The organism is Vibrio sp. ER1A (genome assembly GCF_000733315.1).
GTDB lineage: Bacteria > Pseudomonadota > Gammaproteobacteria > Enterobacterales > Vibrionaceae > Vibrio > Vibrio mediterranei.
In genome coordinates this window covers 345,201-402,871 of the sequence record NZ_JPJA01000092.1, presented here as the reverse complement: position 1 = coordinate 402,871, position 57,671 = coordinate 345,201, and the positions used below count along the sequence as shown (strand labels likewise).

53 protein-coding genes and 1 pseudogene (1 of these 54 only partly in view) are annotated in these 57,671 nt (G+C 44.4%); 19 read left to right on the top strand and 35 right to left on the bottom strand.

Annotation, left to right across the window (positions count from 1 at the left end; translation table 11 throughout):
• The 6 genes from HW45_RS20270 to HW45_RS20245 form a co-directional block, all read right to left on the bottom strand.
• Nucleotides 1-259 carry the 5' portion of a glutamate-5-semialdehyde dehydrogenase gene (locus tag HW45_RS20270; protein ID WP_038229265.1) on the bottom strand. It extends 992 nt beyond the left edge of the window, so 259 of the gene's 1,251 nt are visible here — the first part of the coding sequence; the start codon lies at nt 257-259; the stop codon falls past the left edge of the window.
• 17 nt (nt 260-276) lie between these two features.
• A complete protein-coding gene (gene proB / locus HW45_RS20265; RefSeq protein ID WP_081875876.1) occupies nt 277-1,413 on the bottom strand; it encodes a glutamate 5-kinase in 1,137 nt (378 codons plus the stop codon).
• Nucleotides 1,414-1,549: 136 nt separating this feature from the next.
• Nucleotides 1,550-1,939: a sigma factor-binding protein Crl gene (gene crl / locus HW45_RS20260; protein WP_038229264.1), complete on the bottom strand. Its 390-nt coding sequence runs from the start codon at nt 1,937-1,939 to the stop codon at nt 1,550-1,552.
• A gap of 129 nt (nt 1,940-2,068) precedes the next feature.
• A complete protein-coding gene (gene frsA, locus HW45_RS20255) occupies nt 2,069-3,316 on the bottom strand; it encodes an esterase FrsA (protein ID WP_031494605.1) in 1,248 nt (415 codons plus the stop codon).
• 91 nt (nt 3,317-3,407) lie between these two features.
• The gene (gene gpt / locus HW45_RS20250) at nt 3,408-3,872 is read right to left on the bottom strand and encodes a xanthine phosphoribosyltransferase (RefSeq protein ID WP_038229262.1); all 465 of its coding nucleotides are present in this window, start codon (nt 3,870-3,872) and stop codon (nt 3,408-3,410) included.
• A gap of 31 nt (nt 3,873-3,903) precedes the next feature.
• Complete coding sequence (locus HW45_RS20245; RefSeq protein WP_031494607.1) at nt 3,904-5,196, bottom strand: NCS2 family permease; 1,293 nt, start codon at nt 5,194-5,196, stop codon at nt 3,904-3,906.
• A gap of 893 nt (nt 5,197-6,089) precedes the next feature.
• On the opposite strand from HW45_RS20245, the pseudogene HW45_RS20240 reads away from it, so the two are divergent.
• The 3 genes and pseudogenes from HW45_RS20240 to HW45_RS20230 all read left to right on the top strand — a co-directional run bounded on the left by HW45_RS20240 (nt 6,090) and on the right by HW45_RS20230 (nt 8,153).
• Nucleotides 6,090-7,606: pseudogene (locus HW45_RS20240) on the top strand (aminoacyl-histidine dipeptidase).
• Between the two features lie 139 nt (nt 7,607-7,745).
• Nucleotides 7,746-7,952, top strand: coding sequence for a YaeP family protein (locus tag HW45_RS20235; RefSeq protein WP_006075713.1), 207 nt, complete (start codon nt 7,746-7,748; stop codon nt 7,950-7,952).
• A 9-nt stretch (nt 7,953-7,961) separates the two neighbouring features.
• Complete coding sequence (locus HW45_RS20230) at nt 7,962-8,153, top strand: DUF4250 domain-containing protein (protein ID WP_038229260.1); 192 nt, start codon at nt 7,962-7,964, stop codon at nt 8,151-8,153.
• A 77-nt stretch (nt 8,154-8,230) separates the two neighbouring features.
• Here HW45_RS20230 and HW45_RS20225 read toward each other — a convergent pair whose 3' ends face one another.
• The 13 genes from HW45_RS20225 to bolA form a co-directional block, all read right to left on the bottom strand.
• Entirely contained in the window at nt 8,231-9,592 is a 1,362-nt protein-coding gene (locus tag HW45_RS20225) for a sodium-dependent transporter (protein ID WP_200874595.1), read from the bottom strand.
• A gap of 259 nt (nt 9,593-9,851) precedes the next feature.
• A complete protein-coding gene (locus HW45_RS20220; RefSeq protein WP_038229255.1) occupies nt 9,852-10,619 on the bottom strand; it encodes a DUF2884 family protein in 768 nt (255 codons plus the stop codon).
• 21 nt (nt 10,620-10,640) lie between these two features.
• Nucleotides 10,641-11,117 carry a GreA/GreB family elongation factor gene (locus tag HW45_RS20215; protein ID WP_038229253.1) on the bottom strand — a complete coding sequence of 159 codons (477 nt, stop codon included), beginning with the start codon at nt 11,115-11,117 and terminating at the stop codon, nt 10,641-10,643.
• A gap of 39 nt (nt 11,118-11,156) precedes the next feature.
• Nucleotides 11,157-12,227, bottom strand: a complete 1,071-nt coding sequence (gene dinB / locus HW45_RS20210; protein WP_038229252.1) for a DNA polymerase IV — start codon at nt 12,225-12,227, stop codon at nt 11,157-11,159.
• A 148-nt stretch (nt 12,228-12,375) separates the two neighbouring features.
• A complete protein-coding gene (nqrM, locus tag HW45_RS20205; protein ID WP_006075179.1) occupies nt 12,376-12,609 on the bottom strand; it encodes a (Na+)-NQR maturation NqrM in 234 nt (77 codons plus the stop codon).
• A 12-nt stretch (nt 12,610-12,621) separates the two neighbouring features.
• Nucleotides 12,622-13,647, bottom strand: coding sequence for an FAD:protein FMN transferase (locus tag HW45_RS20200; protein WP_038229251.1), 1,026 nt, complete (start codon nt 13,645-13,647; stop codon nt 12,622-12,624).
• A gap of 162 nt (nt 13,648-13,809) precedes the next feature.
• Nucleotides 13,810-15,033 carry an NADH:ubiquinone reductase (Na(+)-transporting) subunit F gene (gene nqrF, locus HW45_RS20195; protein ID WP_006075181.1) on the bottom strand — a complete coding sequence of 408 codons (1,224 nt, stop codon included), beginning with the start codon at nt 15,031-15,033 and terminating at the stop codon, nt 13,810-13,812.
• 17 nt (nt 15,034-15,050) lie between these two features.
• Nucleotides 15,051-15,647 carry an NADH:ubiquinone reductase (Na(+)-transporting) subunit E gene (nqrE, locus tag HW45_RS20190; RefSeq protein WP_038229250.1) on the bottom strand — a complete coding sequence of 199 codons (597 nt, stop codon included), beginning with the start codon at nt 15,645-15,647 and terminating at the stop codon, nt 15,051-15,053.
• A 7-nt stretch (nt 15,648-15,654) separates the two neighbouring features.
• Entirely contained in the window at nt 15,655-16,287 is a 633-nt protein-coding gene (locus HW45_RS20185; RefSeq protein WP_038229248.1) for an NADH:ubiquinone reductase (Na(+)-transporting) subunit D, read from the bottom strand.
• Entirely contained in the window at nt 16,287-17,054 is a 768-nt protein-coding gene (locus HW45_RS20180) for a Na(+)-translocating NADH-quinone reductase subunit C (RefSeq protein WP_038229246.1), read from the bottom strand. Before HW45_RS20180 ends, HW45_RS20185 begins: the two co-directional genes overlap by 1 nt.
• Nucleotides 17,044-18,285 carry an NADH:ubiquinone reductase (Na(+)-transporting) subunit B gene (locus tag HW45_RS20175; protein ID WP_006075186.1) on the bottom strand — a complete coding sequence of 414 codons (1,242 nt, stop codon included), beginning with the start codon at nt 18,283-18,285 and terminating at the stop codon, nt 17,044-17,046. Before HW45_RS20175 ends, HW45_RS20180 begins: the two co-directional genes overlap by 11 nt.
• Before the next feature lie 3 nt (nt 18,286-18,288).
• Entirely contained in the window at nt 18,289-19,629 is a 1,341-nt protein-coding gene (locus HW45_RS20170) for a Na(+)-translocating NADH-quinone reductase subunit A (RefSeq protein ID WP_006075187.1), read from the bottom strand.
• Nucleotides 19,630-20,134: 505 nt separating this feature from the next.
• The gene (gene bolA / locus HW45_RS20165; protein WP_006075188.1) at nt 20,135-20,443 is read right to left on the bottom strand and encodes a transcriptional regulator BolA; all 309 of its coding nucleotides are present in this window, start codon (nt 20,441-20,443) and stop codon (nt 20,135-20,137) included.
• A 151-nt stretch (nt 20,444-20,594) separates the two neighbouring features.
• On the opposite strand from bolA, the gene HW45_RS20160 reads away from it, so the two are divergent.
• From HW45_RS20160 to HW45_RS20145, 4 genes are all read left to right on the top strand, one after another.
• Entirely contained in the window at nt 20,595-21,725 is a 1,131-nt protein-coding gene (locus HW45_RS20160) for a methyltransferase (protein ID WP_038229243.1), read from the top strand.
• A 126-nt stretch (nt 21,726-21,851) separates the two neighbouring features.
• Nucleotides 21,852-22,421, top strand: a complete 570-nt coding sequence (locus tag HW45_RS20155) for a YajG family lipoprotein (RefSeq protein ID WP_038229240.1) — start codon at nt 21,852-21,854, stop codon at nt 22,419-22,421.
• Complete coding sequence (locus HW45_RS20150) at nt 22,421-22,966, top strand: peptidylprolyl isomerase (RefSeq protein WP_081875865.1); 546 nt, start codon at nt 22,421-22,423, stop codon at nt 22,964-22,966. The genes HW45_RS20155 and HW45_RS20150 overlap by 1 nt, the downstream gene beginning before the upstream one ends.
• Nucleotides 22,967-23,090: 124 nt before the next feature.
• Nucleotides 23,091-24,458: an AmpG family muropeptide MFS transporter gene (locus HW45_RS20145; RefSeq protein WP_038229659.1), complete on the top strand. Its 1,368-nt coding sequence runs from the start codon at nt 23,091-23,093 to the stop codon at nt 24,456-24,458.
• A gap of 68 nt (nt 24,459-24,526) precedes the next feature.
• Here HW45_RS20145 and HW45_RS20140 read toward each other — a convergent pair whose 3' ends face one another.
• The 3 genes from HW45_RS20140 to HW45_RS20130 all read right to left on the bottom strand — a co-directional run bounded on the left by HW45_RS20140 (nt 24,527) and on the right by HW45_RS20130 (nt 26,475).
• The gene (locus tag HW45_RS20140) at nt 24,527-25,207 is read right to left on the bottom strand and encodes a ChrR family anti-sigma-E factor (protein WP_038229238.1); all 681 of its coding nucleotides are present in this window, start codon (nt 25,205-25,207) and stop codon (nt 24,527-24,529) included.
• Between the two features lies 1 nt (nt 25,208).
• Nucleotides 25,209-25,787 carry an RNA polymerase sigma factor gene (locus tag HW45_RS20135; protein WP_038229236.1) on the bottom strand — a complete coding sequence of 193 codons (579 nt, stop codon included), beginning with the start codon at nt 25,785-25,787 and terminating at the stop codon, nt 25,209-25,211.
• A 91-nt stretch (nt 25,788-25,878) separates the two neighbouring features.
• A complete protein-coding gene (locus tag HW45_RS20130) occupies nt 25,879-26,475 on the bottom strand; it encodes an LON peptidase substrate-binding domain-containing protein (protein WP_038229234.1) in 597 nt (198 codons plus the stop codon).
• Between the two features lie 305 nt (nt 26,476-26,780).
• On the opposite strand from HW45_RS20130, the gene HW45_RS20125 reads away from it, so the two are divergent.
• The 4 genes from HW45_RS20125 to csdA all read left to right on the top strand — a co-directional run bounded on the left by HW45_RS20125 (nt 26,781) and on the right by csdA (nt 30,392).
• Nucleotides 26,781-27,578, top strand: a complete 798-nt coding sequence (locus HW45_RS20125) for an outer membrane protein OmpK (RefSeq protein WP_038229231.1) — start codon at nt 26,781-26,783, stop codon at nt 27,576-27,578.
• Between the two features lie 130 nt (nt 27,579-27,708).
• On the top strand, nt 27,709-28,602 hold the full coding sequence (panE, locus tag HW45_RS20120; protein ID WP_038229229.1) for a 2-dehydropantoate 2-reductase: 894 nt from the start codon (nt 27,709-27,711) through the stop codon (nt 28,600-28,602).
• On the top strand, nt 28,595-29,200 hold the full coding sequence (locus HW45_RS20115) for a DJ-1 family glyoxalase III (RefSeq protein WP_006071112.1): 606 nt from the start codon (nt 28,595-28,597) through the stop codon (nt 29,198-29,200). The genes panE and HW45_RS20115 overlap by 8 nt, the downstream gene beginning before the upstream one ends.
• The gene (gene csdA / locus HW45_RS20110; protein ID WP_038229227.1) at nt 29,193-30,392 is read left to right on the top strand and encodes a cysteine desulfurase CsdA; all 1,200 of its coding nucleotides are present in this window, start codon (nt 29,193-29,195) and stop codon (nt 30,390-30,392) included. The genes HW45_RS20115 and csdA overlap by 8 nt, the downstream gene beginning before the upstream one ends.
• Nucleotides 30,393-30,473: 81 nt before the next feature.
• Here the strand turns inward: csdA and csdE are convergent, their stop codons facing one another.
• The 4 genes from csdE to HW45_RS20090 all read right to left on the bottom strand — a co-directional run bounded on the left by csdE (nt 30,474) and on the right by HW45_RS20090 (nt 33,448).
• The gene (gene csdE, locus HW45_RS20105) at nt 30,474-30,905 is read right to left on the bottom strand and encodes a cysteine desulfurase sulfur acceptor subunit CsdE (protein WP_031494092.1); all 432 of its coding nucleotides are present in this window, start codon (nt 30,903-30,905) and stop codon (nt 30,474-30,476) included.
• Between the two features lie 9 nt (nt 30,906-30,914).
• Nucleotides 30,915-31,727: a tRNA cyclic N6-threonylcarbamoyladenosine(37) synthase TcdA gene (gene tcdA / locus HW45_RS20100; RefSeq protein WP_006071107.1), complete on the bottom strand. Its 813-nt coding sequence runs from the start codon at nt 31,725-31,727 to the stop codon at nt 30,915-30,917.
• A 106-nt stretch (nt 31,728-31,833) separates the two neighbouring features.
• Entirely contained in the window at nt 31,834-32,931 is a 1,098-nt protein-coding gene (gene mltA, locus HW45_RS20095; protein WP_038229658.1) for a murein transglycosylase A, read from the bottom strand.
• Between the two features lie 70 nt (nt 32,932-33,001).
• Entirely contained in the window at nt 33,002-33,448 is a 447-nt protein-coding gene (locus tag HW45_RS20090; protein ID WP_051868243.1) for a DUF2850 domain-containing protein, read from the bottom strand.
• Between the two features lie 146 nt (nt 33,449-33,594).
• Between HW45_RS20090 and argA the strand changes: the two genes are divergently transcribed.
• Nucleotides 33,595-34,932: an amino-acid N-acetyltransferase gene (gene argA, locus HW45_RS20085; protein ID WP_038222242.1), complete on the top strand. Its 1,338-nt coding sequence runs from the start codon at nt 33,595-33,597 to the stop codon at nt 34,930-34,932.
• Between the two features lie 198 nt (nt 34,933-35,130).
• Nucleotides 35,131-35,310, top strand: coding sequence for a hypothetical protein (locus HW45_RS29020; protein ID WP_006071100.1), 180 nt, complete (start codon nt 35,131-35,133; stop codon nt 35,308-35,310).
• A gap of 67 nt (nt 35,311-35,377) precedes the next feature.
• On the opposite strand, the gene recD is transcribed toward HW45_RS29020, so the two are convergent.
• The 4 genes from recD to HW45_RS20065 form a co-directional block, all read right to left on the bottom strand.
• Nucleotides 35,378-37,546, bottom strand: a complete 2,169-nt coding sequence (recD, locus tag HW45_RS20080) for an exodeoxyribonuclease V subunit alpha (RefSeq protein ID WP_038229224.1) — start codon at nt 37,544-37,546, stop codon at nt 35,378-35,380.
• A complete protein-coding gene (gene recB, locus HW45_RS20075; RefSeq protein WP_038229221.1) occupies nt 37,546-41,163 on the bottom strand; it encodes an exodeoxyribonuclease V subunit beta in 3,618 nt (1,205 codons plus the stop codon). The genes recD and recB overlap by 1 nt, the downstream gene beginning before the upstream one ends.
• A gap of 246 nt (nt 41,164-41,409) precedes the next feature.
• The gene (recC, locus tag HW45_RS20070; RefSeq protein WP_038229218.1) at nt 41,410-44,886 is read right to left on the bottom strand and encodes an exodeoxyribonuclease V subunit gamma; all 3,477 of its coding nucleotides are present in this window, start codon (nt 44,884-44,886) and stop codon (nt 41,410-41,412) included.
• 76 nt (nt 44,887-44,962) lie between these two features.
• Nucleotides 44,963-45,937, bottom strand: a complete 975-nt coding sequence (locus tag HW45_RS20065) for a TDT family transporter (protein WP_038229216.1) — start codon at nt 45,935-45,937, stop codon at nt 44,963-44,965.
• Between the two features lie 97 nt (nt 45,938-46,034).
• On the opposite strand from HW45_RS20065, the gene HW45_RS20060 reads away from it, so the two are divergent.
• The 3 genes from HW45_RS20060 (at nt 46,035) to dapD (ending at nt 48,649) form a co-directional block, all read left to right on the top strand.
• Nucleotides 46,035-46,928 (top strand): LysR family transcriptional regulator, encoded by an 894-nt coding sequence (locus HW45_RS20060; RefSeq protein WP_038229212.1) that lies wholly within the window; start codon nt 46,035-46,037, stop codon nt 46,926-46,928.
• Between the two features lie 126 nt (nt 46,929-47,054).
• Nucleotides 47,055-47,351, top strand: coding sequence for a YebG family protein (locus tag HW45_RS20055; RefSeq protein WP_006071091.1), 297 nt, complete (start codon nt 47,055-47,057; stop codon nt 47,349-47,351).
• Nucleotides 47,352-47,617: 266 nt separating this feature from the next.
• Complete coding sequence (gene dapD / locus HW45_RS20050; RefSeq protein WP_038229211.1) at nt 47,618-48,649, top strand: 2,3,4,5-tetrahydropyridine-2,6-dicarboxylate N-succinyltransferase; 1,032 nt, start codon at nt 47,618-47,620, stop codon at nt 48,647-48,649.
• Between the two features lie 56 nt (nt 48,650-48,705).
• Here the strand turns inward: dapD and rfaH are convergent, their stop codons facing one another.
• On the bottom strand, nt 48,706-49,197 hold the full coding sequence (rfaH, locus tag HW45_RS20045; protein WP_038229209.1) for a transcription/translation regulatory transformer protein RfaH: 492 nt from the start codon (nt 49,195-49,197) through the stop codon (nt 48,706-48,708).
• Between the two features lie 303 nt (nt 49,198-49,500).
• Between rfaH and HW45_RS20040 the strand changes: the two genes are divergently transcribed.
• On the top strand, nt 49,501-50,886 hold the full coding sequence (locus HW45_RS20040) for a peptide MFS transporter (protein WP_038229208.1): 1,386 nt from the start codon (nt 49,501-49,503) through the stop codon (nt 50,884-50,886).
• Between the two features lie 73 nt (nt 50,887-50,959).
• Here the strand turns inward: HW45_RS20040 and hemH are convergent, their stop codons facing one another.
• The 3 genes from hemH to htpG form a co-directional block, all read right to left on the bottom strand.
• Nucleotides 50,960-51,919, bottom strand: a complete 960-nt coding sequence (gene hemH / locus HW45_RS20035; protein ID WP_038229207.1) for a ferrochelatase — start codon at nt 51,917-51,919, stop codon at nt 50,960-50,962.
• Nucleotides 51,920-52,037: 118 nt separating this feature from the next.
• Nucleotides 52,038-52,682, bottom strand: a complete 645-nt coding sequence (gene adk, locus HW45_RS20030; protein WP_006071083.1) for an adenylate kinase — start codon at nt 52,680-52,682, stop codon at nt 52,038-52,040.
• 319 nt (nt 52,683-53,001) lie between these two features.
• Nucleotides 53,002-54,906 (bottom strand): molecular chaperone HtpG, encoded by a 1,905-nt coding sequence (gene htpG, locus HW45_RS20025; RefSeq protein WP_038229206.1) that lies wholly within the window; start codon nt 54,904-54,906, stop codon nt 53,002-53,004.
• 261 nt (nt 54,907-55,167) lie between these two features.
• On the opposite strand from htpG, the gene HW45_RS20020 reads away from it, so the two are divergent.
• A complete protein-coding gene (locus HW45_RS20020; protein WP_038229205.1) occupies nt 55,168-55,998 on the top strand; it encodes a winged helix-turn-helix domain-containing protein in 831 nt (276 codons plus the stop codon).
• A gap of 11 nt (nt 55,999-56,009) precedes the next feature.
• The gene (locus HW45_RS20015) at nt 56,010-56,528 is read left to right on the top strand and encodes a regulatory protein ToxS (protein ID WP_038229203.1); all 519 of its coding nucleotides are present in this window, start codon (nt 56,010-56,012) and stop codon (nt 56,526-56,528) included.
• A 123-nt stretch (nt 56,529-56,651) separates the two neighbouring features.
• Here the strand turns inward: HW45_RS20015 and HW45_RS20010 are convergent.
• Nucleotides 56,652-57,671 (bottom strand): flagellin (locus HW45_RS20010; protein WP_038229202.1); only part of this gene is annotated, 1,020 nt, incomplete at its 5' end.

Here is a 57,671-nt window from a genome sequence, read left to right as displayed (position 1 = left end):
AGGTGATCACATTACGCACGTCATCAGCAATGCCTTTCAAGCGCTGCTCGTTTAACAGCAAACGGTCCAAAAGTGCATCGGTAAGCCCTGCTTGACGGCCAAGCTCAATGTCTTTAGCGTTTGCCGCTAGGATTACGTCAGCATTCGCTTCTAGCTCATCAGCAATGATCTGTAGCGCATTGTTTTTTTGAGCAGTCGATGCAGTAGCCAGAGAGAAGCTTGCTTGCTTGGCATTCTGACCGAGTTTAATCATATCCATTACTTATCCCTTTATTCTTAATCTTGAATGACAACCATATCGTCGCGGTGAATGACTTCAGCACCATAGTCATAGCCTAGAGTCTCACCGATTTCTTTACTGTGTTTACCTGCAATTTTCGCTAGGTCAGTATCGGAGTAGCCACAAATTCCTTTTGCAACCAGTGCTCCGTCTTTGGTTGTCACACGCACCACTTCACCTCGAGCGAAGCGGCCTGAAACTTTAACAACACCTTTTGCGAGTAAACTGCTGCCTTTGCCAATCACAGCATTGACTGCCCCCGCATCGATGACAATGTTACCCGTTGCTGCCGGGCCAGCAAGAATCCAACGTTTACGATTCTCTAGTGCTTCTGGAAGTGGTAGGAAACGTGTACCTTGGGGCTCATCTGACAACGAATCAAACACCACGTTCTCAGCACTGCCAGCAGCGATAATAACTTCAATACCAGCACGACGTGCAATATCCGCTGCCTGAAGTTTGGTTGCCATACCGCCTGTACCCAATGTCGTTCCACTGCCGCCAGCAATCTTACGAAGCGTTTCATCAATCGTAGTGACTTCGCGAATAAGTTCCGCATTAGGATCCTTGCGAGGATCGGCGGTAAACAGGCCACGCTGATCGGTTAACAGCAGCAGTTTGTCTGCACCACACAAGATACCCACCAATGCTGACAGGTTATCGTTATCACCTACTTTAATCTCGCTAGTCGCAACCGCATCATTCTCATTTACAACCGGAATAATGTCGTTTTCCACTAGCGCATTGATGGTGTCACGTGCATTCAAGAATCGCTCACGATCCTCAAGATCTGCGCGTGTTAGCAGCATTTGACCGATTTTAAGTCCGTAAATCGCAAATAGCGACTCCCAAACTTGAATCAACTGACTTTGTCCCACAGCCGCTAATAGCTGCTTGCTCGCCATTGAATTGGGAAGTGCGGGGTATCCTAGGTGCTCTCTGCCTGCGGCAATAGCACCAGAAGATACCATAACCACAGAATGACCAAGCCTTTTCAGCTCAGCACATTGTCTAACGAGCTCGACCATATGCGCTTTGTTGAGCGCTAGGGAACCACCTGTAAGAACGCTTGTTCCTAACTTCACCACTACAGTTTTTTTGTCTGTAGCTTGACGATTAATATCAGTTGTCATCTCTGTTTGTTGGACACGAAAGTTAAATAAGGAGTGATGTTTTAGCAATCAAACATCATTTATACAAGTAAAAAGTGAGAGGATTGGAAAAGCAGCAAAAAAAAGCCCCAATCGAGACATTGAGGCTTTGTAAACGTTACACGAACTCTACAGAGTCATCATGTATTGCTACATCCAACGAGAACTTTTCTTTAAGCGCAGAAACCAACTTTTCATGGAAGACTTCTTGTGTTCGAGTAATCTCTTGAGTTGCTGATTCCGGAGCTGACTCTAGGACCCACTCACCTACTTGGTTATAGCGACCAATCTGATACGTTGCTTCAAATTGCTCGTCAATTAGGCTCAAATCAACCCACCAACCCCAAAACTCTCTATCTTCTGGAGACTTAGTATCATCAACACAAACGGAAAGGCAATCAAAGTGATAAAACCCTTCTTTGCATAGAGGCTCTCTAAGATAAGGACCAATCGCTTTTAGCGCAGTGAGCAAACGATAATGCGTAGGGTTTTTAGCCGCTTCTGACATGGGGAAACTCCATTTATAAGTAAAATTAGTTATTGAATTGAAATAGCGTTAAATTTTCCGAGATATTTATTGTTTTATCATATATTTGATTACACGCTTATTTCATATTTAACTAATTTACCACAAATGTCACCTCCAAAGTTCGTCCTCCAACCACTTAATCGCCATTTCGAGTGATTGCTCATATCCTTTAGCAATACCTTTCGCAGGTATTTGTTTTGCCTTGCCATAATCACTGAACATGGCTACTAAGCGGTTGTCTGAATGTGGTGAAACCATATCACCTTCTAGGCTCATTGCTAAGATCGGCACTTTCGTGCGACGAGCACTGAGGAAGCCTTGTATCTTGAGTGACCAAGCCATTAGCTGCCCTGACAAACTATTGATATCAATAGCATCTTTGCCTAATCGAGAGCCTAGCATATCCAAATACATCTTAGGCATGTTCTGGATTTTCTTTGGACTCGTCAACAAGTCATGAATAGGCGCGCCAAGCGATACACAACCTTTAATCTTATTGGGTTCAAGGAAAGACAACCTAACCATCGCGTTGCCACCAAAACGGAAACCTAATAGACCCACTTTGAAATGATCGACCCATGGAATATTTGGTAGCTCGTTTAGCACAGCTTGGTGTAAGCAAGACGTGTCCTCCGTTAGGGGCCAATGAGAGCTGTGACCGATAGAAGGCATATCAACGGTTAACATCGCGATGCCTGCGGGCGCAAGGTAATCGCGGAACAAACGCCACATGTCTGTTTGTAAGGAGTCGAGACCAGCACTCACTATAACAACAGGTTGTGGTTTGTCTGTGCTAACTAGATGCAGATTGGCAATAATACGTTTGTTCTTATAAGGAACCTCAATTTGCTTAATAATGTGACTAGTGCGTTTTGCTGCCTCATTGTAAGCCGTATTCGCCAACACCTGCGCCTGTAACGCAAGATTGTCGTTCTTTAGATGAGGGTAACCTGCAATGCTAAAACAAAGTGAGGCTTTAAATAACTCTTCGGCCGAATCATCACCAGTCACATCATTAGCACGCTTTTGATGCAACATACCAAGCTTCGTCCACTCATAGTTCCAGTTACCACCGTGATAGCCCATTACGGTATCCAGCCACTCGTCAACCGTACGAGAATGTTTTGATGAGGCAATGGTCGCTAACACACTTTCCTGTTCAATCGGATCAATACCCTGCCAAACCCATTGCAACCGTAGTAGGTTTCGGTACCAAGAGGTGGGGTTCTCCGCTCTGCGCTCCTCAAGCAGCTTATCGCTACTCGGCATATATCTAATCAGACGGGAGGTTTCTTTTGCCTGTTTGTTTTTCTCGAACAACGTCTCAGAGATATTCTTGCTGGTTTCTTCAGACATGTCATAACCTTCTAATGGAACTTTGTCCTATATAGTAATAAAAAAAATGACCCAATAAAGGGTCATTTTTCGCAAATACAGATTGATGTATTTATTTTTGTTTACGGTTGATTGGCTCAACGTAAGACAGCACCATATCCCATGGCTGCTCAATCCAACAGTCCTGAGCGATGTCAACGATGTATTCATCAACAAGCTCAACACCCGCAGGTTTCGCACATACTGTTACAAATTTAGCTTTAGGGTACATCTCGCGGATCTTACGAGCAGTGTCGCCACTGTCTACTAGATCATCAACGATTAGATAACCTTCACCATCATGCTCAGGTGCTTTTAGCACTGTCATGTCACGCTGATGATCGTGATCGTAGCTAGAGATACATACCGTATCTACGTAACGAATACCTAGCTCACGAGCCAGAATTGCAGCAGGAACCAGACCACCACGGCTTACGCCTAGAATGCCTTTCCACTGTTCTGCTGGCATTTGACGCTCAGCAAGTTGACGGCAATATGCGTGCATATTGTCCCATGTGATGATGAATTTGTTAGCCATAGTAAAAACCTAATTAAAACGTGTTCGTGCGCTATGCAGCCAAAATGTACTTCATGATAAAGATTGCCGACATTACCCATACACTTAGAGAAACGTCACGTCCTTTACCACTCAATGCTTTGATCGCCGCGTAAGCAATGAAACCTAACGAGATACCTTCTGCAATAGAGAATGTAAAAGGCATCAGCAAGCAAGTTACAACAACCGGCGCAGCTTCTGTAATGTCTCTCCAGTCGATACCAACTAGACCAGACATCATAAGAATTGCTACGTAAAACAGAGCACCTGCAGTTGCGTAAGCTGGGATCATACCCGCCAAAGGCGAGAAGAATAAAGCAAGTACAAACAAAATGCCAACAACAACTGCAGTCAGACCTGTACGACCGCCAGCAGCCACACCTGCTGTACTCTCTACATATGAGGTTGTGTTTGACGTACCCAGTAGTGCACCTACTGATGTCGCTGTTGAATCCGCTAGAAGCGCTTTGTTCAAGCGTGGGATTTTGCCATCTTTGCCGATTAAATCTGCTTTTTGAGCAACGCCAACCAGCGTACCTGCAGTGTCAAACAAGTCGACGAATAAGAAAGCAAATACCACTGAAATCATGCCGATCTCAAACACGGCTGAGAAATCTAATTGCATGAAGGTAGGCGCAATGCTTGGTGGAGCAGACATGATACCGCCCCACTGCACGTCACCAAAGATAAGACCAAGACCGGTTACCGCCAAGATAGCGATCATTACTGCACCTTTTACACCACGGTGTACAAGTGCAATAGTCAGGAAGAAACCAACTGCAGCGAGAGTTGCTGGCAGTGACGTGATATGACCAAGCGAAACCAGTGTTGCTGGGTTATCGACAACAATACCCGCGTTTTTCAGCGCGATAAGTGCCAAAAATAGACCAATACCCGCAGAAATACCGGTTCTAAGCGACATTGGAATGGAGTTAATGATCCACTCACGAATTTTGAAAACACTCAAAAGGATGAACAAGACACCTGAGCAGAATACTGCTGCTAGAGCTACTTGCCATGTGTAACCCATACCTAGCACAACAGCGTAGGTAAAGAACGCATTCAGCCCCATACCAGGAGCCTGTGCGATTGGATAGTTAGCTACGAAGCCCATGATGAAACAGCCAATAGCAGCCGCAAGACAGGTAGCAACGAATACTGCGCCGCGATCCATGCCGGCATCAGCTAGAATTGCTGGGTTAACAAAAATAATGTAAGCCATCGTCAGGAAGGTTGTTAAACCTGCGATGATCTCAGTGCGCACATTGGTGCCATGTTCACTGAGTTTAAACAGCCTTTCGAGCATAATCGAATCCCTAAAATGTAAAAAGTAAACGGTTGCGTAAACGATTGGCGCGAATTATAAGGTTATCAAAACGCAAATTCCACCTAGAATTTTGACTCTAAACCAAATAATTTTAAGTTGATATGAAACCTATTCGGTAACAATAACTAACAATTTGATGTAGTTACTCAATCGCCAATAGAATTCAGTGTAGTCAGGCTATTTACCGTTCGTTCACTATTTGAACGTTTTTTGAGATTGAGACGGTAGTTTGGGGAGATAAAAGACAAAAAAAACGCCACTCAGTTGAGTGGCGGTAGAATAATTTGGTCATCAATTGGGGTATATAACCAACGAAAAATTCTAAATATAGGGGTATAAATCGTTAACTATCTACCAAAGTAGACATTGTACGCGAAGTCTTTTGTGTATACGTTTTGAGTTGTCCAAAACATCGCGCTTGCTAAACCTTTCATAAACATCACCTTCTAACAAAACATCATTGTGCATTAATTGCTTTGAATCTCGGTTCCTTGGAGGCGATAAATCGGGCTCTTTCCGTGAGCAGTATCGTTGAGTATTTCAACTGTTTAAAAGAATACCATATCGGATTTTTATTACAAGCATTAAAGCAATCCAAGTCACAATAATTTTAACGATGACTAATTTATTACTTAAAACTGTAATTAAATTACAAAAATAACACCATTAAATATGCACCTAAACTCATTCAAGTCTGGTAACTAAGCTTTACCACCGTTTCTACAAGATACTTCAGGTTTGACTACTACCTATTTACAACTAATGATATCCTTTGCTTTATCTTAAATAAGCTAGAAAACCAGACGTTCCCTTCAAAATAAGGGGCATCTGAGGAACAACTATCTAGCAAAGCCCGTCAAAAGGAGAGTTCCGTGTCTGAATTCCATTCTGAAATCAGTAAGTTGTCACCAGCGCCTGTCTGGCAATTTTTCGATAAAATCTGCTCTATCCCTCACCCATCTAAGCATGAAGAAGCTCTTGCAGAGTACATTGTCGGCTGGGCAAAGGAGCAAGGTCTTGAAGTAAAACGTGACAAAACTGGCAACGTCTTCATTAAGAAGCCTGCTACCGCAGGAATGGAGCATAAGAAAGGTGTTGTGCTTCAAGCGCACATCGATATGGTACCGCAAAAGAACGAAGATACTGATCATGACTTTACTGTTGACCCAATTCAACCATACATTGATGGCGAATGGGTAACCGCAAAAGGCACAACACTGGGTGCTGATAACGGTATTGGTATGGCAACATGTTTAGCTGGTAACTATTCACCCGCGAGNNTCGCGGGTGAATAGTTACTTTAGCTGTGCTTGCTTCTAATGACATCAAACACGGTCCTCTAGAGGTATTGCTCACTATCGACGAAGAAGCTGGTATGACTGGCGCGTTTGGTCTTGAAGCAGGTTGGCTGGAAGGTGACATACTACTTAACACGGATTCAGAGCAAGAAGGTGAAGTCTACATGGGCTGTGCTGGCGGTATCGACGCAGCAATTACTTTCGAGGTAAATCGTGAAGCAGCTCCTGAAGGTTATGTGGCGCGTCAACTGACATTAAAAGGTCTTAAAGGCGGACACTCCGGATGCGATATCCATACTGGTCGCGGCAATGCTAACAAGCTGCTGGCTCGCTTCCTTGCCGGTCATGCTCAAGAGTTAGACGCACGTCTTATTGAATTCCGTGGCGGTAGCTTACGTAATGCCATCCCACGTGAAGGTTTTGTCACCCTTGCACTGCCAGAAACGAATCTAGCAAAGCTGGACGAATTATACAGCTTCTATACTGAACTGCTGAAATCTGAGCTTGGCGCTATTGAAACCGATATTGTTACCTTTAATGATGCGGCTGACTTAGCTGATGTATTTGCGACAGAATCTCAAACTCGCTTCATTGCAGCACTAAACGCTTGTCCAAATGGCGTGATTCGCATGAGTGATGATATTGAAGGCGTGGTAGAAACCTCGTTAAACGTTGGCGTTATCACCACTCAAACAGATAAAGTAGAAGTACTTTGTTTGATTCGCTCTTTAATTGATTCTGGGCGTTCACAAGTTGAAGGCATGCTAGCCTCAATCGCAGAGCTTGCTGGCGCTACTATCCAATGCTCAGGCGCATATCCTGGTTGGAAGCCTGATCCAGAATCAGAAATCATGGCTATCTTCCGTGACATGTATGAAGGTATCTATGGTCACAAACCAAACATTATGGTCATTCACGCGGGCTTAGAGTGCGGTCTGTTCAAAGAACCATACCCTAGCATGGATATGGTCTCGTTTGGCCCAACGATCAAGTTCCCTCATTCGCCAGATGAGAAAGTGAAAATCGATACCGTTGAACTGTTCTGGAACCAAATGGTTGCGTTATTAGAAGCCATTCCTGCTAAAGCATAATTCGCTGCTTTAGTCGCCATTATCAAGCCGATGTTTAACCATAACATCGGCTTTTTTGTTTCATATCAAATGGCAGTTTTGTTTTTTACGTTGCCTCTGTGTATATTGAGACAAGTTATCATTTACAGAGATCATTGATATGCAAGTTTACGGTTGTTGTGACTTAGTAAGAGAAATCTACGCCCAAATTGGTAGTGGTGACCAAGGTTATATCCCCCAGGCTATTTCTTGTGCAGTACGTGCGTTAAACGACATTGCAGCGGACGAATCCTTACCTTTGGAAACACGTGAAAAGGCAGCCTTTGCCGCCGCCAATTTACTCATTTCCGACTTTGAAGATAAGTAGAGACACATTATGAATCTAGCGAACTTTGAGAGTATGGACCCCATCATGCTGATGAGTATTGTTAATATGAAGCTACGGGACGATTTTGGTGGCGATCTCGACAAACTTGCTAACTTCTTCGATATCAGTAAGTCGGCATTGATTGAGAAACTAGCAGGTGCTGGGTTTGATTTTCTTCCCGAGGCTGGTCAATTTAGATAAGACGTAGACACGACGTTTTCTTCTTAGTAAAAAGCTCTGCAAATGCAGAGCTTTTTACTTATCTCATACTGTTTGTCTTAGCCAAACGATGCCCAAATAACCGTAATCACTAAGATCGGGCAGACAAATTTCACGTAGAAAGGCCATACCTTGCCAAACCAGCCAAGCTGAAAGTCTGGACAGCCTTGTTCAAGCTCATTTATCTTACCAGCTCGGCTCCAGACCCAACCACCAAATAAGCAGAACAACAGGGCAGCGACTGGTTGTAAATATTGTGTCGCTACCATAGCAACCAGGCCAAATAGCTCTGCAAAATTAAACACAATATAGACACTAAATAGAGCGATTAATGCGCCCAATACCCAACTGGTTTTCTTACGGCCAGTCTTGAAGCGTTCATCTACTAACGCTACCGGACATTCAAGCATCGAAATAGAAGACGTTAGCGCTGCAATAGTAAGCAACAAGAAGAAAACAACAGAAAACACTAAACCCAATAAACCAAGAGATTCAAACATCAATGGCAGCACGGTAAAAACAAGCGTGTCGGAGCTCAATAATGAACCGTCTTCAGCATAAATTTGTACCCCTTTCTGCATAGCAACAAACATCGCTGGCATCACCACCAAACCAGCGATAAATGCCACCGCTGTATCTACTAACGTGACGTTCATCGCCATCTTCGGCAGGTTCTCTTTTTTTGAAAGGTAAGAGCCATAAATTAGCATTGAACAGCCACCTATCGTTAATGAGAAAAAGCCCTGCCCCATGGCAGCAAGAATTAATTTCCTGTCCCAAACTTTTTCGAAATCAGGGATTAGGTAATGCTTGAGCCCTTCCATCGCTCCTTGTTGCATCATGATATAAACGAATAACAACGCAAATAGAATGAAGAGTGAAGGCATTAATCGGGTTGACCATTTCTCGATCCCCTGTTTAACACCACCTTGAACGATAAGAACAGTGAGAAGGTAGAAGACAATGGTACCGAACACGTTGCGTTCGACACTAAAACCCTTGAACCAATCGGCAAGACTCGTTAAGCCTGCAATATCTGCTAACGCACCAAACAAGAAGCAAATCAGCCAGCCACCAACAATCGAATAAAATGCTAGTACTGCGCATGGCACAGAAAGGCCAATCCAGCCAACAAGGCCGCCCGCTCGTTTACCTAGAGCATTAGTGGTTAGTGACTTCATACTATCCACTGGGTTAGCTTGACCATGACGACCAATCGCCATTTCCACAACCAACATAGGAAAGGCGACCACCAAAATCATCACCAAATAAACCAACAAAAATGCCCCACCGCCATTACTTGCTGCTTGAGTTGGGAACCCCCAGATGTTGCCGAGACCAACAGCTGCACCAGCTGCAGCCAGTATAAAGCCAAGTCGAGAACCAAAATGCTCCCTTGGAGCGGAAGAAGAGTTAGAAATGTCCACTGCGAATATCATGCCGTACTAGTTTGCTGGTACAGTATGATAAAAATGCGACGAGAGCAATATTAATTAGTTAAATAATCTAATATAAGCTTCAGCATTGATAGTAAGTTTTTCGTTACAGTAAAACAAAAGCAACTTAATTTACAATTACCAAAAAATGCAACACTAAAACCTAACATTCTAATACAAAAAACTCCGCTATTACTTTTTAAGCACTAGCGGAGCTCATAGATAACTAACAGTAATAACAAAGTTAAATAGTAAAGACTTGATAACCCTTTAACTCTGGGATTTTCTTTTGAAGATCTTGCTCTTGTTCAGCAACATCATTGAGAGAATCGCAGTAATCCTCTGCTTGTTGCTTCAACGATTCAGACTGTACCTTCATGGTTTCTGACATACGAGTTTTGAGCTCGTCCATCTGCTTCGATAATTCAGTCAAATTCAAGCCTCCCTCTTCACTCATTTTCTCTTGAAGAGCAGTAAACGCGCTACTAAAGAATTCTTTATTAAAGACTTCTTTCGCTTTAGCGACATCTTGTTCCCAATTGTCCATAAAGGAGCTAAAGGCTTCAGATTGGAGAACAAACTCGCCATTGTTTTCATATCGAGATTCCACATCGGCAAAAAACTCGGCAACGGCTTGTTTTACGTTTTGGAACGCTTCTGAGTTGTCAAAACTCTCTGCAACATCGTCGATAAGTTCATTGGTAAGTTCGAGCCCGTTTTCCGCAAGCTCCTTTGCTTTAGGCACGTACTTATTCATGTTTTCACGATAACTTTCAAGCGCATCTTTTTGCAACTGAGTCAGCTCTATCGCTTTCCCATTGATGAATAAATTATTGTCTTCATCAATAAGTACTTTAGAAGCGGGGGTCTTTACAATTTCTACCTGCTCGCCATCAAGGTGAACTTCATTCTTGATATCGACACCACACTGACCCACAGCCAAAGCATGACCCGAGGCTAGTAAGGTGCTTAATAATAGACTACGACTGAACACTCTATTGTGTATCTTCATAAATTACCCTATAGCATACGCTTAATATAAGTGAATAATAGCATAATGCGTCAGTTTCTCTCCAATACTAACCACAACCTCATCATCAATAGACTTACCAATTAGGGCCTTACCTAAAGGCGAGTGTGGTGTGACTACCTTGATTGTCGCCTCTTCAATGGTCAGGCCGCCAGCACATGGAAGTACGAAAAATCGCGACACCACTTCATCTTCATCTTCTATCTCTACCACGGCGGTAAGTCTAACATTGTCTAATGACGAGAATGGATTCAATACCATTTTTCGAAGTAATGCGATATCGCTTTTTACTTGCTCCAACCTCACGGCTTGCCCGTGAGCAAGATATGACGCTTCTAAAGCCAAGGTATCATATTTATGCTCTGGCACTGTTTCTTCATTGGTAGCGGCGTCAACCGTTTTCTCCATCGCCGAAGTTAACGTCACAACGTTCTGCTCCAGTTGAGCGATCACGTCGTCTAGCAGCACTTGCTTGTCCATTGAGCTCCTTACTACAATTACTAGTTAACAATGTAACGGTTAATCTTCAAACATCGTTAGTTGGCGAGCTTGCTCTAAGGGCTCCAACATAACGCTTAATCCTAACAAACGAATCTCGCGGCCTTGTTGACGCTCTAGCACCTCTCGCAGCAAGTCTTTAAAATATGCTAAATCCAATCTATTGTGGACATGCTCGATGGTCGTTAGTTTAAAGTCAGCAAACTTCACTTTGATGCCTTGCTTGATAACATTACGTTTAGGCTGAGATTTATTAAGTCGCATATCCAGTTCTGGATACAACTTCTCTTCTATTACTTGCCAACATTGTTCAAAGGAGGAAATATTAGTACTAAACGTCCTTTCGACACCAATAGACTTACGCTCTCGCTCAACGACTACTTCCCGCTCATCAATTCCGTGACTCTTTTTCCACAGAGAAGCACCAAGGCGGCCAAACCGTACGATCAGCTCTCGGTAATCACTATTACGAACGTCTAAACAAGTAAAAAGACCTGCTTTATTAAGTTTCTCAAGACTGACTTTTCCCACTCCGGGTATCTTACCAAGTTCGAGATCATCAACAACCTGTTGTACTTTATCGGGTGGAATCACAAACTGACCATTTGGCTTATTCATGTCTGAAGCGATTTTAGCGAGAAACTTTAATGGTGCGACGCCTGCTGAAGCCGTGAGTTGTAATTCATCCCAGATGTCTTTGCGAATCGCTTCCGCAATAAGAGTTGCAGAATTTTGACAGTGTGGAGAGTCGGTAACGTCTAAATAAGCCTCGTCCAGAGACAGTGGCTCAATCAACGAAGTATATCGAGAGAATATCTCTCGAATCTTAATTGAGGTCTCTTTATAGATCTGCATACGTCCAGGGACTAACAACAAATTGGGACAAAGCTTGAGCGCTTTTGCAGTTGGCATGGCTGAACGAACCCCAAACTTTCGAGCTTCATAATTGCACGTGCTTATTACGCCTCTCTGGCGCTCACTGCCACCAACCGCTAGTGCCTTACCGCGATAGTGAGGATTATCTCGCATTTCCACTGCGGCGTAGAAGCAATCCATGTCGACATGGATGAATTTTCGTATTTTGTCAGACACCGCAACTCACAACTGTTTATTTATACAGTTCAATTATACGACGAGTTTTCAGGTAATCAAAACAAAAAGACCAGAGCATTACTCTGGTCTTTCATAAAGTATTAAGGTTGACGCAATTATCAAACCCGCAGCAAACCGGATTGAACGCTTACGCAATACGGTCCTTTTCCCACGCTGCTAGCTTCTCAGCACGCGCTTGCTCCCGTGCTTCACGCTTCTTACGTGCGTCACATGGTTCTGGGCAGTTACAAACTTTGTCAATGCCTACGGCACCTAGTCCACCGCAGCTACCTTTTACCACTTTCTTCTGGATAATATAGCCAATCGACATGGCAGCAATAACCGCTAAGAAAACACCAAACGTAATTAAAAATGTATTCATGTGATTGACCTATTACTTGTTCAGATAAGGTTTAAACGCTTCTGATGCAAACTCTTCAAAACCGTCTTCTGTTTTAACTATGATAAAGGCTGGGATATTGTTTTGATCAGCGATCTCTAGTGCTTTCTCTTCACCCAAAACCATCAGTCCTGTCGCAAGTCCATCCGCTGTCATGGATGACTTATCCAAAATCGTCACCGACACCACTTTATTATGAATCGGCTTACCTGTCGAAGGATCAATGATGTGAGAGTAGCGTATTCCATCCTTCTCAAAGTAGTTGCGATAATCACCTGACGTGGCAATTGCCATATCTCCAGGTTCAATAATCTCTTGTACATTGCGTTCGTCTACGGTTGGTTTTTCAATGGCAATACGCCACTTCACACCTTCACGATTAATGCCTTTTAGACGCATTTCACCGCCGACTTCAACCATGTAATCTTGAACGCCAATACTTTCTAGGTAATCAGCAACTACATCGACACCCCAACCTTTTGCGATAGTAGACAGATCGACATAAAGGCTACGAAGATCTTTTCTTAACGTTGTATCTGTTGCAGACAAATGTTTGATGCCTGTTTGCGCTTTACGAGCAGCAAGTTCTTCATCACTAGGAACTACTTCTGGACGAGCTTCTGGTCCAAAGCCCCACAAATTAACCAATGGACCCACCGTCACGTCTAGCGCGCCTTGCGTCAGTTCATTCAAACGAATGGCTTCATTAACTACGATGGCTGTTTGTCGGGAAACCGGAAATGGTTCCGTACCATAGTAACGGTTGAAGCGACTCAGTTCTGAGTCTTGACGATACGTCGACATCTGGTCGTTTACTTCTTCAAGTAATCGATTTATTTCAGCTTGAATGACTTCCGGTTTAGGGGAGGTATCAGTCACAATGTACTTAACATTGTAGATTGTACCCATCGTTGGTCCACTCAAATGAACCTGTTCACGCTGGTTGCCGCAGCCCGTTAAAATTACAGTCGCAAACAATGCAACCAAAATTAGCTTAAGATGTTTAGCTAGATGAAACATACCTTTACTCACCTACTTTCAAAAGTATTTACGTTTGCCTAAAAAGATTAATGCTTAGACAAACGTAAATAGTTTCAGAAACTTAGAAACAGGAATTGTGTTGTCCTGAAAATACAAATGGCTGACTCACATGAGCCAGCCATGTCGATACTTCAATGAAGATTAACCACCGAAGTCATCTAGAAGAATGTTTTCATCTTCTACACCAAGATCTTTCAGCATGCCGATAACAGCCGCGTTCATCATTGGTGGACCACACATGTAGTATTCACAATCTTCTGGTGCTTCGTGATCTTTGAGGTAGTTCTCATAGATTACGTTGTGGATGAAGCCTGTGTAACCATCCCAGTTATCTTCTGGCATTGGGTCAGATAGAGCAACGTGCCACTGGAAGTTATCGTTCTCAGCCTGTAGACCGTCGAAATCTTCTACATAGAACATTTCACGTACAGAACGAGCACCATACCAGAAAGACATCTTACGCTTAGACTTCAGACGCTTAAGTTGGTCAAAGATGTGCGAGCGCATTGGAGCCATGCCAGCACCACCACCGATGAATACCATTTCGTTGTCTGTTTCTTTCGCGAAGAACTCACCAAACGGTCCTGAAATCGTACACTTATCACCTTCTTTAAGTGACCAGATGAACGAAGACATGATACCCGGTGGTACATCAGGATTATTAGGCGGCGGCGTAGCGATACGCACGTTTAGCATAATAATACCTTCTTCTTCAGGGTAGTTAGCCATTGAGTATGCACGGATGCATTCCTCATTAACCACTGACTCGTAGCGGAACAGGTTAAACTTGTCCCAGTCTTCACGATACTCTTCAGGTACGTCGAAGTCAGAGTACTTAACATGGTGAGCAGGTGCTTCGATCTGGATGTAACCACCAGCACGGAAAGGTACTGATTCGCCATCTGGAATCTGAAGTTTAAGCTCTTTGATGAAGGTTGCTTTGTTATCGTTAGAGATAACACTACATTCCCACTTCTTAACACCGAAGATTTCTTCTGGAAGTTCGATGTCCATGTCCGTCTTCATGTTAACCTGACATGCTAGACGCTCACCTTCACGTGCTTCACCTTTAGTAATATGGTCAAGCTCAGTAGGTAGAATATCGCCACCACCAGTTTTCACTTTCACGCGGCACTGACCACAAGAGCCACCACCACCACAAGCAGAAGATACGAATACGCCAGCACCAGCTAGAGCACCCAGAAGCTTACCGCCTGGTTGAGTTACGATTGCCTTCTCAGGATCGCCGTTTACAGAGATCGTGATGTCGCCTGTTGGTACTAGCTTAGATTTAGCGAACAAAATCACTAAAACTAGGGCTAGAACAATCAGCGTAAACATCACTACACCAAGAATAATGTCCATTGACTATTCCTTATACCTTACAGTTGAACACCAGAGAAAGACATGAAGCCTAGTGCCATCAGACCTACTGTGATGAACGTGATACCAAGACCACGAAGACCAGGAGGTACATCAGAGTACTTCATCTTCTCACGGATACCCGCTAGCGCAACGATAGCTAGCATCCAACCCACACCAGAACCGAAGCCGTATACGACTGATTCAGCAAAATTGTAATCACGCTGTACCATGAATGATACGCCACCAAAAATCGCACAGTTAACCGTGATTAGCGGTAGGAAGATACCTAGTGCGTTATACAAAGGTGGGAAGAAGCGGTCCAGTACCATCTCTAGGATTTGTACTAGTGCTGCGATTACACCGATAAAGGTAATAAAGTTCAAGAAGCTAAGGTCAACACCTGCAACCAGCGCATTTTCTCTTAGTACTAGGTTATATAGTAGGTTGTTCACTGGTACCGCAACGGTAAGAACAACGATAACTGCAACACCTAGACCAAATGATGTCTTAACTTTCTTAGATACCGCAAGGAATGTACACATACCTAAGAAGAAAGAAAGCGCTAAGTTTTCAATGAAAATCGACTTAACTAGTAAGCTAATATAATGTTCCATGACTACCTTACTCCTTCGCTTCTACTTGTTCTGGCTTAAAGATACGAATTGCCCAAATCATAAAGCCGATTAGGAAGAACGCTGAAGGTGCTAGAAGCATCATACCGTTTGGCTGATACCAACCACCGTTACTTACTAGTGGTAGAACTTCCAAACCAAACAGCTTACCAGAACCAAGAAGTTCACGGAAAAACGCAACTGTTAACAATACGAAACCGTAACCTAGGCCGTTACCAATACCATCGATGAATGACGGTAGTGGCTCAGATTTCATTGCAAATGCCTCTGCACGACCCATTACGATACAGTTAGTAATGATCAAGCTTACGAAAACTGAAAGCTGTTTTGAAATATCATAAAGATACGCTTTCAAAACTTGGTCAACCACGATTACCAATGATGCGATAATCGCCATTTGTACGATGATACGCACACTGTTTGGCATGTGGTTACGAATAAGAGAAACGAATAAGTTAGACAGAGCAGTTACAAAAATAACCGCGATCGTCATAACAAATGCTGTCTCTAGTTTGGTGGTCACTGCCAATGCAGAACAAACACCAAGAACCTGTAACGCAATCGGGTTGTTATCCAACACCGGTGCGAGCAAGCTCTTCTTCATTTCTTTAGCATCAGACATTAGTTTAGACCTCCGTCACGAACGTTTGCTAGGAATGGACCAAAGCCCATATTGCCCAACCAGAAGTCGAAAGTACCTTGAACGCCGTTAGCTGTCAGTGTTGCACCAGATAGGCCATCAACACCGTGCTCAGAACCTTCAGGAGCACCACCTTTCACGATCTTAATCGCTGGCTTGAAGTTATCATCATAAAGCTTCTTGCCAACAAACTGAGCGCGCCAAGTTGGGTTTTCAACTTCACCGCCTAATCCTGGGGTTTCACCTTGTTCATAGTAAGTAATACCGTTAACAGTATTACCATCAGTTTGAACTGCTACGAACGCATACATCATAGACCATAGACCATTACCGTGAACTGGTAGAATTACGCTTGTCACTTTGTCGTCTTGCTTAACTAAGTACACAGTACCGATGTTTGCACGACGTAGGATCTTAGCTTTGTCTTCATCAGCAGTTAGACGAATAGACTCAGCTGGGTCTTTAGCTGCACGACGCTGATCGTAAGTTTCTGCGTCACCTTCAACAAATTTACCAGTGTTGAAATCAACCAAACGAGGTTCGATGTACTCATGGTAAAGGTCTGCAACAGAACCTTCAGCTTTGATGCCAGCTACTTCAACAATCTTTGACTGTTTATCTAGCTTAGCGTTAGCAACTTGTTTGTCTTTTAGAAAAACGGCTGCGGTCGATACAACGATTGAGCACACTAAGCTCAACGCGATAACAACAAACAGCGTCTTTTTAATGCTATCGTTATTACTTGCCATAGCGTGCTTCTCTCCGTTTAACGTTCTTCTCGATCACAAAGTGGTCGAATAGCGGTGCGAACAAGTTAGCAAATAGAATTGCTAGCATCATACCTTCTGGGTATGCAGGGTTCACAACACGGATCATGACACACATAGCGCCAATCAAAATACCGTAAGCCCACTTACCTTTATTAGTGAACGAAGCCGATACTGGATCCGTTGCCATAAAGAACATACCGAATGCGAAGCCACCTAGCACTAGGTGCCAATGCCAAGGCATTGCAAACATTGCATTAGTATCTGAGCCAACAACGTTGAATAGCGTCGCCACAGCAACCATACCAACCATAACACCTGCGATAATGCGCCATGAAGCAATGCCCATGTAAACAATCATCGCTGCACCGATCATAAGTGCAAGTGTCGATACTTCACCAATTGAACCAGGGATGTTACCAATGAACGCGTCCATCCAAGTGATCGTTTGACCAGTAATGTTGTTGATAAGTGCGCCTTCGCCGCCTTGTGCCCATTGGCTTAGAGCCGTCGCGCCAGAGAAGCCATCTGCTGCAACCCATACCACGTCACCCGAGATTTGTGCTGGGTACGCAAAGAATAGGAAAGCACGTCCAGCTAGAGCTGGGTTAAGGAAGTTACGGCCTGTACCACCAAAGATCTCTTTTGCTACAACAACACCGAAGGTAATACCTAGGGCTGCTTGCCAAAGAGGGAGAGTTGGTGGAACAATCAGTGCGAACAGAATAGAAGTTACAAAGAAACCTTCGTTAACTTCGTGCTTGCGCACCATACAGAACAAGACTTCCCAGAAACCACCAACAATGAATACTGTCGCGTAGATTGGTAGGAAGTAAGTTGCACCAAGTAGCATCTTACTGCCCCAACCCGCATCAGTCCCTAGCGTTCCGCCAAGACCTTGAGTTAGCCAATAGTGCCAGTTGCCATCGATAACGCCCGCAAGCTCAGCGCCAGCGTAAAGATGGTTAAGTGCCATAATTGCTTGGTTACCCGCATTGTACATACCCCAGAACATTGCTGGGAATACTGCGAACCAAACCATGATCATGATGCGTTTTAGGTCAACGCTATCACGGACATGCGAGCTGCGCTTCGTGACCAGACCTGGCGTGTAGAATAGCGTTGCCGCTGCTTCGTACAGTGCAAACCACTTTTCATGTTTGCCGCCTGGTTCGAAATGATGCTCGATATCCTCGATGAATTTCTTAAGCATGGATTACCCTTCCTTCTCAATATTGTCTAGGCACTCACGGAGGAGTTGACCATATTCGTACTTACCTGGACAAACAAAGGTGCATAGCGCCAAATCTTCTTCATCTAGTTCAAGAGCACCAAGACGCTGAGCGCTGTCCTGATCACCTGCACATAGATCACGAAGTAATAACGTTGGCTCCATATCTAGAGGCATTACTTTCTCGTAGTTGCCGATTGGAACCATTGCACGATCACTACCGTTAGTCGTAGTTGTCATGTTGAACAACTGACCTTTGAATAGGTGACCTAGGAACGAACGAGTAATTGAGAACTTGTTCTTACCTGGTGTTGCCCAACCAAACAGTTCTTTATCACGACCTTCGCGCAATACAGAAACTTGTTGATGGTAACGACCTAGATAAGCGTGTGGACCAGAAGCTTGAGTACCAGACAGTACTGAACCAGAAATGATTCGTACTTCACCAGGCATCAACTCGTTGTTAGTCACATCATCTAGGCTTGCACCTAGTTGAGTTCTGACTAAACGAGGGTTATTAACTACTGGACCAGCAAGTGAAATCACACGATCTGTATAGATTTCGCCAGTGGTGAAGAGCTTACCGAATGCAATCACATCTTGATAATTAATGCTCCAAGCAACGTTATTCACGCTAACTGGATATAGGAAATGCATGTGAGTGCCAACAAGACCAGCAGGGTGTGGACCATTGAAAACATGCTCTTCGACATTGGATTGATTTGAGCGAGGTAGACTCGTTCCTTTTTTGCAGACGTAAACTTTGCCTTCTGTCAATTTAGACAGAATATCAAGACCTGCAACGAACGCTTCTTTTTGCTCATTGATAACCAATTCAGGCTCAGCCGCAAGTGGATTAGTATCCATTGCAGTTACGAAAATCGCTTGAGTCGTTGAATCGATCGCCGGTACCTTGCTAAACGGACGAGTACGCAACGCAGTCCACATACCTGATTCAACCAGTTGAGTTTTGATCACTTCGCGATCAAGACCTGCTAGTTGGTCAGCTGTGTAGCTATCGAAAGTAACTTGCTCGTCACCTGCCACTTCAATCACAACAGATTGTAGGACACGCTTCGCGCCACGGTTAACTTCAATAACCTTACCGCTTGCTGGAGAAGTGAACTTAACACCAGGGTTCTTTTTATCTTCAAAAAGAACCTGACCTTTTTTCACTTCATCACCCACGCGAGCATGCATTGTTGGACGCATACCCACGTACTCTTCGCCAAGCAAGGCGACTTTAGTGATGGACTTACCATCATTAATCACCTGGGATGGAGTTCCTGCGATAGGAAGATCCAAGCCCTTCTTTATTGTAATCATACGCACTTGCACTACTTTTATCGGGAAAAAGATTCTTTAAAATTGCGTAACATATAGACACGACATTGAGTGTCTAACCTTGGTTTTATTAGCACCAAGGCAGCAACATCACTTTAACAATCTCGTCATAGAATCACTGCGAGATTTTTCTGGTGCGGTAGTTTAGCATCATTTGCAAAGGGGATGCCATGATGAATCCCTGCAAAGGGGTCATTATTTCGAAACTTTTGCTATCTCTAGGGTTGCGAATATGTATAACTTTGACCAATCGCACAAAGTCTTATTAACCCTTTTGAAAATAAGCGATTGCCCCATTCATATCCTGAAACATTCCTCACTAACAAAAACACATAACATTATATGTTGACACGCTGTTAATGATTTACCACCAAAGTGGTAGTAAATCCATCAAACACTTACGCAAAAATAACTAAGGTTTATCGTTGACGTGTGTGATTGTTACTGAAGCGCTATGGCCTGCACCAAAACTAGAAAGAGTATAGAGCTATTTACCGCCGCCTGCGCAATTAGGACTGTTTGGGGCTAGTTGATTCTCTTTTGTCCACTCTTCTGGTGTATAAGTATGGATTGCTAAGGCATGAACAGGGCCTGCCAATTCATCTGCTAAGACCGTGTTTATTTTTCGGTGCCTTGCAATAAGACGCTCACCATTAAAGCAATCGCTGACAACAATTACTTTAAAATGACTCTCTGACCCTGGAGGGACATTATGCATATTGCTTTCGTTGCGAACGTCTAAGAATGTGGGGTTGAAAGTCTGATGGAGCTTTTGCTCGATGGTTTGTTGAATCATCTTACTTCCTTGGGCTGTAACTATTTATTTTTATTTAGACGGTAAAGTATATACTTTACTTAATCAAGAATCTTCCCTTAAATCATATTCGCCTTGGCGAAAGTTCCGAGATTTTGTCAAAATACAACCATTGTCACCAAATCACAGCATTATGAAGACTGAATTAAACCTATTTGAGCGCTCATATTCACTATTTCGTTTCCCTAAACTCAACAATGAACAACTTCAAGCTTGGGATGCTGGAGACGAATACCTGATTCAAAATTTTGAAGAGCTAAAACTGCCTACTGGCTCTAACATTCTGATTCTTAACGACAGTTTTGGTGCCCTAAGTTGCTGGTTTTCAGAACAGCATAAGGTGACTACAATCAGTGATTCTTTTATCTCTCATCAGGGCATTAAGCATAATTTAGCGCTTAACCATTGCAAATCCATCGATCTTCGAGCCTCAACCGATGAATGGCCGCAACAGGTAGATATCGTGTTGATGCAGATTCCCCGTAACAATCGTTACTTGGCATGGCAACTCAACCAAATTGCCTTAAAGTACAGAGATAACTGCTCGCTCATTGCCGTGAACAAAGCAAAAGAGATCCATAGTTCTACTCTTAAGATTTTTGAAAAATATGCGGGACACACCACAACTTCACTCGCTTGGAAAAAGCATCGTTTGGTGTTTTCAGATCTGAATAGCGTGCATCAAGAGAGTATTGACCCTTATACAACTTGGCCAGTATCAGTGCATAAATTGGTACTTTCTAACTTACCAAATGTATACTCCGGGGAAAGTCTTGATTTGGGTGCGCGGTTTATCCTAGAACATCTTAAGAGCAACACCAAATATCAAGATATCGTGGATTTGGGGTGCGGTAATGGCGTATTAACACTGAAGCTAAAGCAACTCAATCCTCAAGCAAATATCACAGCTATCGACGAAAGCTTTATGGCGGTGAAGTCAGCTCATCACAACCTAACTTTAAACAACCTCGCTCTCGATGGTTGTGAGTTTGTGGCGAATAATTGTCTAGACGGTTTCCAGGCAAATAGTCAAGATTTGGTAGTTTGCAACCCACCTTTCCATCAACAACAAGCGGTGACCGATCACATTGCGTGGCAAATGTTCTGTGATGCTAAGCAAGTTCTTCGAGATACAGGGGAGTTAATGGTTATCGGCAATCGTCATCTAGGCTACGATAAAAAACTAGCGCGACTCTTTGGCAAACACAATGTAAAACTTGTCGCATCTAACGCCAAATTTGTTATTTTACAGGCAACTAAGTAAAGTTTGAGTCATTGTTGCTGCTAATAGTCATATAGCTTAACAAGAATCGGATAATATTCATCATGAAGTCCAAACGGACTTCATAACTTTACTCGTCATTTTGAAGAGTGTGAAAAGGAATAATCAATGAGAAAGCTCGTTCTGGCTGCTTCAGTCGTTTTACTTGCTGCATGTGCAAGTCCTCAAAAAGAACAGATTAATTTTGCGCCTACCGCGGCAACCAGCGCTGCCAAGATCGTTGAAGGTAAGGCGATGTCCATCTCTAGCCAAGATGTCCGTACTGCGCAATACGTAGCTTTACTGGATAACGGTCGAGCGAACATCACCCCTGTACATACTCGACAAAATGTTCGCATTGGTATCGAGAACGCCCTAGTTAACCAATTCTCTTCAGAAGGTTATCAGGTTACCGTAAACAGTAAGAACACACTAAAAGTTGAAATCCAAGAAGCATTAGTATCGGTCAAGCATACCGTGATGGAGAATGACATGAACGCGACGGTCATTCTTGAGCTGACGGCGGAAAATGAACAAGGTAAATTGGTGAAAACCTACACAGGGACAGCAAAGCGTTCTGGCTTAATGAGTGCTTCTAACGAAGAGATCGAAACCGTACTTAATGACACCGTAAACCTTGTTTTAAAAGAAATTGCTAACGATACTGAGCTACAAGATTACATGAAGGAACGTTTCTAATGATGAAAACACTTGTCGCCTCTCTAGCACTGATCGCTACTAGCGTTTTTGCAGGACCAAAAGTAGAAGTCGAAACAAATTTGGGCTCATTCATCGTAGAGTTGAACCAAGAGAAAGCACCTATCACGGTAGAAAACTTCTTAACCTATGTTGAAGATGGCAGTTACGTAAATAGTCAATTTCACCGCGTAATTCCGGGATTTATGGCACAAGGTGGTGGTTTTGATAGCAAGTTTAACCGCTTACCGGTTAACGCCCCAATCAAAAATGAAGCTTCAAACGGACTGGATAATGACGCGGCAACCATAGCCATGGCTAGAACCCAAGATCCAAACTCTGCAACACGTCAGTTCTTTATTAATTTCGTTGATAATGACTTCTTGAATTACAGCGTGACGAACCCGGGTTATGCTGTGTTTGGTCAAGTTATTGAAGGCTTTGATGTAGTTCAAAAAATGGCGCAGAAACCAACCCGTAGCGTTCGTGGTATGCGAGATGTTCCAATGGAGCCAATCGTCATTACTAAAATGGAAATTATTCAGTAACTTAGCATTAAAAAGTTGATTCAATATTGATAGTCAACTAAACCCATAGCTTGATAGCATAGTTCGTCATTTGAACTGGCTATCAACATTTTGGGATAAAGGGAGCGCAATTGTGGAACAAAAAATGACGTGGTTAAACACGGTCAAAAGCTATTGGGATAAACGACTGCTCTGGGTCTTTATGTTGGGATGCTCAAGTGGCTTTCCATGGGTTCTGATTGGCTCTAATATGTCTGGATGGCTAAAAGATGCAGGTTTAACTCGTGCTGCCATCGGATATTTTGGTTCTGTTTTTGCTGTCTATGCCATCAACTTTTTGTGGGCTCCATTAGTCGATAGGGTAAAATTGCCTGTCCTGCATTCAGCCCTCGGTCAACGTCGTAGTTGGATATTCTTGTGTCAGAGCTTCATTCTGGTTGCTACCTTATTCATTGCAGGTGTTAACCCCGCCAATGATTTGATGTTTACGTCAATGCTCGCTTTGTGTATCGCGATTTCATCAGCGACACAAGATATTGCTATCGATGCATTTCGTATCGACACCTTCCCGAAATCTGAGTCGAACAAGCTACCCCAAGCATCAGCTATGGCTGTGATTGGTTGGTGGACAGGCTACTCGTTACCTGGCTACCTGGCGTTTATCAATGCCGACTCAATGGGATGGAATGGCGTCTACTACGGCATGGCCGGTATCGTTGCTATTTTGATGCTATTTACTCTTCTCGTAGGAGAGCCAACAACCGCAAGGGATAAATTGCAAGCTGAAGCCGAGAAGCGCCATGAGAAAGTGGTTGGCAACCCAGTAATTAGCTGGCTATCAGTTACTGTTATTGAACCTTTTCTCGACTTCTTTCGCCGTAATGGTGTTCAGGTCGCGATTACCCTACTGTTGTTTGTTTTCTTGTTTAAGATCGGCGAAGCCTTCTTAGGCAGAATGTCAATTCCGTTCTACAAAGAGATCGGTTTTAGTAACGAGCAAATTGGCTACTATTCCAAACTCATTGGCTGGGGCGCAACCATATTATTTACACTATTGGGCAGCATGTTCAACGTGCGTTTTGGTATTGTAAAAGGGTTGATGATTGGCGGTATCGCGATGAGTGCCAGTAATTTGATGTTTGCATGGATCGCGAAGGTTGGTCCGAGTGAGCACCTGTTCTTAGCAACCATTTTAGTGGACAACTTTACTACCGCCTTCTCCACTGTTGCCTTCGTTTCGTTCCTTACCGTACTAACGGGACAGGCTTTCTCGGCGACACAATACGCCCTATTGGCCTCTTTGGGTAACTTCGGTAGAACTACCTTGGCTTCATTTAGTGGGGAATTGGTTGATGCGCTAAATGACTGGGCCCTATTCTTTGTCATTACATCGCTAATGGTTATTCCCAGTCTTATTATGCTGTATTCATTAAGGCACTATTTTGCCGACCTCTTGGATAAAGCACGCGAAAGAGACCGACAAGAAATCAAAGAAGATAAGTTAGCTGAATAGTTGAAATAAAAAAGAGCCTCAAATTTACGTTGAGGCTCTTTCCTTTGCGATATGACCCTATCTTGCACCTAGGGATACATCCCCTTCCCAAACATATTAAATACTCTTGCTACGCCTTGGGTAAAGATCATTGGCTCGGTTAGGATCGACAGGCACAAACAATCTTGTCCTTCAACGGTCTGAGGCGCATGTTTAGTTTCTCCGTCTTCACGAATGAAATCACCAACATGATATTCGCCGTTTTCATCTTTAAAACTACCGTGTAATACAAGTGTTGATTCAAACCCTTTGTGGGTGTGCTGGGGCACCTGAACGCCTTGGTTGATGTAGAGTAGACTTACCCTACATTCCTCATCAACATCAATTGTTGACGTAAACACCTTGCCGCCATAACTGCGCCATTCACTCATCCTTTCTACGAGAGGAGCTATCGTCGCCGGAACCATAAACTCTTTGCCATCTACCTGAACCTTGCCGGGTTTTCTCGCCTTGGGTTTAGAATAGTCAGCGTCAAGGGTCATTATATCGTCAAGCATGTTGGAAAAAACCATCTCCAAATCTTTTGAAGATTTTTCTTCCTTCGAACTTAAAAGCATCATAGCTTCGCCTGCTTCTGCTTCAAATTTCATCACTTTGGAGCGACATTCTGAGCAGGTCTCAATGTGAGAGGCGATTGCTGCACCGTGCGCAGAATCTATCTCACCCGTCGCATAAAGCTTTAATAATTCTGAACTAGGGTGATGACTCATATCAATTTGCCTCCATTGAATGTCGAAGTTTCTCCACTGCCAATCTCAACCGCGATTTAACAGTCCCCAACGGAATGTTGAACATTTCAGCAACCTGTTGGTGAGGTAACTCTTCCAAATAAACCGCTTGCACTACTTCCCTCTGAGCTTTGGGTAACTCATCCAAAAACCTAATTATCTGTTCTTTCAAACGATCAGTTTCTGGCGAATAGTGTTCGACAAAATCTGGTGGGCAATAGTCTGTAGGCCAGATGTCGTCAGCATGGACATGCAGCTCTTTACCCTTTTGCTTGCGGAGCATATCGAAACATAAGTTGCGCGCAATGGTGTAAATCCAAGTCGACAACGAACTTTTCGATCCATCAAACAAATGTGCTTTTTGCCAGACCGTCGCCATAGTTTCTTGAACCATTTCAATGGCCACTTGCTCATTGCCCATATGCTTGTAAGTAAATTGCTTCAAGCGAGGAGTGAAATAGTTAAACAGGTTGGCAAAGGCACTTTTGTCCCTCTGCTTAACCCGTTCCATACATTCTGCCCATTCTTGCTTACTAAGGGCTTGGGGACTATCTAATGTCATGCCTTGTATCCCTAGTGTTCCAGATGATCCAAATCTCTTCCTAATAACTACGTCGAATTTACAGCAAAGATCACTGCAGTTTAACAAATATTTAGTGTCGAGTTGCATTATCAGCGTCGTCGCTACGAAACGCTTCCCCCAAAAATGACAACGTAGCCGAGCAGTCCTGCTGTGTTACGAGATGTTCGAAGTGATGACACTCTAGTGGCAGTACTTCCAACCATCTCTGACTGACCCAAGCTGCGTCGTCAAAAAAGCGATGCAGGTACAAGTCGCCAATTTGAGGAAACTTTTCGTAGACGTGCTGGAGACGCTCACCGATGAACTGGTCTTCATCACTCAAATTTGTCGGAGGCCAACTCTCTATCCAACTGACTTGGGCTTGGCGCAAACCATCTTCTTCAGACTCGACATGGTGAATCTGAAATTTGCGTATCCCAGACACGGTGACGCCAAGCATCCCATCATCAAGACTCTCAAAATCGACGATACTGACGTATGTGCCTACAGATGAAACGTTACTGGGGATAGCTCCCGCGGATGCACTGATCAAGCAGACGCCGAAACCTGATTCATTTTTCAGACACTCCGTTACCATGCGCTTGTAACGAGGTTCAAAAATCCTGAGCCTCATTTTTCCCTCAGGCAACACCACTGAGCGCAACGGAAACAACTTTAACTGCGTCATCATAGTTCCTTTCAGTTTTCGATACCCTTTCTACGTTAACTCACTAAATACGATCAGAACCAAAATATGTTAACAACTATCGAAATTTTGTTATCACACAGATCGACAATATTGATTAAATTGTAGGCTATTTATAAAAGTTCCCATCTACCGCTAGTATTTGTGATTACTCTCACAAACTTTAGTAAACGTTTGCGATGTTGCACATTTACTTTGAGATATAAATCGCTATCATGCCCACCCATCGGATGAGTTCGCATGGATTCGCGGCTAATTTCAGTACAACTTAAAGAGTAGTTAACACTATGCGTAAATCACTTTTAGCTCTTGGCGTTGTTGCAGCGGTAGCTTCAGTACCAGCTTCAGCAGAATATCTATACGGTTTTGGTGGCGTTTATCTTGATCATCAGAGCTGGGATCACGGTCCTAACAAAATCGATAACGGTGCAGTGGGTGACCAACGTAACCAATTTGTACTAGGTATTGAAGGTGGCGCTGGCTTCACTTGGGGCGAGATCTACGGCTTCTACGATCGCGAAAGTGTTGAGAAAAGTGCATCAGAGCAAAAGAACTCATTCAAAGGTACTGCGCACATTTACTTAGGTGATACTGGCGTATCGTTATACGGTCAGGTTTACCACCACGATAACCCAGCTCAAAGTGAAACCAACCGCGTTCTGGGTCTTGGTTATACGGCTCTACAAGGTGATAACTGGTTCTTCAAACCGTGGATTGGTGTTCACGACATCACCTCTTGGGACTCTTTCAACAACGTTGATGATGGCATGAGCCAAAACATCAACGGTCGCAATGGCTATATGGCAGGTTGGACTGCACGCTATGGTTTCGAAGCATTCGGTCAAAACTTCTCGTTCGTTAACTGGAACGAAATCGAATTTGACCGCAACGATGAATACGCTAAAGCCCAAGGCGGTAAGACAGGCCTTAATGGTGCATTATTGTTTAACTGGCACGCAACAGAGCACCTAACAGCAGCAATTCAGTATCGTTACTTCCAAAACAAACTTGGTGTTTGGGGTTCAACAGACTACGAACAGCACTACGGTGATGCAATCATCTACCGTCTACAATACAACTTCTAATTCTTCGAAGTTAGATAAAATGGCGCTGCGGCGCCATTTTTTGTATCACCAACTCGCTAACATAGCTTTCGAAAACCACAGCTAAATTTGCTATTCTTCTACCCTCTCTTTCCACGATTACATAGCTATTGTGAATATTACTATTTTAGGCCCCGGCGCCATTGGCTCTTTGTACGCTTATAAGCTTCATCAGGCAGGGCATCGAGCTTCGGTTTGGGGGCGTTCACCTCAAGATACCGTAGTCATCGAGCTAGATGGTGGTAGTGCTATCCACTTACCCAATTGCGATATCACCTCACTTCAAGCGAGTGATCTTGTTATCGTTACATTGAAAGCATGGCAAGTGGAATTGGCTTTAAAGCCACTACTTAAACATTTAAATAGCGATACCATTTTACTCTTTCTTCACAATGGTATGGGCACCGTTGAGCACTTAGAAACCGCCATTAATCACCACCCAGTGTTACTTGGTACTTCTACTCACGGCGCGCTTAAACTATCAAGTTCACAAGTACGCCATACCGGCCTTGGCCAGACCTTTATTGGGGCCTGGAATGACAAAGGTTCACGTTGTTCCTTTATCGCCGACGTTCTCGACCATGCTTTTAAACCAGTAGTTTGGAATTCTGAAATTCAAACTGCACTATGGAGCAAACTTGTTATTAACTGCGCCATAAACCCATTAACAGCTATCAACAACTGTCAAAATGGTGGACTCGCTCATAAAGATTATCAGCAACAGATCGCCATGGTAGTGCGCGAAGCAACTGAGTGTGCAAACAAAGTGGGAGTGACTCTTAAAGCAGAAGAGATGTTGGATACCGTCTACAAAGTCATCCATGCCACTGCGCAAAACTACTCATCCATGCATCAAGACATTTATAATAAAAGACAAAGCGAAATTGATTATATTACCGGCTATGTGGTCTCTATTTCAAAGCGATACGGTATTGCTGTTCCCACCAACCTAGCCCTGTATCATCAAATTAAACAGATCGAATCAAGTTGGAATCAACATGACTAAGAAAATCCTTGTTCCCATAGCGCCAGGCACCGAAGAGATGGAAGCGATTACCATCATCGACATTATGGTGCGTGCAGGTTTCAACGTGACCGTCGCTAGCGCGGCATTTGATGGCGCGCTGACGATGAAAGCGTCACGTGGTGTCACCCTGACTGCGGATTGCAGGCTGGTCGATGTCGCCGATGAAGAGTTCGATGTTATCGCCTTACCAGGCGGTGTAGGCGGCGCCGAAACATTTCGAGACAGCACATTATTAGTCGAAATGGTTCGCCAACACCAATACGACGGCAAACTGGTTGGTGCTATCTGCGCAGCTCCTGCATTGGTGTTGCAACATCACCAGCTTTACCCAAATGCGCTGATGACTGGCCACCCAAGTTTTCAATCACATATCCCAGAAAACCGCTGGCGCAGCAAACGAGTAACAATTGATATCAACCACAACCTGATCACAAGCCAAGGTCCAGGAACCGCCCTCGAATTTGCGATTGAAATTATCATCGCCTTATGTGGTAAAGAAAAAGCCTGGCAAGTGGCTGAGCCAATGATCACAAACCCGACTCTTCACTACCATAAAATGGGTAAATACGATGAGTGAGTTACTCAACATTCGGGCCCAGTTCCCAGCTATTGATGGCGATTTGGTTTATCTGGACAGTGCCGCAACGACACAAAAACCGCAAGCTGTAATCGACTGTATCACGCAGTATTATGGTAACCAAAACGCCAACGTCCATCGCGGTTCCCATTCACTCACCGCGGTTGCAACCGAGCGCTTTGAAGCAGCGAGAGAAACCGTGGCACGCTTTATTAATGCGGCTTCCAGTAAAGAGATCATCTGGACACGAGGGGCAACCGAAGCACTCAATCTTATCGCACAGACTTACGCTCGAAGCACCCTACAACCAGGGGACGAGATTCTGGTTTCTGAGATGGAACATCATGCAAATATTGTCCCGTGGCAAATCGTTGCTGAGCAAACTGGCGCGAAGGTTGTTAAGATTCCAATAACACCAGAATGTCACTTTGATCTTAATGCGTTTGAGGCGCTACTCAGCCCGAGAACGAAAATTGTCGCCACTACGCAAGTCACTAATGTTACTGGAACTGCTCTACCGCTGGATAAGATTGTAACGCTAACCCGGGCTAACACCGATGCCATTATCATAGTCGACGGTGCGCAAGGTATTGTTCATCAGCAAACGGATGTACAAGCGTTGGATGCTGATTTCTACGTCTTTTCAGGACATAAACTGTATGCACCAGCTGGTATTGGGGTGCTGTATGGCAAGCTAGCCCTACTGGAAGCTATGCCGCCTTGGCATGGTGGTGGCAAGATGGTGGAAAAAGTGTCTTTTGAAGGCACCACATTTAGTCAACTACCCGGAAAGTTTGAAGCTGGGACTCCGAATGTGGCAGGAGCCTTAGCACTAGCTTGTGCCATAGATTGGCTATCAAGCTATGACCGTCAACTACTGGAGAGTCACATCAGTGACCTACAACATCAAGCTTTTCAGGGTTTGAGCGCCTTAGAGGATATTCGCATCATTGGTTACCAACCTGGTGCAAGCGTCATCACTTTTGTGATGGATGGCGTTCACCATCAAGATATCGCCACGCTGTTAGATCAACAGAACATTGCATTAAGAGCTGGTCATCACTGTGCTCACCCATTAATGGATGCGCTTGGTGTGAAGGGAACAGTTCGAGCATCTTTTGCTATTTACAACACAAAAGAAGATGTAGAGAGATTTCTTATCGCACTAACTAAAGCGGTGGATATGCTGTAACGATAACGTTTCAAACTTCAACAACATCGCTTCAATAATAAGGTCGACTAACGAATGTGAGTCGACCTTATTTATAATCAATTACTCTGACGCTTTAGACTTAATGACATCAACAATGGCTTTCAAGCCATTACCGCGAGATGGACTAAGATGATTGATGAGGTTTAACTGTGCGAAATACTCATCCAAGTCGAACGCCAATATTTGCTCCGATGTTTTACCATTGAAAGCTGCCAAAACGATAGCGATCAAGCCACGAACGATTCGCGCATCAGAATCTGCCTGAATCTGCCATTTGCCCTCTTGCTGGGTAAGTACTAACCATACTGAGCTTTCGCAGCCAGCAACTAGAACCTGATCCTGCTTGAGAGATTCATCCAATACTGGCAACTTCTTACCCCACTGAATAACCTGTCGATAGCGATCTTCCCAACCTTTCAATTGAGCCATGGCGTCAACAACATCTTGTGCGTTGATTTCCAATCCAAATGGGTTGTTGTTATCTGATGACATAAGCTGCCTCTATTTCTGCGCGTATTTCTGAATAAGCTTTTCAACGATACGAGACACCGCAACAAAGCCAAATGTCGCTGTCACTACCGTAGCCGCGCCAAAACCACTTGCACAATCCATACGTTTTGGCCCTTCCGCCGTGGACTTCACTCCACAGACAGAACCATCAGCTTGAGGGTATTTAAGCTGCTCCGTAGAAAATACGCAGTCAATGCCAAACTTACGTGCAGGGTTCTTACTGAAGTTGTGATGACGACGCAAAGTGTCTTTGAGTTTCTTAGCTAACGGGTCTTGAATCGTTTTTGTCAGATCCGCCACCATAATTTGTGTTGGATCGGTCTGTCCACCAGCTCCACCAGTGGTCACAACTTTGATTTTGTTGCTACGACAGTAGGCCAATAGCGCTGCCTTAGGTTTAATGCTGTCAATGGCATCCAGTACATAGTCAAAGTCTTTACTGATGTATTCCGAGACATTGTCTGCTGTAATAAAGTCATCAATCAAATTAACTTTGCATTCGGGGTTAATCAATTTTACCCGCTCAGCCATAACTTCAATTTTGCTCTGACCAACAGTACCTGACATCGCATGGATTTGGCGGTTAATGTTGGTCACACAAACGTCATCCATATCGATAAGAGTCAGCTCACCCACGCCAGTTCTTGCAAGCGCTTCAACCGCCCATGAACCCACACCACCAATTCCTACCACACAAATATGCGCCGCACGTAAGATCTCGACCTCACTGTTGCCGTATAGTCTGCGCGTGCCGCCAAATCTTTGATTGTAGCTATCAGAAGCTGGTTGGTTAAGTTCTCGCATGGGTTACCTAACTTGTCTCGGAGAAAAAAGAAAGAGTGCGATTTATACGCACTCTTAGTAAAAAGGTCAACTATGTACGAAACACGCTCGTACTATTTTCTCAATGTTACTTTTTCTCAGGTGGCAATGCCCATGGACTCTCTGTCGCCGAGTTTTCTAGGCCAAGCTTCCAAACTCGACCAAAGTGCTTATAGTGACCAGCCTGTGTACCTGCAAAATCACCCATCCCATGATATAGGTCGAAGTGGTTTCCTTTTACCGCCCCACCGGTATCAAGCACAATCAATAGACGTAATTCATGGGCACCGCTCCACGTACCATCCGCATTCAACAGAGGTACTTCTGCGAGGATTGGTGTTCCCATTGGAAATGCTGAGCGATCACCCGCTACCGACGCCATTGGCAATAATGGAATGCCAGCCGTACCCGTCACCGGTGCGGCATCTTGAGGCTGGAAGAACACATACGAGGTATTTTGCTCTAGTAGCTCTTGCACGGTCTGCTCATCTTGCTGCATCACCCAATCTTTGATGGCTTTAAGCGACATCTTTTCTTTTGGTACTTCACCGCGTTCAATAAGCACACGTCCGATACTCACGTATGCCTTGTTGTTTTTGCCGGCGTAGGCGAAATATTCGAGCGTGTCATCATCTTCAAAATGAACAAAGCCACTACCCTGCACTTCCATAATGAATGGATCAATCAAGTTGCTTGCATAGCCAAGCTCTAAACCTTGACCATTAAGCGCACCACCGTAGATTTCAGCTCGAGTTGGGCAGTCTTGCGAACAATCTGGTAAGGCATAGACCGGATAGCGGAAGGTTTCATCTGGCTTGTGACGCAGTTCCATCACTGGCGAAAAATAGCCTGTAAATAACACATTACCTTTGTTATCGCCGCCACCTAATTGGGCCGCTTGCACACCAAAATTTGCCAGTTGCGCTGGATCGCCACTTTGGATAGCCCACGCCTCTAGTTGCTCATACAAAGGCTGATAGATTTTAGCCATCGACGGCGACTTCTTAATCACTTCATCTGCCTGACTTGCAAAAGAGTTGAAGTTTCTAGGTTGGTTCGACTCGATAACTTCGGTCTTGTTAAGCAGTTTGGTAAATTCGCCACCTTGATATTGCTGAGCGCGGTCAGTTTGTGCGCAGCCAAATACGAGCAATACAGAGGCGAGAGGCAGAATACGTTTGATCAAGTTAGTCATCCCTTATTTGTGGTGCATTCAGGATGGCAAACTCTTTAAAAAAGCGCAATAAAACCGAACGTTATAGTAGGTTGTTTTTGTGTTTTCCTGACAAAACAAAGACGGGATTGTAATGAGTCGGTGATAATTGCCTCAATTCCGTTTTAGCTTCATTAAGAATGTGATAACGATACAAGGTAGGACCAACATAGAATGACAATTCATCACGAGTAAGCTCAAAGTCTGTCGCAACTACTCGGTTATCGATAACCACTTTATCAGGAGTAAGCTCGAAGGAATCTCTAGCAAAAGGAGCCGCATCTCTTTCGTACCAAACACCGTACACGGCCTGTTTTGGATTCGCATGAGATTGATAACGGTCATACAAGTCTTGATATAATCCTAATACTGCTAAGCTACCGACTAACGCCAGCACGATTAAGGTTCGTTCCAACCACTTATTGGGTTTTAGTCTCGCTGCCGGTACTGCTTTGATTCCGACTGCACCGCTTTGCTTACCGCTACTCATACCAAGCCTTACCATTTATCGACAGCGCCATATTGTCACTGCAAATCCAATCATGCAACTCATCACCTAAACTGCGCAAATTAAACCTTGCGCAACACTGAATAAAAAGTCATTATTTCAACATAAATAAACCAAGAGTAAGCCGCGTGAAGATTCGTAGTACCGCCTTAGTTAAAGGATTTAGGCAGTCCACACCTTATGTTAATGCACACCGTAACAAGACCATGGTCATTATGTTAGGTGGCGAAGCGTTTTCCGATAAAAACTTCACCAATATCGTCAGCGACATTGCCTTACTGCACAGCCTCGGTGTCAAACTGGTTCTCGTCCACGGCGCGAGACCACAGATAAACCAATTACTGGAGCAAAATGATTGCCATTGTCCTTACCACAAGGGAACACGTGTCACGACGGAAAAATGTCTCGATTACGTGATGCAAGCGACGGGAAGATTGCAACTCGACATCACCGCTCGCCTGTCTATGAGTCTTAATAATACTCCTATGGCAGGCAATCAACTTAACGTCATCAGTGGCAACTTCGTTATCGCGCAACCTCTTGGAGTCGATAATGGCATCGACTACTGTCACAGTGGGCGAGTCCGTCGTATCGATATCCAAGGAATCAACCAAGTACTCGATCAAGGTTCTATTGTACTTCTTGGTCCGGTTGCCGGCTCTGTCACAGGCGAAACTTTTAACCTTCTCTCAGAAGAAGTGGCGACCCAAGTCGCTATAAAATTAAATGCCGATAAATTAATTGGTTTTTGTTCCGAGCAAGGCGTGCTGGATGAAAATGGAAATGCTATTGCAGAACTATTCCCTGCCGAGGTCAATCAACTTATCGAGCAGTTCGAGGATAAAGAACGCGTTAACGAGGGTGAAAGCAGCGGTACGCTACGTTTTTTACGTGGCGCTCAGTCGGCTTGTCGCGCGGGTGTTCCTCGTTGTCACCTTATCAGCTATAAAATTGATGGCGCATTGATACAAGAGCTATTCTCTCTTGACGGTATCGGAACGCAAATAGTCATGGCCAGTGCCGAACAAGTTCGACAGGCCGATATTGATGATATTGGCGGTATTTTTGATTTGATTCGCCCGCTTGAAGAAAAAGGTATTTTAGTTCGTCGTTCGCGCGAGCAACTTGAGCAGGAAATCCATCAGTTTACCATCATAGAAAAAGATGGGTTGATCATTGGCTGTGCGGCACTTTATCCATATCTACATGAAAAGATGGCAGAAATGGCCTGTGTCGCTATTCATCCCGATTATCGTGATGGCAACCGTGGCGTGTTATTACTCAATCACATGAAACAACAATCAAAGATGAAAGGGATAGAGCAGATTTTTGTGCTAACCACTCATAGCTTGCACTGGTTTAGAGAACAAGGATTCTTAGAGATCGGTGTAGAATCCCTGCCGATGGCTAAACAAGATTTGTACAACCTACAGCGCAAATCAAAGATCTTGTCTGTAGCAGTTTAATCACAGCTCGATAGCAGTCGATTTTATGAAATCGATTGCTATCAATAAAATTCACAAATTATTTTACTTCTCAAAGATTACTGTCTAAAATTCGCTCAAATCACAGGCATTTTTGTGATGGGACTCCCAAATACATAGCGCTTTTTGGGGAATGCAAGGATAGCTAGGTGTGCCACGACAACTTTAAGAGTGACATCTATGCGTACAGTTATTTGCAATTCCATTCAGAGCTTCTGGGATATGGCTGAAAACCAGTTCTTAGAAGGACACAATGTCCATTGCGTGTTTCCGGTAACTGACAAGGTAAAGTCTTTAATGAAGATTTACCAACAACAGTATCGAATCAACCAAATCACGTATTCAGAAGTCTTTAACTAAAGGCTTTGGGCATCTACCGCCATGGATGGTGGAAAACCACTCACTGTATCCCTCTCTTTCTTACGTTTTAGTTCACTAATCGCTTCGCTAAACCACTATGTCGTAACGTTTTATGGCGAATACCTCGATTCACGACTCGCTGATCAGCCACCAAAGTGAACTGTTTTTTCGCTCGAGTAATGCCAGTGTAGATAAGCTCTTTAGTCAACAAGGGCGAGAAGTCGGCTGGTAAAATCATAAACGTATGAGAAAACTCACTGCCTTGAGACTTATGAATCGTCATCGCATAAGCCGTCTCATGCTCAGGCATACGGCTCGGCAGCACAGACTTAATACTACCATCAGGCAATTCAAAAAATACTTTCAGCCTTGGTGTCTCAGCGCAATGGTCCCACATACAAATGCCGATATCACCGTTAAATAAGCCAAGACCATGATCGTTCCTTGTCACCATAACAGGGCGACCGATATACCACGCTTCATCGCCTCTTGAAATGAGTCCGCGCTGCTTTAAACGTTTTTCGATTCGCTGGTTAAGCCCCGATACCCCAAAGTCGCCTTCACGCACCGCACACAATAATCGGCTTTGGGCAAAACTGGAGAGCACCTCTCTCGCCAAACGCTGCTGCCAATGTGACAACGTTTCAGCACTTTGCAGTTCTTCTCCGTGCGGATTGGCACGCACCAATAGCGTCAGGTAACCTTTGTAAGTACGTACTAGCTTATCAACTAACTGTTGATAGCTATCCGCGCTTAAGGCTAGCCATTCAATATCATCAAATGCTTTGTTCCAGACCTGATCAAAACCGTAGCTATTTGCCGAGTTAACTTGCTTAGCCAGTTGACCGATGCCAGACCTTGCATCAAAACGATAACTTTTTTGTAGCACACACAAACTATCAACCAATGCTGAGGTGGATTTTGAAGATTCCACTTTGCCAGCTAATCGGCAATCAAACTGCGTTAACGCTTGAATCAAATCATTTTGCTGACTGCTGTAACCAAACTGAGCAAAGTCACAAATGTCCGACAACACTGCTCCGGCTTCCACTGAGGCTAGCTGGTCTTTGTCTCCAAGAAGAATAAGTCGAGCATGTGCCGGTAACGCATCCAATAGACGATGCATCATCGGCAGATCCACCATAGATGCTTCATCGAGAACCAACACATCTAAATGCAATGGGTTAGCGTTGTTATGTCGAAACTCAACGCGACCGGGGATTGCACCGAGCAAGCGATGTAGCGTGCTCGACTCCGTTGGAATTTGCTTCTTAATTTCTGGCTCCACAGTTAACGAGTCTACCGCTTTACCTATGGATTCCGTCAAACGAGCCGCCGCCTTCCCCGTTGGCGCCACCAGCTTAATTGAAGGTGATTCACCGGCTTGATTCGCCTGATGTACCATCGCAGCTAACAACTTAGTTACCGTCGTAGTTTTGCCAGTACCGGGACCACCTGATATCACCGCGAATCGACGTGTAAGCGCAACTGCGGCTGCCACTTTTTGCCAGTTTAAACACAGAGATAATGGAATAGCATCATCCAAACCTTGAAGTGCTTTTACGTTTGTCGCTTGCGTGACTATATCGTCAACATATTGCCAATCGATAGATTCCGGCTTAACCACATCGAGAAAATCGCAGATAACTTGCTGACGCATAACCTGATTATTCTGCTCTGCGGGTAGAGCAGACAAAGCGGAATAAAGATAGTGGTACTCACGCGTGAATAGGCGGTCTAACATCTTTGCGACGCTTTGCAGCCCATCTCTCTCAATGGAAATGGGTTCAGCCATGGCATGGAGGCGAGTAGCAATCGTCTGTTCAAAGTAGTAATAACGCTGTAGATATAATCTATTTTGCTGCCAAACCAATGGCGTAACCGCCGATGTCATGACTTCGTTTGGAGACAAACAGGTAACCGTTGACGCTTCCGTCATTACCTTATGCCAATCAACTTGATTCACCATCCCCTCGAGCGACTCAGCAGCTTCACCGTACAAACCGATCAAGCTTGGCATCGGCAGGGATACTTGCTCATCTGCATCAAGGTTGACGCAAATATGCCCTTGGCCTAATTGGTAACTTGTGACCGCGGCTAACCACATCAACGGATCTCGATGCTGTTGCTCAATGGAAGAGATAAACTTCGCAAACTGAAAATCCAGTGGTCTCAAGACACTTTTTTCCGCAAGATACGTGACCCATTCGGAGAGGTTTTTTAATACCATTGCCATCAGAATCCTAACCCCATTTGCTCATTTGTCTCATCCAATTGCAAAGACTCTCCTGAAATAAGCCCATCTAATGCTTCTATCATGGCTTTGTCTGGTCTAGCACTAAAAATACCGGAGTCATAGTCAGGCCTAACACCGCGTAAAAAGAGATAAAACACGCCGCCAAAGTGCTGGTCATAATCGTAATCAACGATACGGGTTTTCAAGAACCGATGCAGCGCTAATGCATAAATTTGGTATTGGAGATCATAACGATGATCAACCATAGCATTATCGAGTTGATGTTTTTGATAACGCTCCGCTTCATCACCTAAATGGTTAGATTTCCAGTCGAGCACATAGTACTTACCTTGGTGTTCGAACACTAAGTCAATAAAACCTTTAAGCATGCCTTTAACGGTGTAAAAGCCCAGTTCACTCGCCTTAGCGGATAACGCATCGTAGCGTTGTATAACACGGTTCAATGACACAGCATCAAGCACTTCAATCGGCAAAAGAAACTCCATTTCCACCAGACGTTGCGTAGAGTCCTTATCTCTTAAGTACAGCGCTTCACCATCTAGCGCCGTATTCATGACCTGATCGACAAGTTGCTGAATCACCGGTAACCATTCTGCATCGTATTGCTCTCGCTCGAGAAGCTGTCGAATAACCTCGCTATTTTGTGCTGATGTCGCGGGCTCGGTAAATTCGATTTCTTCAAACACGGTATGTAAAAACGTGCCGGGACGCGCCCCTTTAGGAAAATGAAAAATGGTTTTTTCTGGCTCCAATAACACGTCGACTTCGTGCTCTTCGGATGAATCGATATCAAGCCCAGATGCTTCAATAAACACCTCACTATCGTTGCTATGATGGCTCTGTTTTACAAGGGCTGAATAACTGGTGATTCGCCAGTCACGATCAATGGCCATTGATTGAGCTTTAGCGACGAGCTCTTCGCTTGGTTGCAGCAACTCTTGATAACGCTCCTCATCAAGCTCTGGTACCTCAGTGATAGCGATAGCTTGAGAAGCGTTGGCAAGCTGGCTGAGCGCAGAACTTAACTCGCTCACTCCCATTTCTTGACCATTTTGGATTAGATGCCCTATTGCGCTGTGATGAACTCCAGTTGGCTCCTTGGTTGAGCGGCCATTTCTCAGTGGCGCCATCCCAATAAAACAACCATAAACTGCACGAGTTAATGCCACATAGATGAGACGCAAATCTTCGGCAAGCCGCTCTTTATCGGCTTGTGCCATAGAGGCCGACGATTGACGTAGATCGAGTACCGATGATTGGCTCTCGGCATCATAATACTTAGCTTCCATCGTTTCTCGATAACTCACCACAAACGGCAAATAAACCAAGTCGTATTCCAAACCTTTTGACTTATGAATAGTGATAATCTGAACGAGATTACGCTCTGACTCTAAACGCTGAATATGCTCATCACTAGAGCCTAACCCTTGCTTGGCATCCTCTATCGCTTGTCCTAACCAACGGAGTAAGGCACTGTCGCTCTCCATATCTTGTCTTGCTGCTTGCAGCAGTTCGCCCAAGTGGAGGTAGTCGGTAAGTAATCGCTCACCACCATCAGTAGACAACAATCGGTTGGAGATTTCTCGCTTAAACAATACTGAACGCAGCATTGGTAAAATGCCACGCGATATCCATAGTTGGCGATAGTCACGAAATTCAGCAACCACTTGTTCCCAGAGATTTTCGTCATTATTGAGGCTGTCCAGTTGAACGGCAGGCAGAGCAAATAGCTGGGAGGCTAACGCACTTTTTAGCATTCTTTCATCGTCTTGATGCCAAACTGCCAGCATCAAACGCAGTAAGTCATCAGCTATTTCGCTGGTAAAAACGCTATCACGGTTGGAAAGATAAACACTAGCGATACCGCGCTCAGCCAAGGCCTGTTTAATCAACTGACCTTCATTACCGGTTCTCACCAACACGGCGATATTGCCCGCTTCAATCGCTTCGTTGTTGTCACCATTAATCAGCGCTGCTTTACCGGTTTGGGACTGGGTTAACACCTGTTTGATGTGCTGAGCGGTAGCGGCAGCCATCGTTGGTACATACTCACTTTTAGCAACGGGGGATTCCGCGTCTTGGAGCCAAAACTGCATTGCTGCTTGATGTTCACCGTCAAACTGCCACTGCATTTTACTCGCTTTAGGGCTAGCATTGACAGCATGAAACGGAATGTCATCATCGTAGAGAAAAGCAGAATCTGCCTGCTTAAACAGTGCATTAACGCCAGTGACCATACTCTCACTGGAACGCCAATTCGTACCTAACGTATAGTGGTCTTGTACCTGGTTTCGAGCTTGTATATAAGTAAAGATATCAGCTCCACGAAAACCATAGATTGCCTGTTTCGGGTCACCAATCATAAACCAACCACAGTCGGCGTGATTTAAGTACACATGACTAAATATCTGATACTGAAGCGGATCTGTATCTTGGAACTCATCAATCATCGCCACCGGAAATTGTGTTCGGATTTTTTCCGCCAGACTGTCGCCAGATTCGCTGTCCAAAGCCGCTGATAAATGGGTCAGCAAATCATCAAATGAGAGCCATTGCTTTTGTTCCTTAGCTAGAGCCAATCGCTGACGACAATGCTGAATAGCCAATGCCAACAACGAGGTTTTGAGCTCAGGTGGCTGTGCTAAGAAGGCTTCAATCTCAGTAAAGATCGCCATCGTTGGCGCGTCGCCTTTAGGCGTTTTTTCTGTAAGAACGTTTTGAGCGAATTTTTCTAATTGCGTTGGTAGGTAGTAGTCCAATGTTTCTTGTTTAGACCAATCAGTAATCGCCTCAACCCAAGTCGGCAGTGACTTTTTAGTGTAACTGCGTTTGTTTACATCCGATTGACTCACACATCCAACAATGTCGTCAGCGACCGCTAGCCATTCCGACTTAAGGGTTCGGATTCGCTGTAAATTCTGTGCATGAAGCTGGGTAATATCACTACAAGCATCGACATTTGTTAGCGACAGCGCAGGGCCTGTCAAGTAATTGGCAATGACTTTGAGTAGATCATTTGGCGTCGCCCATAGCTTTCGGACTTCACTCGCAAGCTCCAACCCCAGAGGATAAAACTGACTACGCCAAAAATCTGCGACCACTTGAGCTTTTAGTCGGCTTTCGTCGGTGATGAATTCATTATTAAATCGAGATCCAGACTCAAACGCATTTTGTGTCAGCATTCTTTGGCAGAAACCGTGGATAGTGTACACCGCCGCTTCGTCCATTTGGCGTTCTGCCTGAAGCAAAGTATCTACCGCAAAGCGATGATCTGTGATGTCATTTAGAAGAGGTTTAATGACCGGGTCGTCACTGTCACCGCGCGCAAAAGCAATTCGAGCCTGATGAATTCGAGCGCGAATACGATCTCTAAGCTCAGCCGTTGCCGCTTCAGTAAACGTTACGACTAAAATCTGGTCGACAGTTAGTGGCTGTTTATGACGACTTTGATCGCTGCCATGACCGAGAAGTAGGCGCAAATAAAGGCCCGCAATGGTAAATGTTTTACCAGTACCCGCTGACGCTTCTATTAATCTTGCACCGTGCAATGGAAACTGCATGGTGTCTAACGCTATTGGTTCATGGCTCTGTGACATGGTGTTTAAACTCAACTGTGTGATCCAACGCTTAATTCTTTAATTCTATCAATTAGATATAGCTATCATTTATACAGGGTGCGATCGCATTCACGGAATTCATTATCTGCTCCCACTACTATGCGCCCTAGAAACTGGTCCCTCTGACCTACTTGGCCGCACAGCAATCTCCCTACACACTATAAAAATACTGGCGGCCGCCCCCTCTCTTGCTAGCGCAGCCTTCTCATATTCACGAAATTTCCCTTATTCATGAGAGTAGTACTCTTCAGCATCCATACTTAGGGTTCTTGGGGCTTCTAGCACGAGCTGCGAGACTAACTTGAGATCATTGGCAAGCACTTCACTCCATTCAGGCCAGACTCTAGAAATATAGGGATTCTCGCCCTCTCCCGTTTGCATATAACCACCGATAAATCGAGCTTCCATTTTACTCAACATCTTTTCATCGTTCGGAGTCCAGCTGCCTCGACTATAGTTCGCCTCGATACCTGCTAATGCCGATTCAGGGAAATAGGCTAGAGGTTTATCCAAACCACCAAGAAACAACTCAAGTAATTGCTTCATATACTGTTCCGCTTGAACACTATCAAGTTGAGGATAGACACGATGTACTACCCCTTCTTTTTTGTCGTAGGCCAACATATGGGTCGCTGCTGGTTGGCCTGCGAGGGTCAGTGCCAAATGGTCAATCCATGCACTTAAATAGTCACTAGAACGCAAACGCCCACTGCGGTATCTAAGCAAGCCTGAGGCATAAATACCCGTGACCCAACCTTGTAACTTAATGGTGATCGAACCCAAGGTTAATTGCAGGTTTATTTCGGTATCGTCCAATGCTTTATTCGACAGCGGTCTCACGGCCTTAGCGAGTTCTTCGGTTTGCGCCACGTTGGATGCAAATTCCAAATCACCAAAGTGATTGATAGGTAGATAGCCTTGCGCCTTCTGTTCGGATTTAAATGCCATTAGCAAGTCAGTGCCGTCTTCTGATTTAGTAAAGACATCAAGTAGCTCTTTTCGCAATACAAAGCTTTCTAATCCATTAAGCGCAAAAGGTTCATCATCTTCGGTTGTAAACTGCTGTGAATCAAAACTGACTTCAAGCCTGCGGTTGAATAGATATTGAACGGGCAAACGCCAAAAACGCTGCAACTCGGTAAGTTCCAGCTCAACAACACTGCCGACGGCACGTTCAATAGGCTCAAGCGTAAATGGTCCTGAACCGTCAAACCTCACATTACTTAGCTGCTGCAAAGCAGCGGGTAGCCACTCAGAGGCATAACTTTGATAGCTGTGTGCGGACTTAAAATGAGAAGCACTAAACGGCACCATCGCGTATTCCTGAACCAAACTGTTACGAAGTTTGGCTCCAGACTCATCCACGCTTAATTCACTATCTCCTTGCAAGCAGTAGTTTTGCTCACAATATTCCACCAGCTCTGATACTAGTACCGAAGGTACTCGCTCAGTGTTGTCCTGAATAGAGCGTCCAACGTAGCTAATATAAAGCTGTTGCTGTGCCGATAATAAGGCTTCTAAAAATAGATAGCGGTCATCATCTCGACGAGAACGATCTCCCGGTTTGGTGCGACCTGTCATTAAGTCAAAACTTTCAGGTGGAACACTTCTCGGGTAAACACCGTCATTCATACCAAGCAAACACACGGCTTTAAATGGTATCGAGCGCATTGGCATTAAGGTGCAGAAGTTGACTTGCCCAGCAAGGAAGCGCTGACTGACTCGTGATCCCGATAGCTTATCGATAAAATATTGGCGTACAATGCGAGGTGCAAGTCGTTCGCTATAGCAAGCATCTTGAAGCTGTTCTTTGAGACCAGACAGCGTGTCACGAATCGCTTTTACAACCACTTCACCTTCTAGATCAACATCAAAGAAATCATCCAACAAAGCATTAATGTTGGTTTGCCATGTATCTATTGGTGCGGATTTGGCAAGCAATCCACGATACTTGGTAATGGTATCGATAAACTGTGCCAGTTTGCCTGCACTTTCGGCTTGCATACCTTGAGTCTGCTCATAAGGCGCAATGGTGCCATGCTCAAACTCAAACAAGCCAGCTTGTTCACTAATAGCATACCCGGCCAGCATTCGAGAAATACCGAACATCCATGAGTTTTGCTCAAATTCAGGTAAATCGAACTCACTAGCAGTGTGGTTATCCAAACCCCAACGTATCTGAGCCTCTTCGACCCAGAGTTTTAATGTAGCAAATTCACTGTCACTGATATTGAATCGCTGCAAAATGGCAGGTACCTCAAGCAATTCAAGCAACTCACTACTGGAACAACGCAACTCAGGTAACTGCAATAATAGGTTAAAAGCATTCAATAAAGGGCTTTCTTTGTCTGCCGTTCGGTCCGAGATCGAAAATGGAATGTAGCGCTCACCGGAAGCATTACCAAATACCGCCTGAATCGCAGGGCTATAAGCGTTGATGTCGGCTACCATGACAATTACATCACGCGGCTTGAGATCGGGGTTGCGATCAAACATCGCCAGCAAGTTATCATGCAACACTTCCACTTCACGCATTGGACTGTGGCAAACGTGTAAAGATAGTGAATGATCTTGAGGTGAAATGGTTGGCTTATGTTGAGAACTTAGCAACAACTGATCATCTTGGTGTTCTTCTAAGTTCAAAATATCCGCTTGGATATTCTCCAACAACGTCGTTCGCTGTCCATCAACAAATGCTTCTATTTCGTTCGACTCTAGCTGTGAAAGAAGATAGAGATTATCCCTTCCTAACTTACCCATAGACGCTAGTAAGCTGTTACCAACTTCAGAGATATGCAGTTCATCTTCGATATTTTGATCGATAGAGCCTTTAAGCTGCTCCACCATCGACATATCGTCAGAATGTGCCACATCAGCAATTTGTTGTAAGTGCTTACGCTTGTTGGCAGCAAGCTTAGAAAGATATTTTCTGTCCCGCACTTCACCCCAGTAGTAACGACAAGGGTTGGTGAACATCAGATGCACATCAATATGCTGCCCGAGCGCCTTAAGTGCGTCCAAATATCGCGGAGGCAAAGAAGAAATGCCGAAAACAAATAAACGCTTAGGCAGCTTATCTAAACCATGCGACTTCACATCCACATTGTGTGTTAAGGCATCAATAAAGTGTTCATAGAGGTTAGCGCGGTGGTAAGGTGACTGACCTAACGCTACCGTATGATCATACAACGCCTGCCATAGCTTAGGTTGCCAAGGCTGCTGCTCTTCTAGTTCAACGACAGTTTCCCCCGCTTCCCATGCCGCTATCCACTCTGGTCGATAAACCAAATAGCCGTCATAGATATCGGCGATTTTTTCTGCCAATTGATAGCGTTTCGAGGCATCGGCATCATCGGAAAGGTACTGAGCGAGCGGAGCAAAGTCTGGGTCATTGAGATGAAGCGGTAACAGATGCATGATTTTCCATGTCATCGCTTCTTTATTGAATGCACTGCGCTTGGGCACCTCATCCAAGACTTGAACAAATCGGTCCCAAATAAACGTCGCGGGAAGTGGAAAGTCGATATTGGCAGCAATGCCAAATTCTTGTGCCAGCGCCATTTTCAGCCATTGTGACATACCTGGACTTTGCACAAGAATCTGTTCTTTTTCAAATGGATTCTCTAGTGGGTCAATTTTGATTAATTGCACCAGCAGAGATTTCAATACATCGATTTGATTTGAGTGATAAACGGTGAACACGTTGCCGCGCGCCTTTAACTAATTGTCCTCACTCAAGATTAACACATTAACTTCAGTTCTAATATTCACTTGAACTCTACGCTGCTTGATGTGAGGGTTTAGGTAGGTAAGCCATTAGATAACGGACCGCTACGTAGCTCACAACAATCGTTGCCACAATTAACTCAATATTGGCTAGCATTCGAACTTGCTGAATCGCACTCTCTGGTATTCCGTGAGCACCCATCCAAGCCACCAATTTGTACAAGGCTGTAGCACCAATAACCATAGGAAAGGTAAACGCCGCATAGCCTGGGCTAAATGGTAAGCGAAGCAATTTAATGAACGCCAAGTAGATAATCATCGTCATCAGTACCGCGATACCGAACAGTAGTGCAAGTATCACTGGTGAAGGCTCTGCTGCTACAGTTAGGTAGCCAGCAAGTGAGAGACTCGCAGGCGCTGCCATAATTGCTAATGTTGGTTTAGCTGCGTCTGGAATTTCATGAGTGAAAATCAAACGATAAATCATGGTAGGAAGCATCACTGCGTACACACCTAGGCCAAAGTACAAGGCACCGTTTGCTACCCATTGCAGATTTGGATTACCAGAGAACGCCACATCTGCAACCACAATACCAACAGGTGGTACAAACCAGCTTGGTACCATATGGTGTAATTCGAAATCACGACTGCGGTGATAAACAAAGCTTGCTAGGAACACGATATGTAAGCCTACAGCAACTAGCCAGATACCATCGCCAAGTCTAGGTAAAAACTGACCAACTGAGTGAGAAACCACCATAGTGGCCATTGCAAACGTAGGAACAACACTGCCCACAACAGGGTGTGCTAGGTCTTCTCTTAATAGGTGGTTATGAAATAGAAATTTGTAAGCCAAAATCACAAGCAATACACTCGCGATGGCCGCGCCCATCCACTGTGCGCCATGATGCAGTTCCAGTGCATTTTCCCAGCACCAGCCAAGACTCGCGATACCTAGAGCCAATCCTGCCATTGGTGTAGGTGCGCCTTTAACTCTGTAGTGTGCTTTTTTCACGGTCGCAATCATTATTAGCTGCCTCAATTAATGTGTTGCGCTTATTCTAACTCTGTCTTATGTTTAGGTATATCCATTAAAATTCAACCAACGTTCAGATTAACTAAACATGACTCCACATATCTCGCTTAAGCAACTTAAAGTCTTCGTAGCCGTCACCCAGCATCAAACGCTCACTGCTGCGTCGGAAACACTGTTTCTCTCAAAAGCGGCGGTGAGTATGTCGTTAAGTGAACTAGAAAAGCAAATCGGCCATGCTCTTTTTGATCGGGTAAATAACCGTTTGGTGATCAATCAAGAGGGTCAGAAATTACTCCCTCTCGCCGATGAACTGCTTAGTCGAAGTCGCGACATAGAATCTCTATTTAGCGATGAGCAAAGCTATCGCGGGCAATTACGCATTGGCGCTAGTGACACCGTTGGTAATCAATTAGCGCCGTTTTTATTGAGTGATTTTCGCCAGCAGCACCAGCATAAAGCGCAACAGTTGTTTATCTCCAATACCGCGTTGATCTGCCAAAAGCTCATCGATTATGAGTTGGATATCGGCTTGGTTGAAGGTAAAACGCTGCATCCCGAACTTAATAGCACTCAGTTTAGTGAAGACGAAATGTGTATCGTATCTTCGGTCAATCACCCACTAGCAAACGGCGGCATGAATGATTTAACCTTACTTGAAAACAGCGATTGGATATTGAGAGAACCTGGCTCCGGCACTAGAGAGTTTTTCTTAAGAACGGTTGCACCAAGAATAGAGGTATGGCACGAAGCATTCGAGCTGAATACCACAGAAGCGATCATTAACTGCGTATCGGCGGGATTAGGTCTCGCGTGTTTATCTAAACTTGCCGCACAAACCGCGATTAATGACGGTCGTATCAAACAACTTCCTGTTGCGCTAGATATGAAACGACGGTTCTGGGTATTAGTTCATAAAGAGAAATATCAGAGCCCGCTGCTTAAGAACTTTATCGATTTTTGTCAGGTGTGGGATAAAGCCTAGTCTTGCATGAATAGGAAATAGGCAATCAGTTCTCACTTTTGACCCGCCGACTGGACAAGCGGATCTCGCATCTGTATAAACAGACAGTATTACACGTTTCAAAATTAACATATTAGAGGATTAACCATGGCTGTAATCGTCAAGTACGTGGTGGAACGCAACGGAGAAGAAAAGATGACTTTTACCTCTAAAGCTGAAGCTGACGCTTATGACAAAATGTTGGATATGGCAGACGAGTTATTCTCACTGCTAGGCGAAAGTGAGCTCATTGAAGATGAAGCAAAACAGGAAGAGTTGTCCCTTTTCCTTGCTCAACGCAAAGAAGAAGTGCTTTATGCTCTGGGTGCTAAGCGCAAGCCAACACCAAAGAAACCAAAAGTGGTTGAGCCTGTAGAAGAGGACGATAGCGAGGCTGCAGCGTAATTCGCTTACCTTAATTTCTCCCTTCTCATCAAAAAACCAGCACCGACCCAATCAGGTCCTGCTGGTTTTTTTGTCTCTACTAGCGACTATTTCTTATTAGACAAAACTATCGCTAAAAAGACAAAGGGTATCGTTTTACAGACTTTTGCCATTTTTGCCCTTTCATCACATCCTGTCACTCTATAAGATGATTGCCAACAAATTACACCAAGTCGCTGCAGTTTGGCGCGACTTTTGGACAATTCTATACATGGAGAACGAGAGTCATGGCAGCATTTTCAATTGCTTTCGGCAGCGCAACCAAAAACCGCGACGGTAAAATCATCGAAGCGTTTTTCCCACATCCACGTCTAAATCCAAGTGATGCACTGGTCTCAGCCATTGCTGAAGTAGCAGGTTACACAGACGGTAACCAAGCGATTGAAGTGACTGCAGAGCAAAGCGCTGCATTAGCGACAGCATTCGCATCAAACGACGATGCACAAAACGCAGCTTTCGCTGAAAAAGCAGCAAACTCTTCTCAACCATTAGTTATCGTTATTCTTGCCACTGACGAGAAGCCACAATCTGTTGCAGAAGGCTTCCTGAAGCTACAACTGATTTCTAACCGCTTGGTTCAACCACACGGCACTGTGTTAGACGGCATCTTTGGTCTGCTTCATAACATCGCCTGGACTAACCAAGGTGCTATCGACCTTCCAGAGCTGGCTGACCGCCAAATCGAGGCTCGCCTTGCGGGCGAAACACTAACGGTTGATTGCGTCGATAAGTTCCCGAAAATGGTGGACTATGTGGTTCCAACTGGCGTTCGTATTGCCGACACTTCTCGTGTACGTCTTGGCGCACATGTTGGTGAAGGTACAACGGTTATGCATGAAGGCTTCATCAACTTTAACGCAGGCACGACAGGCGTTAGCATGGTTGAAGGCCGAATTTCTGCTGGCGTTGTCGTTGGTAACGGCTCTGATATTGGTGGTGGTGCATCTATCATGGGTACACTATCAGGTGGCGGCACGGTTGTGGTATCTATCGGTGAGAACTCATTACTGGGCGCGAATGCTGGTCTAGGTTTCCCGCTTGGTGATCGCTGTACTGTTGAGTCTGGTCTGTATGTTACAGCGGGTTCTAAAGTACGTATGCTTGATGCTTCTGGTCAAGAAGTAGAAATCGTCAAAGCACGTGACCTTGCAGGTAAGCCAGACCTACTATTCCGTCGCAACTCTGTGACTGGTCAAATCGAATGTCTAACCAATAAGACTGCGGTTGAGCTAAACAGCGAGCTACACAGCAACAACTAGTCGGTAGTAATAGCCCGATGTTAAAGAAGAGCCTCAGCATAGTGCTGAGGCTCTTTTTATATATCCAAATCTTTATTGTCGATACTTACTGGGACTTGTTTGTTAATCAAATTGACTAACATAATAGAACGCGCTTCACCGTCAGCCTCTTGGAAGATGGCTTCAATGCCAGCAAACTGACCACCAATGACTCTAACGCACTCCCCTTTGTCAGGAAGGTCAGCGCAATCTGGCTCATCGCAATGAACAATAGATCTTAATTCAAAAATCAGATCACCATTGATCTCTTTAGGATGAGCGCCAAAACGAATGAAATCAACCACACCTCGTGTCGAGCGAACGGTAGTGAAAGAAGGCCCTACCTCATAATCAAACTTCACGAATACATAGGATGGAAAGAGCGGCTCTTTCACATTCTGTCGTTTGCCACGCAATATTTTTTCTACCGATATCTCTGGGTAGTAGCACTCTAAGCCTTGATTTTCGAGATGCATTTTTGCGCGAGCTTGTTCTCCGCGCTTACAATAAAGCAAATACCAACGTTTCATTTTCACTGCATAATGTTTCTAATTACCTACATCGTATCACTAAATTTGCGGTCTTTCTCTAAAGTTCAATTAATGAATCGAATAGTAAAGAGGAATATTCCTAATAATTGCGAGTTAACAAAAAATGAAATGTTAGTTTGCAGCACATTTTTTTCGTACCATCCCTGAAAAATTTACTTACATTTCATCGTGTTAAACATTTTATTCACAATATCTATTAATTAATGCTATTGCAGTTATTAATTTGGTCATGTATACCAGTTGGCACATTATATTCTTTGATAACTAAAATTAGTAAAACTTATGACAGCACAGCACAACATCCTAGGCCACCCACGAGGCCTGTTTCTATTGTTCGGTACCGAACTATGGGAACGTTTTTCCTATTACGCAATGCGTGCCATCCTAGTTCTGTTCTTAACTGATGCTACTATGAATGGCGGTATGGGCTGGTCCACTAAAGATGCTCTAGATCTCTATGGTATCTATACTGGACTTGTTTACATCACTCCACTTATCGGTGGTTACATTGCCGATAACTTCCTTGGCCAACGCAAATCTATCATCATTGGTGGTGTATTGATGGCGGCAGGTCAATTTACTCTGGCTGCAGCGGCATCAGGCGAGCCTAATGCGCACTTATTTTATGGCGGTTTGGCACTTCTTATCGCTGGTAACGGTATGTTTAAGCCAAACATTTCAACCATGGTTGGTGACCTTTACGAAGAAGGCGACAACCGTCGTGATGGTGCCTTCACTATCTTCTATATGGGTATCAACTTAGGTGCACTACTAGCGGGTATCATAGTGGGCTCAGCAACGGATTCATTCGGTTGGTCAGCAGGTTTTGTGGTTGCTGGTATCGGTATGGTGCTCAGCTTAATCATGCAGCTTACTATGGCGAAATCTTGGTTAGGTGAAATCGGTAACGTGCCTGCGGCTGCTCGTGCAAAAGCACTGAACAACTCAAAAACAAAGGCGCCATTAACTAAAGAAGAGATCGATCGCCTTAAAGTTATCCTTATCATGGGTCTATTTGTTATCGTTTTCTGGGCTGGTTTTGAACAAGCCGGTGGCCTGATGAACATCTACACGCAGCAATATACAGACCGTATGATTGGTGACTTTGAAGTACCAGCAGCTTGGTTCCAATCGCTAAACCCGTTCTTCATTATTACTCTTGCTCCTGTTTTAGCGGCAGTTTGGGTGAAACTTGGTAAGCGTGAACCTAACTCTCCAGTTAAATTTGCTCTAGCACTATTCTTCCTAGCACTTGGCTTCCTTTGTATGGTTGGTGCGGTGATGGAGCAAGGCGGCGACACTGCAGTTAAAACCTCTATGCTTTGGTTAGTGGGTGCGTTCTTCTTCCACACACTAGGTGAGCTTTGCCTATCTCCGATCGGCCTATCACTTGTAACGAAATTAGCACCGCTTCGCCTCGCATCACTTATGATGGGTGCATGGTTCGGTTTCAATGCGATTGCAAACTATGTGGCTGGCCTTATTGGTTCACACGTTGGTGAACTAGGTGCAATGGCTATCTTTGGCGGCATTGCCGCAACGGCCGTCATTTGTGGTGTTATTTTACTCGTATTCTCAAGTACCTTAGTAAAATGGATGCACGGTGCCGAGTCTAACGGCATTAGCAAGGCTCAAGAAGTAGAAGAGCAACAAGCACAACTCGCTTAATAAACCAATAAGCTTAAAAACTAAAAAGGGTCAGACATTCAATGTCTGACCCTTTTTTAATTAAGACAAGCCATTAAGCAGACTGAACCAATTCAACCATCATGTCGATGTGTTCCTGCGAATCGTTAAGACAGCTAATATAATGATAACTTTCGCCACCCGCTTCGATGAAGGTTTCTTTCGCCTCCACCGCGATTTCTTCCAGTGTTTCTAAACAATCCACCGAGAATGCCGGTGTGATAATATCAAGCGATTTAATGCCTTTATCTGGCATTTGCTTTAACGTCTGTTCCGTATACGGTTGTAACCATTCCTCACGACCAAAAATGGACTGATAACTCATTCCTATTTGCGACGAATCTAGGCCTAACTCTTCACCCAGAAGCTTCGTCGTCGCTTCACAATGCAGAGGATAGACGTCACCGTTATCAGCGTAGCGTTTTGGAATGCCATGATATGAGCACAACAAGTAATCCGCGCGCCCGTGCTGCTCCCAATGCGCTCGCACCGAATTGGCTAGCGCTTTGATATATCCAGCGTTGTCATGATAGTCGCGCACCAATGAAATGCTCGGAAGCGTCGAGATAGATTTACAAGCTTTGGCGATACCATCAAATGCAGCGGCAGTCGTCGTCCCAGAGTACTGAGGATAAAGTGGCAGTACCACGACCTTATCAACCCCTTGATCTAGTAGTCTTGAGAGACCATCTTTAAGCGAAGGATTGCCATAGCTCATGCCAAGTTCAACAGGCATATCTAGAGCTTGCGCCAGTTTGTCGGCTTGTTGACGGGAATACACCATTAGAGGAGAGCCCTGCTCCATCCATACTGATTGATATAGTTTAGCGACCTTAGGAGAACGAATAGGCAAGATGACCCCGTGCAAAATAGGGCACCAAAGCCAACGATTCATATCCACAACGCGGTGATCATGCAAGAATTCTTGTAAGAACGCTTTCACTCCTTTTGCTGTAGGTTCATCAGGCGTACCTAAATTAACCAGCAAAACTCCCGTTTTTAGCGAACCGCTCATAGACTTCCTTTTAGTTGTTATTTGATTTCTAAACGGATTATATACTCTAGCTGAGCATCCATGGATCAAAAAAAACGACCTAAGAAGGTCGTTTTTTTACTTGATTCACAATTGTGAATTAAGACAGAGCTTTTTCGATATCTGCGCTTACGTCAGCAACTTGCTTAGTACCGTCAAATTTCAGGTACTTAGTGTTACCCGCTTCAGCTTCTTTACCGTAGTAAGCAATCAGCGGCGCAGTTTGATCGTGGTAAACGCCTAGACGAGCACGTACTGTCTCTTCTTTGTCGTCATCACGAACTACTAGGTCTTCACCTGTTACGTCGTCTTTACCTTCCACTTTAGGTGGGTTGTAAACAACGTGGTATGTACGACCAGATGCTAGGTGAGCACGACGACCCGCCATACGCTCAACAATCACATCATCAGCAACGTCAAACTCGATAACGTAGTCTACGTCTACACCCATCTCTTTCAGGCCATCAGCTTGAGGGATAGTGCGAGGGAAACCATCTAGTAAAAAACCTTTTTCACAGTCGTCTTGAGCAATACGCTCTTTGATTAGACCAAGAATGATATCGTCTGATACTAGTTGACCTGCATCGATAACCGCTTTGGCTTTCTTACCAAGCTCAGTGCCTGCTTTGATTGCTGCACGTAGCATGTCACCAGTAGAGATTTGAGGGATACCGTACTTCTCCATGATGAATTGAGCTTGTGTGCCTTTACCAGCACCTGGAGCACCTAAAAGAATGATGCGCATGATTTGTCCTCTTATACTTAAAAAGATTTTATACCGAAGCTCACAGCGAAAGGCTTCACCTTAGTGGCTGCTTTACGATAAGTTTCGGTATAAAGATGAATTCTGAATGTATAAACATTGCTCAACAAAGATCTGAATGTTTATGCGTGCGGCGCATTCTAACACAGAAATCTTTTGCTTGGCGCGAAATACGACTAAAGAATAGCCAACAAGCATCTAAAGTTCGCTAACTCTGTGTTAAACCACACTTTAAAATGAATGAGCCCAATAGTATTGGGCTCATTTTTATGCTTTAAGTCACAAAATAAATCTAAGGTTATTAGACTTTAGACAAAAGCTTATTCACTGCACCTAGGAATTGAGATGGATCTGTCATAGAGCCACGCTCAGCCAGCATTGCTTGCCCTAGTAATACTTCAACCCAGCGACCAAACGCATCTTCATCCGCTTCGTCTGCCATGCGCTTAACCAGCTCATGCTCAGGGTTAATTTCAAAGATGTACTTCACTTCAGGAACTTCCTGACCAGCTGCTTCAAGCAACTTCGCCATCTGTGTGCCCATTTCGAAGTCATCGGTAACCACAACAGCTGGAGTAGTCGCAAGCTTGAACGTGGTGCGAACTTCCTTAACGCGATCACCTAGGTAAGCTTGAGTGCGCTCGACCACAGACTTAAACTCTTCCTCTGTCTCTTTTTGCTTCTCTTTTTCCGCTTCGTCTTCAAACTTACTTAAATCAAGACCCGACTTAGTAATAGACTGGAACTGCTTACCGTCAAACTCGGTTAGGTAGTTCATCAGCCATTCGTCAATGCGGTCATACATAAGAATAACTTCAATGCCTTTCGCTTTGAATTGCTCCAAGTGTGGGCTGTTTTTTGCCGCCGCGTAACTATCCGCAGTTAGGTAATAGATCTTGTCTTGTTCTTCTTTCATGCGCTCAACATAAGACGCAAGAGACACAGTTTGCTCAGCAGAATCCACCTCCGTCGACGCAAAACGAAGCAGGCCAGCAACCTTCTCCTTATTTGCCATGTCTTCCGCTGGGCCTTCTTTCATCACTAGGCCAAACTCTTTCCAGAACGATTGATACTTCTCTTCATCATTCTTAGCCATGCGTTCAAGCATAGTTAGCACACGCTTGGTACATGCACCACGCAGTGACTGAGTTACTTTGTTGTCTTGAAGAATTTCACGTGAAACGTTGAGTGGTAGATCATTTGAATCAATTAGACCACGGACAAAACGCAAATAAGAAGGCATGAACTGTTCTGCGTCATCCATAATAAATACACGTTGTACATACAGCTTAAGTCCGCTCTTATGATCGCGATTCATCATATCCCAAGGCGCTTTAGCTGGAATGTACAACAAGCTAGTGTAGTCATTCTTACCTTCTACGCGGTTGTGACTCCATAGCAGAGGGTCAGCAAAGTCATGAGACACATGCTTATAGAACTCTTGATACTCTTCATCGGTAATATCAGATTTGTTGCGAGTCCAAAGTGCTTGCGCTTTGTTGATCTGTTCCCACTTACCTTGTTCTGTCTCTTTACCTTCTTCATCACGCTCAAGCGTCCAAATAGATACTGGAATGCCGATGTGGTCTGAATATTTGCTGATCACATCACGAAGGCGCCATTCAGATAGGAACTCTTTGCCTTCTTCACGCATGTGAAGAATGATATCCGTACCACGTGTTTCTTTAGTAATATCTTCGATGGTGTAGTCGCCTTCACCGGCAGAGTGCCATTGCACCGCTTGGTCAGCTGCAGCATCCGCTGCGCGTGTGCGCACGGTCACCGCGTCTGCCACGATAAACGCTGAGTAGAAACCAACACCGAATTGACCGATAAGTTGTGAGTCTTTACTTTGCTCATCTGACAATTTAGCAAAGAACTCTTTAGTGCCTGATTTTGCAATGGTGCCTAAGTGTTCGATCACATCATCGCGCGTCATACCGATACCATTATCAGAAACGGTTAACGTGTTGCTGTCTGCATCAAACGACAACTTAACACCAAGGTCCGCATCACCTTGATATAAATCTGCGTTAGATAAAGCCTGAAAGCGCAGCTTATCCGCCGCATCGGACGCATTGGAGATTAACTCTCTTAGAAAGATCTCTTTGTTTGAATACAGAGAGTGAATCATTAAGTGAAGAAGTTGTTTTACCTCTGACTGAAAGCCACGGGTTTCTTTATTGTTAGTTTCAGCGGTGCTCATGCTATCTCCATTACACATTTAATACCGAGTTTCGACATTTTCTGGAACTCGCTATTGCTATGATTAATCTGCTAAAGAAATGAGGATGAAGATTGTAAATTCAAGGTCAAAAAACATAAAAATGCTGTTTTTTTGATTTGTTTTTATTATCCTACTGCTCCTGACTATAAAAAAATCCTAAAATCCTATAATTGGCTCTGCAATTATTCAGTGCCAAAATATCAGTATCTGTCGCGTTGCGGCACTAAAAAGAAGAATGCAATGAGTAACATAGGCACTAAGTTTATACTCGGTCAAAAGTACATTTTTGACCCTAATAGCAACTCTTTAGTCGATCAAACCAATAACGATGAAGTAGTCCGTCTTGGTAGTAATGAAAGTCGCATTTTACTTCTACTCGCTGAAAGACCGAACGAAGTCGTGACCCGTAACGACCTTCATGAATTTGTTTGGAGAGATCAAGGTTTTGAAGTCGATGACTCAAGCTTGACTCAAGCTATCTCTACACTTCGTAAGATGCTGAAGGATCCAACAAAATCACCGCAATTTGTTAAGACGGTGCCTAAACGTGGCTATCAACTTATATCTAGTGTTGAGCGCTCTGTACCTGTCGCTTCATCAGAAGCCATAAATGAAGCTCCTGTTGTTGACCTTGCCAAAGAACTGCAAGAGCCAAGTGCTGCGTCAGCGACTCCTTACTCAGAGCCAGTCATCCCACCGGCCCCAAAAGAGAAAACGCCGCCAACCGTTTGGGCAATGGTCGTAGTGGCAATTTTGCTACCTATTCTTGTACTTATGGCAACCAATCCAGCACAGTCTAGCTTTAAAGAGCTTGGTATGGTGGAAAGCGTGAAGATTGTGACGCCTGAAAACCACCCTGATGTCTCTAGCTGGCAACCAAAGATTGAGCAATGTGTTGCTAAGTATATTGAAACACATACTGACGACATGCTGCCTCTAGAGGTGATTGTAACAGGCGATCAGAGTGATCAAATTGCCCTTAACTTTATTCATAGCGTCGAATTCTCTGGTGAAAATAGCACAATGCGTATTTTTACTGAGCAATCAGACCTAAGCAAAGTGTGCAAGTAAGGAGTGTCCTGATGAAAATGAAATACGCTGCTATTTTACTTGCGCTATCTACTGCTCTAAGTGCTTGGCTTTACTGGGGAAGTGATTTAAAAATCGAGCAAGTTCTAACCTCCAATGAATGGCAATCCAACATGGTGGGTATCATTGCTGCTCGTGACTATCCGGATACAGATATCGGACCGTTAAGCCGTTTAGAAATGTCGGCTAATGTAAAGTATTTGCCGGGTGGTGAATATATCCGTGAATCTTCAATGCGCTTATACGGTAGTGATCCAGAAAAACACACCTTGATTAAGATTTCTGAGAAAGGCGCTTGGGCCATCAGTGACAACTACTTACTGATTTCACCTCGAGAGTTCAAAGACACTGCGACGGCACAATCGGATGAGTTTACTCATGAGCAACTTGCGATGATTAAGCAGTTCCTAAAAATGGAAGCTCAGCAGAGTCGCCGTATTGATATTGTTAACGAAAAAACATTATTGCTGACCAGTTTAAACCAAGGTTCATCCATCTTATTTTCTAACTAAGTTAGATGTTAAATATTATAAAGGAGGCGATTGCCTCCTTTGTTTTTTGTAGCAAAAAAGTTTACGCCCATAAAAAAACCAGAGCCAGGCTCTGGTTTTTTTGTTTGCCACCCAACACGACGCTTAGCCTAGTAGGCTCAATGCTGCGTTTGGCGCTTGCTTTGCTTGTGCCAAAATCGAACTTGAAGCTTGCGATAGAATTTGGTTCTTCGTCATCGCTGTCGTCTCTTTCGCAAAGTCCGTGTCTTTGATACGGCTCTTCGACGCGTTCACATTCTCATTGATGTTGTCTAGGTTGTTGATAGCGTGGTTGAAGCGGTTTTGGAAAGCACCAAGCTCTGCACGGTGACTATCCACATACTTCATCGCTGAGTCCAGAATCGCAACGGACTCCTGAGCGCCACCTACTGACGTGACATCAATATCGTTAACTGTTGCTGCTGCCGCTGCACCTGACATGTCTAGCTCACCTGAGCCCGCTAGCGTACCACCGAAGCTTAATGATGCGCTGTCGATGTCTTTATTGTTGCTCGCGAATACTTGTAAAGCGCCATCTTCATCTACAGACGCTTGTACTAGGTCAGTTTGACCATTGATGTACGTCGCTAGCTGCTCAATGTCGTCGCCTTGTTTCGCGTTAATCGTCAGCGTTGTCATCGCGTTACCCGCGCTGTCGTTCATGTCGATTGTCAGTGTTGAGCTTGCTGCCACTGACCAATCTTTATCTTTTGCGTTTGCTGCTTGGTAAACCGAGCCACCCATGCCGCTGTTGTCTGAGCGCATATCTTTCAGGCTTAGCATCACCGCTTCACCATTATTTGAACCGATTTGGAATGACTGAGTACCGTAAGTACCGTTCAGTAGACGGTTACCACCAAATGCTGTGGTTTCAGCGATACGGTTTAGTTCGTTGTTCAGCGCCGTCACTTCTTCTTGAATCGCCACACGCTCTGCTTTTGAGTTTGAGCCGTTTGCGGATTGCAGTGATAGGTCACGCATACGTTGCAGGATGTTCGTTGTCTCGTTCATCGCGCCTTCAGCTGTTTGAGCGATAGAGATACCATCGTTCGCGTTGCGCACTGCCACATCAAGACCACGGCTTTGAACGTTCAAACGGTTCGAAATTTGTAGACCCGCTGCGTC

What these genes read in the sequence shown, in the direction of transcription:
- proB (WP_081875876.1), bottom strand. Translation starts at nt 1,413, where the DNA reads ATGACAACTGATATTAATCGTCAAGCTACAGACAAAAAAACTGTAGTG.
- crl (WP_038229264.1), bottom strand. Translation starts at nt 1,939, where the DNA reads ATGTCAGAAGCGGCTAAAAACCCTACGCATTATCGTTTGCTCACTGCG.
- frsA (WP_031494605.1), bottom strand. Translation starts at nt 3,316, where the DNA reads ATGTCTGAAGAAACCAGCAAGAATATCTCTGAGACGTTGTTCGAGAAA.
- gpt (WP_038229262.1), bottom strand. Translation starts at nt 3,872, where the DNA reads ATGGCTAACAAATTCATCATCACATGGGACAATATGCACGCATATTGC.
- HW45_RS20245 (WP_031494607.1), bottom strand. Translation starts at nt 5,196, where the DNA reads ATGCTCGAAAGGCTGTTTAAACTCAGTGAACATGGCACCAATGTGCGC.
- HW45_RS20235 (WP_006075713.1), top strand. Translation starts at nt 7,746, where the DNA reads ATGCAAGTTTACGGTTGTTGTGACTTAGTAAGAGAAATCTACGCCCAA.
- HW45_RS20230 (WP_038229260.1), top strand. Translation starts at nt 7,962, where the DNA reads ATGAATCTAGCGAACTTTGAGAGTATGGACCCCATCATGCTGATGAGT.
- HW45_RS20220 (WP_038229255.1), bottom strand. Translation starts at nt 10,619, where the DNA reads ATGAAGATACACAATAGAGTGTTCAGTCGTAGTCTATTATTAAGCACC.
- HW45_RS20215 (WP_038229253.1), bottom strand. Translation starts at nt 11,117, where the DNA reads ATGGACAAGCAAGTGCTGCTAGACGACGTGATCGCTCAACTGGAGCAG.
- nqrM (WP_006075179.1), bottom strand. Translation starts at nt 12,609, where the DNA reads ATGAATACATTTTTAATTACGTTTGGTGTTTTCTTAGCGGTTATTGCT.
- HW45_RS20200 (WP_038229251.1), bottom strand. Translation starts at nt 13,647, where the DNA reads ATGTTTCATCTAGCTAAACATCTTAAGCTAATTTTGGTTGCATTGTTT.
- nqrF (WP_006075181.1), bottom strand. Translation starts at nt 15,033, where the DNA reads ATGGACATTATTCTTGGTGTAGTGATGTTTACGCTGATTGTTCTAGCC.
- nqrE (WP_038229250.1), bottom strand. Translation starts at nt 15,647, where the DNA reads ATGGAACATTATATTAGCTTACTAGTTAAGTCGATTTTCATTGAAAAC.
- HW45_RS20185 (WP_038229248.1), bottom strand. Translation starts at nt 16,287, where the DNA reads ATGTCTGATGCTAAAGAAATGAAGAAGAGCTTGCTCGCACCGGTGTTG.
- HW45_RS20180 (WP_038229246.1), bottom strand. Translation starts at nt 17,054, where the DNA reads ATGGCAAGTAATAACGATAGCATTAAAAAGACGCTGTTTGTTGTTATC.
- HW45_RS20175 (WP_006075186.1), bottom strand. Translation starts at nt 18,285, where the DNA reads ATGCTTAAGAAATTCATCGAGGATATCGAGCATCATTTCGAACCAGGC.
- HW45_RS20170 (WP_006075187.1), bottom strand. Translation starts at nt 19,629, where the DNA reads ATGATTACAATAAAGAAGGGCTTGGATCTTCCTATCGCAGGAACTCCA.
- bolA (WP_006075188.1), bottom strand. Translation starts at nt 20,443, where the DNA reads ATGATTCAACAAACCATCGAGCAAAAGCTCCATCAGACTTTCAACCCC.
- HW45_RS20160 (WP_038229243.1), top strand. Translation starts at nt 20,595, where the DNA reads ATGAAGACTGAATTAAACCTATTTGAGCGCTCATATTCACTATTTCGT.
- HW45_RS20155 (WP_038229240.1), top strand. Translation starts at nt 21,852, where the DNA reads ATGAGAAAGCTCGTTCTGGCTGCTTCAGTCGTTTTACTTGCTGCATGT.
- HW45_RS20150 (WP_081875865.1), top strand. Translation starts at nt 22,421, where the DNA reads ATGATGAAAACACTTGTCGCCTCTCTAGCACTGATCGCTACTAGCGTT.
- HW45_RS20145 (WP_038229659.1), top strand. Translation starts at nt 23,091, where the DNA reads ATGACGTGGTTAAACACGGTCAAAAGCTATTGGGATAAACGACTGCTC.
- HW45_RS20140 (WP_038229238.1), bottom strand. Translation starts at nt 25,207, where the DNA reads ATGAGTCATCACCCTAGTTCAGAATTATTAAAGCTTTATGCGACGGGT.
- HW45_RS20135 (WP_038229236.1), bottom strand. Translation starts at nt 25,787, where the DNA reads ATGACATTAGATAGTCCCCAAGCCCTTAGTAAGCAAGAATGGGCAGAA.
- HW45_RS20130 (WP_038229234.1), bottom strand. Translation starts at nt 26,475, where the DNA reads ATGACGCAGTTAAAGTTGTTTCCGTTGCGCTCAGTGGTGTTGCCTGAG.
- HW45_RS20125 (WP_038229231.1), top strand. Translation starts at nt 26,781, where the DNA reads ATGCGTAAATCACTTTTAGCTCTTGGCGTTGTTGCAGCGGTAGCTTCA.
- HW45_RS20115 (WP_006071112.1), top strand. Translation starts at nt 28,595, where the DNA reads ATGACTAAGAAAATCCTTGTTCCCATAGCGCCAGGCACCGAAGAGATG.
- csdA (WP_038229227.1), top strand. Translation starts at nt 29,193, where the DNA reads ATGAGTGAGTTACTCAACATTCGGGCCCAGTTCCCAGCTATTGATGGC.
- csdE (WP_031494092.1), bottom strand. Translation starts at nt 30,905, where the DNA reads ATGTCATCAGATAACAACAACCCATTTGGATTGGAAATCAACGCACAA.
- tcdA (WP_006071107.1), bottom strand. Translation starts at nt 31,727, where the DNA reads ATGCGAGAACTTAACCAACCAGCTTCTGATAGCTACAATCAAAGATTT.
- HW45_RS20090 (WP_051868243.1), bottom strand. Translation starts at nt 33,448, where the DNA reads ATGAGTAGCGGTAAGCAAAGCGGTGCAGTCGGAATCAAAGCAGTACCG.
- HW45_RS29020 (WP_006071100.1), top strand. Translation starts at nt 35,131, where the DNA reads ATGCGTACAGTTATTTGCAATTCCATTCAGAGCTTCTGGGATATGGCT.
- recD (WP_038229224.1), bottom strand. Translation starts at nt 37,546, where the DNA reads ATGGCAATGGTATTAAAAAACCTCTCCGAATGGGTCACGTATCTTGCG.
- recB (WP_038229221.1), bottom strand. Translation starts at nt 41,163, where the DNA reads ATGTCACAGAGCCATGAACCAATAGCGTTAGACACCATGCAGTTTCCA.
- HW45_RS20065 (WP_038229216.1), bottom strand. Translation starts at nt 45,937, where the DNA reads ATGATTGCGACCGTGAAAAAAGCACACTACAGAGTTAAAGGCGCACCT.
- HW45_RS20060 (WP_038229212.1), top strand. Translation starts at nt 46,035, where the DNA reads ATGACTCCACATATCTCGCTTAAGCAACTTAAAGTCTTCGTAGCCGTC.
- HW45_RS20055 (WP_006071091.1), top strand. Translation starts at nt 47,055, where the DNA reads ATGGCTGTAATCGTCAAGTACGTGGTGGAACGCAACGGAGAAGAAAAG.
- dapD (WP_038229211.1), top strand. Translation starts at nt 47,618, where the DNA reads ATGGCAGCATTTTCAATTGCTTTCGGCAGCGCAACCAAAAACCGCGAC.
- rfaH (WP_038229209.1), bottom strand. Translation starts at nt 49,197, where the DNA reads ATGAAACGTTGGTATTTGCTTTATTGTAAGCGCGGAGAACAAGCTCGC.
- HW45_RS20040 (WP_038229208.1), top strand. Translation starts at nt 49,501, where the DNA reads ATGACAGCACAGCACAACATCCTAGGCCACCCACGAGGCCTGTTTCTA.
- hemH (WP_038229207.1), bottom strand. Translation starts at nt 51,919, where the DNA reads ATGAGCGGTTCGCTAAAAACGGGAGTTTTGCTGGTTAATTTAGGTACG.
- adk (WP_006071083.1), bottom strand. Translation starts at nt 52,682, where the DNA reads ATGCGCATCATTCTTTTAGGTGCTCCAGGTGCTGGTAAAGGCACACAA.
- htpG (WP_038229206.1), bottom strand. Translation starts at nt 54,906, where the DNA reads ATGAGCACCGCTGAAACTAACAATAAAGAAACCCGTGGCTTTCAGTCA.
- HW45_RS20020 (WP_038229205.1), top strand. Translation starts at nt 55,168, where the DNA reads ATGAGTAACATAGGCACTAAGTTTATACTCGGTCAAAAGTACATTTTT.
- HW45_RS20015 (WP_038229203.1), top strand. Translation starts at nt 56,010, where the DNA reads ATGAAAATGAAATACGCTGCTATTTTACTTGCGCTATCTACTGCTCTA.